This window comes from Clostridioides sp. ZZV14-6387, assembly GCF_020657835.1.
Taxonomy (GTDB): domain Bacteria; phylum Bacillota; class Clostridia; order Peptostreptococcales; family Peptostreptococcaceae; genus Clostridioides; species Clostridioides difficile_A.
Genome location: NZ_JAGWCW010000024.1, coordinates 1 through 57,671 on the forward strand (window position 1 = coordinate 1; position 57,671 = coordinate 57,671).

Below are 57,671 nucleotides of genomic sequence, written 5' to 3' on the forward strand. Positions count from 1 at the left end.
AATTTATTTTAATATAAAAAATCTTGTAAAAAAGACATAATATCTATAGGTGTAAAAAACTACAAATCTAAAAATGTTGTTTATAAAGATTAAAATTAGAAATATTATAATAGGAAAATAAATAGATTTTAATGGGTGATTACAGATTACTTATTTTCGTATCCTTGTTTTAGAGGTATTTTTAGTATATTCTAAAACTATAGTTATAGATAGAAACATATAGATTATAAAATAAAAATAAGATTATGGAGGATTTTATTGTATAAATGAAAGATTACTATAAAATAGGAGAGATATCTAAAATATATGGAATTGGAAGAGATTCATTAATGTATTATGAAGAAATAGGTATTCTAAAGCCAGTTAGAGATGTAAATGGATATAGAATGTATAACATATCAGATATATGGAAACTAAATTTAATAAAAGAGTTTAGAAGTTTGAATTTTCCAATGAAAAAAATAAAAGAATATTTAGATGATAGAAGTATAGAGTCTACAAAGAGCATTTTAAATGAAGAGTTAGAATTAATTGATAAAAAAATATTTGAACTTATAAGTCATAAGGAAAATATTATAAAAAGATTAAGTTCAATTGAAAGTGTAATTCAAAATACAAAAATAGATGAGATAGAGGTTGTATATATAGAAAAAAGAAAAGCTTTAGAGTTAAATGCTGATATAAAAAGAGATGAGGATTTTGATTTTTTGATTCAAAAATTACAAAAAGAATACGAAGATAGATTTAATATACTTGGAAATAATAATATTGGTTCTGCTTTTTCTACTGAGGCAATCAGCAAAGGTATATTCAATGAGTTTAAATCTGTATTTTGTTTTTTAGAGAATAGTGAGGAAATATATAATATAGTTTTTGATGAGGGATATTATGTAACTTTAAACTATGCTGGAAGCAATTCTAATAATAAAATATATATGGAAAAGGTGTTTAAATTTATAAAAGAAAATAATTATAAAGTAATTGCTGCACCTATAGAAATATACAAGATAGATATACATGAGACTGGGATTGTAGAGGAATTTGTAACTGAAATTCAAGTACTTGTAACTAAATCGCTAGATTTCAACGAATTAGATGATAAATAGAGTGAAAAAATGCTAATTTGCCACCGATTTGCCACCGTATTATAAAATCGGTGGCAAATTATATTCTGAGACCTTCTAAAATATTTACTGTTTCACTTTCCATTTTATGTGTGACATGAGAGTAAGTATCCATTGTTGTAGTTATTTTACTGTGACCTAGACGCTTTTGTATATCTTTAATATTAGCACCATTTTCTAAAAGTAAAGTATCATGTGTATGTCTTAAACAATGAAAATTGAAATCAATATTTAAATCTTTATTTATTATTGCTATTGCCATGTCAATATCACCATAAGTTACAAATGAACCATCTTTTTTTCTGCATAACCAATTATATTCTGTTTTTTATACCATTTTCCTATTTTAACTTTCTGCTTCTTTTGATTTAGTTTTTCATCTTTTAATATTTTAGATAGAGTATCACCAATTTTAATATCTCTTATTGAAGAATTTGTTTTAGGGGGAGCTAATTCAAAATTGGAATCTTTTTTCCTTACCAAGTTTCTTCTAATTTTAATTATATTATTTTCTAAATCTATATCTTCCCAAAATAAGCCTAATACTTCACCTTTTCTCATACCTGTATAACGTTTTATATTAACTATGTGGACTTAAAATTAAAAATACTAAAAACACTTACTCAGGTAGGTGTTTTTTTATTGAGAGGATGTGATAATAATGTAAAAAATAATATATAGGAAAAATATGTAATAATATGTGTTATAATAATTATCACAATAAGATATAACTTACAATCTATAGAGTGGAGTTCATACAAAAGATTATCCTCCCAACATTGGTAAGGGAGGTGAATATGTATGGATAATTTTTTTATTAGCGTATTAGCTAGTTTAACAGCTAGTCTAATCTGTTACATAGTTTGTCTATGTATCAAAAAAATAAAAAGACACTCTGTGTGAGAGAGTGACTTAGATGTTGAGCTTAAATTTTCATTTAAGTCCAAAAAAAATAAGCATTAATCTGTTTAGAACTTCACTCTACTTCTAAATAGATTGTAGTTCTTCTTGCTTTTATTATACCACAATAAAAAAATTTTAACATTAATTATTGCCAGTTTTGACAATAATTAATGTTAATTTTTACAAAAAATGATAATGAATCTAAATTATTGAATAAATCTAATTGTAAAAACTGTAAATAAGAAAGCACTTACTTAAATGGTAGGTGCTTTTGTTTTACCAAATTATGCTATAATATTGTTTTAGATAAGTAATTTGTGGGGGATTTTATTATGGCAATGATAATAGTAGCAATAATATTAATGTTATTAGGAATAGTTATTTTTATAGGGTTTATGCCAGGAAGTTTAGTGCTTTTGGCATCATTAATAATTATTTATTTTGTTAGAAAAAAACAAAGAGTTATGTGTATTATATCTTATATGTTTCTTATTTTTACAATATATTTATATGCAGTTTGGGAAGATATAAACCCATATACAGAAGAAAAGATGGTTATTTTACAGGAACAACAAAAGAAAGAAGAATCAGAAAGAATCAGAAAACAAAAAGAAATAGACAAAGAAAAAAGTAATAAAAAATATGGAAAAAAAATCTCAGCAGAGGAATTAAAAACAAAATTAGAAGAATTAGTACCTCAAGAATATAAGGGTAGTCACTATAAAGCTGATGTAGTTGAGTCTGGACTTACTCAATTTTATTTAACAGTACAAAATGAGAAATTTGAAAATACTAAAGAATGTCAACTATTTATAAAATATATTACAGAAGAATTAAAGGATTTTAAGATAGATTGTTGCACTTTTGAATTTTATACTAAGGATGAGGGGGGTAAGTATAATAGGATTTATATTAAGTACTATAGAAAAGTACAAACTGGTGAAAAATCTGTATTAGATTTATATATTAGTGAAGATGATATTATGACTGAAGAAGAGGTTCAAAAGGGTATAGATGAAGCTAAAAAGAAAAATTATCAGAATTATGTAGACCCATTAGAACAAATAAAGAAACTAAAAGAGTTATTAGACTCAGGTGCAATTACACAGGAAGAATATAATAAAAAGAAAAAGGAATTATTAGAATAGATGATATAGTAAGCACTTACAAACATGTAGATGCTCTTAAATTGATAAATTATTCTATTTTAATTTTATGATATAATAAAAATATAGAAATTTTGCAGTGAGCGATATTCGTGATAAAGTAGGCTTTAACAGTTGCAATGTAAGGCATTGAGGTTGTGTGATAAGTGTTATCAATTGCATTACTTATAGTTCACTGCAAATTTGAGAGAGTTGTATATGTGTAAGTATTGAAAATGCTAAGTTTATTTTGGGATTTTATATTAACTAAGTGGTATGTAAAGAATTTGACATCAAGTTGTAATTCATTAAAAACTCTAGATTTTATATTAACTAAGTGGTATGTAAAGTCAGAACTCTCAGCGAAAACGGCAGGAGCATCCGCATTTTATATTAACTAAGTGGTATGTAAAGAAAACTGAGTAGATTGAATAGTCAAGCGAGATTAACAATTTTATATTAACTAAGTGGTATGTAAAGTAGTTTTTGACATTACTTTAGCTAATGCTAACTTCTCATTTTATATTAACTAAGTGGTATGTAAAGTAGCCATATGAAGTGATTTTCCCGAGCCGGGAGTTCCATTTTATATTAACTAAGTGGTATGTAAAGAGTAGCAATTTTCTTTTTTATTGAAGTTTTTTTCATTATTTTATATTAACTAAGTGGTATGTAAAGTCAACAGAACACCTACCAATCATTTGGTCAACAAAGATTTTATATTAACTAAGTGGTATGTAAAGATTTTAAAGGCTGGTACAGTTGGGCAAGAAAATATTGATTTTATATTAACTAAGTGGTATGTAAAGTCTTCTTTTAAGATAAACAGTAAAGTAATAGTAAATAGTTTTATACTAACTATGTGGATTTAAAATTAAAAATATCAAAGAACACTTGCTTAAATAGTAGGTGTTTTTTTAATTGAAAGGATATGATGATAATGTAAAAAGTAATAAATAGGTAAAATATGTTATAATATTTTTAGCAAGGAAAATAAAATTGAAAAGCTAAGGGTGATTTTCTCATATAAACGCCAAATTCCAATATAGGAAGGAGGTGAATTTATATGTTAATTAGCTTTTTATTGAGTATAGTAGCTGGTATTGTATCGGCTTTCATATATGATAAAATAAAAAATCACCCAAACGCCAATAAGGGTGATTTAAAGAAATAACTTTTAAATTCTAATCAATTAGAGAAATTCACCTTTTACAAAGTAAATTTTATCTCCTTGCCTTTATTATAGCATAAATTAGAAAAAATATGCAAATAAAGAAACAATGCTTATTAAATTTAATAGGCATTTTTTTATTTTAATATTAAAAAAGGAAGTGAATATATGGTAAGAAAATTGTGGTGTAGTATTTAAAAACAATTTAGAAAGGAAGTGATAACTTGGTAATAGACATATACCTAAAAAATGAAAAAGAAAAAATAGATTTTGATTTTCCAGTTAATCCACAAGATTCCTTATCTATTAAAAAAGAAAAAAGATTTGAAACTGTTGATATAGTGAATTTAGGTGAATTTGACATTAAAAAAGAAGGGGGAGAAGATAAGAGAAATATCATTCAAGACATTCTTACCCAATTTATATGATAATTCTTATTGTAGATATAGCGAGTTAAAAAATCCAATTTAAATAGTTGCAATGCTTGAAAAATGGGTAGACCAAGCTGAATCTCTAAGACTTATTATAACTGGTTTTGGCTACAATAGATTAGTTACAATATCTAGTTTTAGCAATACTCAAACAACAGGAAGAGAAGAAGATAGAGACATTAAAAAAAGAAATTAAAAGTAATACTAAAACAGATTTAAAAGATAATAGACCTAACAATAAAACTACTCCAAAAATATATACCATTTAGTATAGATGATATAAATAAAACTATGGAAAAAAATCTAGAGAACTTGAAAATAATAGTAACTAATATTTTAAACAAGTAACCAATTTTAAAATATTCAATACTTAAATACTAGGTATAGAAAAAGAAGGTGACAACTATCTCCAGTTGTTACCTTCTTTTTTTATATTTTCTTTCTCTAAGTTTTTCATTTTTCATACTTTCTAGTACTTCTAGAGCTGTTGTACAAAATTGTATATTATTTCTATAAGGTATAGCTATTGAAATTATTCCTTTATTAACTAAAATAGTAAGAATTACAATAAGTGCGAAGGTCATCGCCGATTTAATAAAATAATTGGCTATATCCGATAAATCAAATGTTAAATTAATCATTGTAGAAAAAAGAACAGCCATTATAGATATATACAAAGCAAATATAGGATTATTATTTTTTTGTAATTGCCCCTTAAGTCTAGTCTGTTCCATTTCTATATCTCGAATACTTTTATAGAATCCATTTCACTATAATGCTTATAAACCTTTAAATAATATTTTTTATAATTATTTAAGTTTTATTTGTTATCTTCAAGATATTTGTTACTTAAATCTTGTTTAACCTCTCCAAAATCCAGACTATTCCTCCTAGATTGTTATATAATATACTTTAAGTTATAGCATATTTAAGAGTTTATATCAGCAATTTGTCGAATGATTTTATATAAAGATAAATGATAATAATAGACTTAATCTTTATAAGGGATTGCTTTTTATACAGTTATATATATTTTTCTAATTAAATAATATAACACTGTTGTTATAATAACAGTTAATATCATTGCTATTATTGCAATTCCTAATTTTCTTGCAAATAAGCCGATTGCTATGTATTCAAGTCCTATTACATATCGATAAAGTACTTCCAGTTTAACAGTCTTTTTTCTATCTATATTTCCATACTTTAATTCTAATTTATCTAAATATTCATTACTACAAAAACCAATTTTATATTTAACTAAGAATATTATTGTAGTTAATATTATAATTCCTATTCCAATAAGTATAAGATAGGTATTCCAAATTTTCATAGAAAAGACCTCCTTTAAAATATAATTTCTTATGTATGTTGTTTATATTCTTTTGTAAATAGGAAAGGAAGATAAAATAATGATACAAATATAAGTCTCTCTAAAATAACGTAATAGTTAAGTGGGATTTCAGAACTATTACAAATAACATTTAAACTATTAATTAAAGCATGAATTACAGAACAAAACCATATATTTTTAGTTTTCATATAGACATAACCTAAAAATATAGAAAGTCCAATTCCATATATCAAATGAATTACACTTCCAAGTATCGGATTATTTGGACTATATAATGTAAATTGTAAAGGTAAGTGCCATAAACTCCAACAAATGCCTACCATTATAATTCCTATTCTTTTCCCAAATTTATTAAATAATATATTTTGGAGATAACATCTCCAACCATATTCTTCACATAAAAAATGATAAATATATATTAATGATGTTATAGGAACAAGGATATAATATAAAATACCATTATAGTTAAGTTGATTTTTACTTATTATTAATCCCAAAATAATTTGAGAAAATATAAAGTAGACAATTAATAAAATACCTATTCTTAGATTTTTTAGAAGATACAAATCTGTTGGTTTAGAAGAATAAATAATAACACATAAACTACTTATAAAGGTTAATACAATATTCATTATTGAGAATTCATTATTTGTTATTAACTTTAATAAATCAATAATAAATAATAAAAAGTACAAAAGGAAAAAAAATATTATCAATGAATAAAACTTATACCTATCATTAGTTTTTCCTTCTGTATAAAATTTTGCGATAGCAACAGAAGATAAGGGTAATATCATCATGAATAATCCAAAATTTTCTGAGTCAATAAATTCCTTGAAATACAATAGTAAACCCAATAAATAAGTCAGACCAAAAGTTATAGAAAAAAATATTATAACCTGAATTTTATTTCTTTTTGCTTCATCTTCAATATATATTGGATTTAACAAATTTATCCATTTTTCTTGTAAGTTCAATAGAAAAAACCTCCTTTAAGATATTATTTTCTTTTCATATACTCATCAACTCATATAATATTTATTTTCTTAATAAAAGTATAGCAACAGAACAAATATAAAGAGTGTCTAAAAAATTACAAATATTAACAAATAACATAAAACTTATAGTATAACCTGTAACAATAAAACGAACGAAAATTATCATACTAAAACATAAGAACTGTTATAATTGTATTAGATATATACATTAACATACACCAAAGCACTCTTTTTATAGGAGTGCTTATTTTTTTGAAATACATTAAGGTATTATAAAATCAATAACCTTACTCAACATATCTTAAAAACGATTTGAATAGGCCTTTTTAATAGAGTAAATATGATACAATAAAAAATAGAAGTGTATTGTAAATACACTTCTATAGTTGGAATTAAGCATTATTATATTGTTATATTTAAGATTTTGGTTCATTGTTAAGTAATGTTAGAATTATATTCATTTCACCTTGGGAAGAGTCTATCTTTATTGAATTTCCATAATCATTTGTTAATTTTTTTAAACCGCTTTGACTTATTTCTCCGTCTGGAATTATAATTAGCTGTAAGAACTCTTTTTCTCCACCGCTAGACATCAATGTATATGAGCCATTATAAGGCATACCTAAACCTTCTATGTTATTAGCTAGAGGGTCAACTTTAAGACCACCATTTACTACTATCTTTCCATCTTTTTTCACCCATGAAATTGTATTTCCATCAGTAAACTTAGATTTATCGGCATAATAACTAAGTGATGCACTTTTTATTGCAGTTACATCAGACTCTAACTTAGCTATTTTAGCCTTTTCTATATTTTTAAATAAAGCTGGGAGAGCTATTACTGCTAAGATACCTATTATAGCAACTACCACCAATAATTCCACCAGAGTAAATCCTCTTTTGATTTTCCATCTGCTGTTCTTCATTTACTCAGCCTCCTTATTATTAAAATAGATAATATATAAAATTATAACATTGGCATATTGTTATGACCTATATTTTACCATTAATGGATACAAAAGTCACTTTTTGTAATAATAGTTAATTAGTAAATATATATTTTAAAAAACAATTTAAGTAGCTTTTTTATAATGTAATAAAAAATTGTATTGGGTTCAAATTTTTTTCGACTTTATTAAAGGCGCGACAATGCCAAGAACACCAATGAATAGGTATTTTAACATTTTTCCAACTTGTATTTTTTAGGTGTTTACAAAGTATGAATTATCCAGAATCCCGCCCGATTCCCGCATGGATTTTATAAAGACCTGAAACACGATATAAGGATACGCAGAATAACTTGACAGATCCAATGTTTGAATTTAGAGTAAAAGAAAGAAGAGTGTTTACCTTTGGCATAGAAGGCGTACTCGGTAAATCACAATTTTCCTATTAAAAGTTAAATGTTAATATGCGTTGCTTGTAGCAACAGGCACTTCCTCATACAATAGTGGTGACACTAAAAGAAAGGAGGTTATCACTAATGTTAAGCGAAAACATTAAAGCAATCAGAAAATCAAAAGGGCTTTCACAAGAAGAACTTGCTATCAAGTTGAATATAGTGCGACAAACAATTTCTAAATGGGAGAAGGGATTGTCCGTTCCTGACTCTGATATGTTAATTTCTATATCAGAAGTGCTCGAAACACCTGTAAGCATTTTGCTTGGAGAAAATGTTATTGAGTCTAAGGTTGATGACTTAAAAGCGATTTCTGAAAAACTGGAGATTATAAACTTGCAGCTTGCACAAAGGAAGACCATGAAACAGAAAATGGTTCATTGGCTACTTATCTCATTGTGTGCGGTCATAGTAATAATTTCTGCTGTTCTAATAGCAATAAATAGTCCTTATTTGGGTTGGAATTATAGTGATCCTGAAACAGCCGTTTTCGGAGCAGCTTTTCACATATTTGAATGGCTGTTTGTTAGGTTAGCACCTATTATCCTTATCGGGGCAATCTTTGGAATTTTCTTGACACGAAAGGAAGTATAAAATTGTACTACTTTTGGGTATAGCTTAGACTTCAAACTATTAGTTTGTCGGTCGGTTGAAATGCGCCCTATTGGTAAAAGGTGCATTTCTTATTTTGCTATTTTCAATACTGGCAAGCAGGGCACAATGGTATACACTGTTGCGAGTTTGCTTATTTTCCTCATTAGAAGAGTATTATAGAAACTTAAAAGAATGATATGGTAAAAATTGGATGGATATATCTGGCTAAATTCTCTTGTTTGAGAAGGTTTATTGATGTAGAATTTGCATATACACAAATCGGCAGAGGAGTGCAGATTATGAAAATTAGTAAATTACCTGAAGCAGAATTAAAAGTCATGAAATTTATTTGGGAATCAGATAGAATATTGACATCAAGAGAAATTGTTGAGGTTATGGAGCAAAAGTATGAATGGAAAGATACAACTACATTTACAGTATTAAAAAGATTGCAAAGAAGAGAGTTTTTAGAAACAGAGAAAATAGATAAACATACTCACTATAATGTACTAGTAAAAGAAAAGCAATATTAGAGATTTGAAACAAGAGAATTTATAAAAAATATACATAAAAATTCAATTAAAAGTTTGATTTCAGCATTACATAAAGATGACGAGAATGTAGATGAAAAAAAACTAAATGAGTTAGAAGAATATTTTAAGAATTTGGAAGAAGATGATTAATAAAAAATATAGTATTATTTAATAAAAAAATGGAGTAGCAATTTTTTGCCACCCATTTGCCACCGAACTTACTATATAAAATTAACTATAAATAAACATAAATAAGATAAAATAAAAACATTGATTTAATGTCTGATATTTTAACGGTTTCAAAATAAATATAAATAAAACACTACAATTTGTAACTGGAATTCAAGTACTTGTAATTAAATAATTAAATTTTAATTGGTGATAAAATAATATGAAAATTCTGGATTAAATAATGTGAAAATAGACTAGTGATTATCTAGTCTATTTTTATTTGGTAAAATTTTACCCTTTACATTTTGTTCAAGTTTTATCTACAGTATATAATAGTAAAGTAATAAACTTACAATCAATAAAATAAAGAAGGTGTTTGTATGTATAAAATAGGTGAAGCTTCAAAAATAACTAAAATATCATCTAGAATGCTCAGATATTATGATAAAGAAAATATATTGAAACCTAGTCACATAGAAAATAATGGATATAGATACTATACAGAGGGAGACATTAATGTAATATCAAAAATCAAAAACTTAAGAAGGTATGAATTTACTTATGAAGAAATAAAAGATATATTCGATAATAATAAATATGAAAGTATAGATATATATATCAATAAGATTGAAGAATTAACAAAAAAGGTAAATACATATGGGTATTTAATTTCAGAAATAGAAGAAAAGGTGAAATTTAAAGATATAATCATAAATAATTATGATATTAATATTTGTGAACGACAATCAGTTAATACATTGTGCCAAAAAGCTATTATTAATTATAAGGATATAGGAGAATTTATAGAATCTTGCTATAATGAGATTTCAAAAAGCAAATCTAATAAAGTCGGATATTATTATGTAATGTTTTACAATAATGAAAATGTAGATGAAAACACATATGAAATAGAATATTATCAACCTATTATAGATAATAAAGATATAAAAGGATTTAATAATAAGGTAATTGAAAGCGGTACATATATTAATACAATATGTTATGGAGATTATGAAAATTTAACTGGTGCTTATTCTGCTTTGTACAAGTGGATTAAAAATAACGATTTTAAAATTAAAGGAAATTTTGTTGAAAAATACTTTGTAGACTCATTATTAACTCCATTTAGTTACGAATTTATAACAGAAGTATCTATAAAAGTTTCAAAAGATTAGTTGACCTTGACATTATGATAACCTTTATACTTGAAATATAAAAATAGAGGAGGTTATTATGAATAAGAGAATTTTAATGCTGGGATTATCACTACCATTATTATTGATGATAAGAGAATTTACAAAAGGATATGAAAACAAAACCATAAATCAAAATAATCAACAAAAGTATTATATGCCACTAGAAGATGAAGAACATGAAGGAACTTGGTTGCAATGGCCTCATAGTTATACTTATGGGAAAAAATATCAAAATGGAATAGAAGATGTATGGGTAAATATGACAAAGTCTTTAGTGAAAGGTGAGAATGTTCATATAGCAGTTTATAATAAAAGTGAAAAAGATAGAATAGAAAATTTACTGAAAAAAGAAAATATTGATATGAATTATATAGATTTTTATATTTATAAAACTGATGATGTTTGGATAAGAGATAATGGTCCTATATTTGTATATGATGAAAGCGATGAACTTGTAATATTAGATTGGGGATTTAATGGTTGGGGAAGAAAAGAACCATATAGTAAATCAAATCAAATTCCTAAAAATATAAGTGAAGACTTAGGAGTGAAAAGTATAAATTTAAAAGAAGTAGTTTTGGAGGGTGGAGCAATGGAACTTGATGGTGGTGGAACATTTCTAGCAACTAAAAGTTCTATAATAAATAAAAATAGAAATAAAAACTTAAGCCAAGGTGATATAGAAAAATATATAAGGAAATATTATGGTGTAGAAAAATTTATATGGTTAGATGGTGTGGTTGGAATAGATATAACAGACTTTCATATTGATGGATTTGCAAAATTTTATGATGAATCAACAATAATTACATTAAATGAAAAAGGATTGATAGATTGGGGTCTAAAACAAAACGATATTAATATATTATTGAATTTAACTAATGTAAAAGGAGAAAAGTATAATTATATATATCTACCACTTACACAAAATAATGTTAAATTAAAAAATGGAAAAAACTTAGAATATCAAGGTTCATATATGAATTTTTATATAGGTAATAAAGTTGTATTAGTTCCAAATTACAATGACCCAAATGATAAAGTTGCAAATCAGATTATACAAGATTTATATCCTGATAGAAAAGTAATAGGAATAGATATAAGAGAGTTGTATAAAGATGGTGGAATGATTCATTGTGTAACTCAACAACAGCCTATAGATATAGTTAAAAATAGAGAATAATAGAGTGTGATATGAATTGATATTGGCAGAGTATTTATGGACAAAAGATTCTTTAATAAGTAAAAGAAAAATTTAAGAGTTTAGAAGAAAATGATTAATAAGACACATTATTGTTTAACAAAGAAAAATGGAGTGGCAATTTTTTTGCCACCCATTTGCCACTACATTTTAAGATTGGTGGCAAATTGTATCATTATAGTTGTTTTTTATATTTCTAAAGTTTCTATAAGAGGGTTATCACTAAATAATTTTAATAAATTTGTTTTTTTGTATCCTTTAGGTAACTTAGTATATATAACTATTTCTAACCAATCTCCATCAAGACGTTTAATATTCATGTTTATAATTTCAATATTAGATTTCTTAAATTTCTCCTCAATGTACTCTATAGAATCAGTGCTATTAGAAATTTTGAGAGAAACTTGTTCTGCTGTAGGAAGTTTCATCCATTTCCTATCTCTATGGAGTAATATCTGTACAATAACAATGATAATACTTGAAACAATACCTAATAAATATAGTCCAGAGCCAATAGCAAGCCCTGTACCAGCTGTTGCCCATATACCAGCAGCTGTAGTAAGTCCACTTACTGATTGATTTCTAATAAATATTAATCCAGCTCCTAAGAAACCTATTCCACTAACAACTTGTGCTGCAACACGGGCTGGGTCTAGACCAATACCTGGAGTACCTACTATATCATTAAACCCATACTTAGAAACAATGATTATAAGTGCTGAACCTAATGCAACTATAAAATGAGTTCGTATTCCAGCTTCTTTTAGTCTATTTTTCCTTTCATATCCAATTAAAGCTCCACAGAAACCAGCAATAATGATTCTTGCTATATACCCAAATTGAATTAGTATATGATTATTCATTTGTCTAGCACCCCTTTCTATATAATATTATATATACTATAATACTACATTTTTTATGTGGATATAGTAAAGTTTAAAATTTATATAATAGTTATATATGAATATAAAATAGATAAGGGTATTTTATATATATAAAAATGGTAGAAAGTATCTAATTTTAAATGATTAAAAAGCATACTTAAATAGGTTAAGTTTGCTTTTTTTAATATGGTGAATATTTTTATTTATAACAACTAGACAAAAAAATATCTGTATTTTTTATATCTGCAAAACTATTCTGCAATGATGCCATGAATACTTGATGGACAGTGTTTGCATGAATTTCTACATCACACCAAGATAAATTTTTTGTTGTACAGGCATCATCTATAAGAGTTATGTCGTATCCCAATTTTTTTGCTGTTCTTACACTTGTATCAATGCACATATGACTCATCATCCCACAAATCACCAACTTAGTTATACTTTTTTTCTCAAGTACAGTGTGTAGGCTGGTTTGAAAAAAACTGTCTGGTGAATGTTTAATTATAATTTCTTCATTTGCCAGTGGAAAAACAGTTTCATTTATTTCTGAACCATAAGTGTGAGGAAGAAAAAAAGAAGCTGTTTTATCTGTTGATATATGTTGTACATGAATAACTGGTAAGTCATTTTTTCTAAAGAACAGCAATATTTTCTTTGCATTTTCAGCAGCTTTTTTTGGTTCAAATAATTCACATTTTCCGTTTTTAAAATAATCATTCTGAATATCAATTAGTATTAAAGCTATAGACATGTTTATACCTCCTATCTATCCTTATTATAATATTCATATAAAAAATGTAAATTACTTACTTTTTGGTATGTATAAAACTATTTATTATAACAAATTCCTTTGCTGTCTAGAACCCCTTGTTGACCGTTTTCAAGCATATATTCTATACCTATTTCTTGCATTATTTCCACAGCCTTTAACATTTTTTTACCACGGTCAGTAAGAAAATATTCAACATGTAATGGATAACCAGTTGAACTTATCTTATCAATGATACCAAATTCATGTAGTTCTTTTAATTGTTGAATTAACATTTTTTGATTTATTCCCAAAATACTATGTTCTAACTCAGAAAATGTCTTATTAGACTGTCTCAATTCAAATACAAGGATAGTTTTCCATTTTCCTTTGATTATGTCATGTACAATTTCAAGAGGACATGTGTATTCATCTCTTATTTTCATAATATATCACCCCCATAAAATGATAATAAATTATATCACTTGTATTGTGATATGACAAATGTATATGAATTGTATGTAAAGTTTATGGTTTATTAAGTTCTAAAATTCTTCTAGCGTAGTTCACATTTAATACACAAATAATTAGTAAGATATAAGTAAATAAACATATAAAATAACTACAGAAATTTAACTTTAAAATAATTTATGATAATTTAGAGGAGGAAAATATATGAATATATCAAGAAAAGCTATGAAAATAATAGAATTGGCACAAAGAATTGCAATTAAGAAAGGAATCTCAGTGGAAGAGGCTTGGAATGAAGCGATGACAGAATATAAAAATAAATATGAACATATTGCATAGACATTAAAAAATGTAATTTAATTAAAATATAAAAATGACATATAATATTTTAATTGTATACTTTTATAAGAAATTAATTAGCTTACAATTCTAAATTATTTTTGAAAAATTAAGAATATTTGGTGGAATATAATGGATTTAAATGATACTATAAATTATAAGGTATATCATTATTAATACAAAAGGAGGATATATACTTGATTGTAAAAATAGATAATACTTTAGAAAAAGAATTTTGGCAATATGTATCACATGAAGAAAGTCTAAACTTATTCATAATTGGATATGTTGAAAACTATGGGTTTAGCTCCTACTCTCAAGATATATGGTCTCAAATGAAAGGAGGAAATATAACTTCTATAATATTAAAGAATAAGTCAAAACTTATAATTTATAGTCTAAAAAATGACTTTGATGTAAAAGAGATGAAACATCATATAAAAGATTTGGATGTAGAAAGTATAAGTGGAAAAAAGTGTGTAATAGATAGGCTAATAAGCGAATATAAAGATTTTTATGAAAAACTAGATAATAAATTTTGTATATTAAAGGAAATAAAAGAAATAGATTTTTCTCACATGAAAGAGTATAAAATAGAAACAGCTCAGGAAAAAGATATTGATGAGATAGGAAAACTTTTAAATATCTCAGATTATAAAGTAAGTAAAAATTACATAGAAGAAAGAAAAGAGCATTTAAAAGAAGGAAATGTAAGAGCATATTTTATTAAAAATAATGATACTATGATTAGCACTGCATCAACTGGAATGGAAACTAGTTTTTTGGCAATGGTAGTATCTGTAAGTACAGATAAAGCATATAGAGGAAAAGGATTTGCAAGTTATATAGTTTACAATTTAAGTAAAGAATTATTGTTGGAAGGAAAAGTCCCATGTCTTTTTTATAACAATGATATAGCAGGTAAAATATATCAAAATATAGGATATAAAGAGATAAATGAATGGACAATTCTTTTTAAATAAATATAAAAAATAAAAAACTCCATTAGGAATTAAAGTATTTATAAATAGTTTTATTTTTACTCTAATTCATGATGGAGTTTTGTTGAAATAAAATATTATTTTTTATTACTTAGATAATCAAGTGTTTTAAGTTTATAACCTTCTTTTTCCCAATGTGTAAGTACTTCATCCAATATCTCAGTATTTGTTGATGAATTTGGATGTAGTAAAACTATTGCACCAGGATGTGTTCTTGAATAAATTTTGTTTTTAGCAAATTCATGAGTAGGTTGTTTCTTTTCATACCAATCTACATAAGCAAAACTCCAAAATATAGATTTATATCCTAAATCTTTTGTATATTTCAAAGATTGCTCACTGAATTTACCCATTGGAGGTCTAAAATATTTGGGCATTTCTTTTCCAGTAACATCTTTATATGCCTTTTCTACACTTGTAATTTCTTCTTTGAATTTTTCAAAATCTGTAATACCTGCCATTGATGGATGACTTTTTGAATGATTACAAACTAAATGACCTTCTTTTTCCATACGTTTTACTAAATCTGGATTGCTTTTTATATAACTTTCAACTACGAAAAACTGTGCTTTAGCATTATGTTTTTTTAATGTATCTAATAACTTTGGAGTGTTCCCACTTTCATATCCAGCATCAAATGATAGATATATAACTTTCTCATTAGGATTTCCTACATAGTAAGAATCATATTTTTTAAAAAAAGTTGCTTCTTTTATAGGAGATGGCTGCTTACCATCCTCTCTAGGGTTAAAATACCAATCATATTCATGTGTATCGAGTGTTGGGCTAGAAATTTGAGTTTTTGTCTTATCTAATGATTTAAAGTTTACACTAGCGATTCCCAAAAGTATTAGAGCAAATGTTCCTATCAGAATGTATTTTTTTAGGCTATCTTTTTTCACAATTTCACCTCTTATTTAAAATTTCAAGTGCATTTCTTACAATATAGTTTGAATATTTATAGTTAAAAATATTCATATATACAGATAATAAATTAAAGAAATTTGTTGTAAGATATATAAAATTAATATTAATTATATTAAATAAAGTACATATAAATGATAAAATATAAAGAGCAATTATTGTAAATAAGTTAGACTTGTTTAACTTGAAGGGATATAAAAATGGATAATATAATAAGTATGTTGAATAATGTTGTTTTTTTAGATATAGAAATTAGTGGATTAGATTATTTAAATTCAGAAATTTTAGAAGTTGGAGCTGTTAAGGTTAAAGATTGGAAGATAGATACATATCAATCATTAATAAAAAATAAATATGATGTACCTATAGAAGTATTTTCACTATGTAGTAATTTAAATAAAAGTGATTTAGAAATAGCTCATGATATAGAAAAAGTAGAAGATGAACTTATAAATTTTGTAGAAGATAGTTTGATTATATGTCATGATTTAAGTTTGAAAAAAAAGTTTTTTGAGTATCATATGCCAAAGTTAAAAAATAAGTTTATTGATTTAATTGAATTAGCAGTTATTTTAGAACCATATCATAAAGAGTATAGTCTAGAGTATTTAAAAAATAATTTGACTGCTTGCGATTCTAAAATAAAAAATAGAGCTCTATCAGATGTATTTGATATCATAAATATTTTAAATTGTCTCCTAGTAAGATTTAATAATTATGAGAAAAGTACTTTAGAGCCATTGAGTTTTAAAGTAAATTCTTATCTTAAGAAGTTTAATCTTTCAACCTGGGAATGGAGTAAATTTTTAGAGGATGCAAACTCTGATTTATCAAATAATATAAATATTAAAAAAGAATATAAGAAGCCTAACTCAAAAGAAGAGAAGAAAAAAGAAAGAGAAACATTAAAAATTTTAAATGAAGAGAAAAATAATTATGAAGAACTATTGAGATACAAGACCATATGGGAGAATAAAGAAGGATTTACATATGAGTATAGAACAGGTCAGTATGAGCTTACTAAAATGATAAGAGAGTTGTTTAAAAATAGTGAAGATGATGAAAAAATTGCATGTATAGAAGCACCAACTGGTATAGGTAAAAGTGTAGGGTATTTATTGCCAGCGATATTAGAATCTAGAATTAATAAGAAAAGGTTGTTAATTTCTACTGATACAAAGGAATTGCAGATACAATTAATAAATAAAGACATTCCAAATGTGTTAGACTCTTTAGGGTTAAATGGAAAAGTAAGTTATGGGTATATAAAAGGAAAAAATAACTATATTTGCATAGATAGATTGGAAGCATATATAGCAGACTACGAATCTCAAGAGCCTACTAAGGGAGAAATATTATCTTTGATATTTTTAGAGAGATTAGTTGAAGGTGGTAAACATGGAGATATAGAAGAAATAAATTACTGGGTGTTGGATAATTTTAAGGAAATAAATGTACACTTGAGAAATATAAGCTGTGACCCAAATATGTGTAGACCTAAAAAGTGTAAAAAAGATTGCCTATATAAGAAAAGAACAGAAGAATTGAAAGAAGAACATATAACAGTAGTAAACCATTCTTTATTAGCTAAATGGCCATATAAAGATGAAAAACCTCTAGAAAATATAATAGTAGATGAAGCACATAATTTGACTGAAAAAGGATATGATTTCTTTTCAAGCATTATAAATTCAAAATCTTTAAGATATTTATTGCAAGAAATTTATCCATATGAATTCATTCAAGATAGTAGCTTCATATATAAAAAATATAGTAAAAATATGAGAAAAATAAAGGCTTTTGATAAATTTTATCATGTATTAAAAATTGAAAGAAAAGATAAACAAAAAATTGCTAGAAGTATAAATCTTATTCTTGAAGAGATAGATTCAATATTAGACTTTGGTAGTTGTAATGAATATAATAGTGTAAGTAATTATAATTTAAGATGGGAATTAAATCTGCAAATAGATGAAATTGTGGGAAAACTAAAAAAAGATGGTATAGATACTGAAATAAGTTATAGATTGTATAGTGAAAAGATAAAATCAAGTTGTGAAAAAATAATAAAAAATTTAGTTGCAATAATAATAACAATTTATAGAAATATTGATGATGATAGTATAGATAAAGAAACTGACATATATAAATTTGGAAAAGCAAAGGCGAGAGACTTAGAGGATATAAAGATTATATTTGAAATATTTTTAGAGTATGATGAAAAGGATGATTATGCAAGGATAGTTGAAATTGAGAAGAATTATAATGATTTTGAATTTAGAGTAGTTCCATTAAAAATAGCAGATTTATTTGAAGAAAATATCTTATCTCAGTTAGAAAAAGGAATATTTTTATCTGCAACCTTGAGTTTATCTGAAAATATGTCTTATTTTAAAAATACATTAGGAATAGACAGAGTTAAGAATGTAGAAAAGATTATAGAACCAATTTTTGATTATAAAAATATGGTATCTGTAGTTGCCTTTTCTGATATATGTGAATACAGGAATACTGAATTTCCAAATGAAATGAGTAAAATCATATCTAATATATCACAAATTACAGAAGGTCATACATTGGCTCTTTTTAATAGTAAAGATAGACAGGAAAAGACTTATGAAATATTGAAAAAATATTTACATGGTTTTAATTTAGAAATTTATGCTGATAAAAAAGGGATTAGACATCTTAATGATTTGAATCGAAAGTGTGTTGTACTTGGTTCAAAAGGATGTTTTGAAGGTGTAGATATTCCAGGAGATGGTCTAGTATGTGTAACTTTAGACAAGCTTCCAAATCTAAATCCAAAAGACCCTTTGTATTTTACTATAATGAAGAAGTATAATATAGATTACTACACTATAAATTATCCACAAATGACAATCAAGGTAAAACAAGCTATGGGGAGAATTTTAAGAAGTAAATATGATTATGGATGTTTTGTGATTTTTGATGCAGGAACCAATATAAGTGTACTAAAGAGGTTGGAGAAAGATTTGCATGGTTGTAAAATTTCTAAAATGAATAGTAATGAATTTTATACCTATATAAAGCATCATTTAAATAAATCTAGAAGTTTAATCCTAAAATCTGTTATATTTGACACTGTAAAAGCACTAAATGTTGATGCTAGAATAGATAAGAATGATGTTGATAAAGATATAATAAGAAAAGATATGAATGAAAATATAAGACAAAGAGCTATAAAAGGGGAAGTGTATTATATAGATATTATAAATAAAGATATGAAAGTAAAGTATTTTGATAGGAACTATCTGATAAATCTAGATATATTTATGAGAGAAGAACATAAAAACTAAAGGTGGGAGTGATATATTTGGCAAAACAAAAGTTTTATGCTGTAAAAAAGGGTAAAAATATAGGTGTATATAATACATGGGATGAGTGCAAAAAGCAGGTAAACGGATTTTCAGGAGCTGAATATAAGAGTTTTCCTACTTTACAAGAAGCAAAAGAATATATTTATGGTTCAAAAAAAACTAGCTTTAAAGAAGATGAAGAATTTATAGAGGCATATGTAGATGGAAGCTATGAACATTCAATAAAGATGTATGGTTCAGGTGTTGTGATTTTAAAACATAATGAAGTTATAAAAACATATAGTGAAAAAGGAAAAGATGAAACTCTTGTAGGAATGAGAAATGTAGCTGGAGAAATAGAAGCTTCTAAAATTGCGATGCAATATTGTCTAGAGAATAATATTCAAAATTTGATTTTATATTTTGATTATGAAGGTATAGAAAAGTGGTGTACTGGAGTTTGGAAAACGAATAAAGAAGGAACTATAGCATATAAAAATTTCTATAATAGTATTAAAACTAAACTAAATGTAAAATTTACAAAAGTCAAAGCACATTCTGGAGACCAATATAATGAGGAAGCTGACAAATTGGCTAAAAAAGCTATTGGGATATAATAAAATATTATTGATATATAATAAGATGTTGTAGGAGTATATTTAAACTCTTAACTCATAATTAAAAAGCAGAATTGTATTATTAGAAAATAAGTATCTAATTTATAAATAACTAATCAGTATTATTAATTAGACAAAGTTTATTTAATATAATACAATCTGCTTTTTTGTATAACAAAACTATAAAATTTCCTTACATTATATTAGAACTGACCATAGATACCTTCAAGTTCATCTTTTAATACATCAGGGTCATTTATACCAATGGACATAGTTCTAGCCAATATATTTGCTTGGTCATAAGTTGATGTCCATGAGAATACGCCACCTAGACAATTTCTAAGAACATATTGAGTTTTTAAGAATATAGATAAAGAATCGTCATAGGACATTGCAAACTCTCCATCCTTAACTAAATATGGAACTTGAGCAACATTGTCAAATCTATATTCATATCCATTTTTATTTATATAATCTCTTCTAAGTTCATCGTAAGTTCTTGTTATAGTAGCACCTAATCTTCCATAAAATGGAATACCAAGAAGTATTTTTTCAGAAGGCATTCCAGCATTTTCGAGATTTCTTACCATTATATCAACGCTATATCCTGGTAAAGATAAATCCGATTCAAAAAGATTTGCTTGATGTTTTCTACCATTTGGACCTGTTTCACCTGCTGTAAAATCATAACTCATAAGATTAAAATAATCTATTATTGGAGCTATTTTATCTATTTCAGCACTTGAATTTATATACCCTCTATCTCCCGTTCCAGCCACACTAAGCCATTTTTCATCTCCTATAACATCTCTTATGGCTGTTAATAAAAGTGTAAAGTTTTCTCTATCCTCAGGTCTTGATACTATTCCAGATGCACTACTTCCAGGATATTCCCAGTCTATATCAACTCCATCTAAAGCATATTCATTTATCATCTGATTAACCTGTCTTGCAAAATTGTATCTGGATGTAGGAGTTAATGCTGCATCAGAGAAGCCTTCAGCTCCCCAACCTCCAATAGCTACAATTACTTTTAAACTAGGCTTTTCAGCTTTAAGAGCAAGTAATTGATTTAAAAATCTAGGATAAGGGATAAATAAATTACCAGACTGGTCTATCTCTGCAAAAGCAAAGATAACTGCATCTAATAGTTGAGCATCTACATTAGTTGGATTACCAAGAACATATTCTACCACAATTGGATTTATATCTGGACAATTTGCATTTTCAACTATTGGATTGTATGGGTCTGTTATTTGTGGTCTAACTAATTTTTTTGAATCCTTCAAAGTCTTCATAGCTATTTTCTTAGTATTTTTTTCACTAGTATAATCATAGTTTTTATAATTTTCTTTATAGAAATCCTCATAACTACTATCTTCTTTATCATAGTTATAATTCATTACATCACAAGATTTATCTTTAAGCTTATTTTGTTTAGAGTTACAAGTTTTATTGGTATTTTTAGTGTGCTTTTGTTCACAGTTAAAATCTTTTTTAGTATCATTACTGTGTTCTTCCTTACAATCGTGAGTTTTGTGCATGTAGTCAGTATTTTTGTCTTCACAATCACCTTTATTTTCAATATTTTTAGTATGTTCTGTATTCCAGCTACAAGTATTATCAATTTTCTTGTTTAATTCTTCGTCATTATAATTATCTGGTACAAAACATAAGTACCAATCCATGCAGGAATATTTCTTATTACAGCTGTTAACCCTGTTTTTTAATTCTTTATAGTTTTTAGGATATGGTAAAATCACTGGCATACCAGGGAACCAGTTTGCAGGTGTAACTATGTTGTCTCTGTCGCTAGTTTGAAGAGCATCTACTATTCTAAGTATTTCTGGAATATTTCTTCCTGTAGTAAGTGGATAATAAAGAATCGTTCTCAAAATTTGATTATTATCTATAATAAATACAGAACGAACAGTTGATGTATCACTCATTGGTTTTGATATCATACCATATAACTTTGCAATTCTCATATCTCTATCTTCTATAATAGGAAATGGAATTTCTACACCTGTAAGCAAAGAAATATTGTACATCCAAGCTAGATGTGAACTGTTACTATCGACGCTTAGACCAATTAACTCTGTATTTCTTTTTTTGAACTCGTCATAATATTTAGCAAAGCACAAAAATTCTGTAGTGCAAACTGGTGTAAAATCACCAGGATGTGAAAATAAAACAATCCAATTACCTTTATAATCAGAGAGTCTAATAGGGCCGTTTGTTGTATTGGCTTTAAAATCAGGAGCCTTTGATCCTAAACTTGGCAAATTTGGCATGTAAATCACCCCTCAATAAATTATCATTTATTTTATTCTATTAATTAATACAGATTAGTGTTACTACTTTATTAAAAATTAACGAATCCTAATGTCAAAAAAAGATATTTATTAAAAATATTTAATATATTCCTAATATAAATGACAATAGTAATTGCTATTTTTTTACTAATTTGGTATAGTAATGGATAAGGGGTAGTGTCAATATTAGTGATTATACGAGGTGATTGGATTGAAAAAAATTCTAAGAATTTTAGTTATCTCCATGATGATATGTTTTGCAATGACTTTTGCATTAGTATTAATAAATTCAGTTATGGGAGTACATATAGGATTGGATTATTACTTTTTGATGGGCGGTGTAGTTACAGTTTGTTTAACAACTGGAATTGTTTTATGCAATGCTAGAAAAATATTTGATAATAAAACTGTACATAAAACAAGAATGAAAAATGTCAGTGCTAATAAAAAACAAAAAAGTCATTCTAGAGATATAAAGAGAAAGATATCATAGTTTATGTAAAGGAAATATTTATGTATAAAATAATGATTGATAGGTAAAATAAAAACACGATTTAACTTGTGTTTTTATTTTTTTTCAGGAATTATGATATAATAACCAATAAGAAATTTAGTTTACCATAGAATATAAATATTGCTAAATGGAGAGGGAACCATAATGAATTTTAGAGATTTATTTGAGAAAACTGTAGATTTTATTGATGAAAAAAGAAAGTCTATAGTTGCAGTTTCATTATCAGCATTAGGCGTAATTGTTTTAATGATAGTATTTTTCTTAAGTAGTAATGAATTTAGCGTAGGAAATGAAGCTAATGAGTTGTTGAAAATCATAGATAAAAGACAATATTCTATAGCTGTTGATTACTATGCGAGTATAGAAAAAAAGTTTTCTGCTTCAAAAATGGAAAGATTCAATAAGTCTGTTTCTAAAAAAATTAACAAATTATTATTAAATAGTGGTGATAAATATTTAGATGGAGATATAAGTCAAGAAAGTTTTATTGGATTAATAAATACAGTAAAAGAGCTAAATAAAATAAATATAGATGTGGATGATTTGCTAACTCAGGCGGATAGAGTTAAGGAAATGTATAAGGAAGAGAATACTACTTATGATGTTGCCATTAACTACATAAACACTGTTTCAATATTAAATGGAGTGGGTAGTAATTTAGATGTATACAAACAGAATATAGAAACAATTAGGGAATCTAGAGATGTTTATGATTCAGCAGTCAAAGACCAAAAAGTATATAAGTATTATGAAGCTATCGAAAAGTATAATAAAGTATTAAAAGAAGATGAGAAGTATTATAATATGGCTCAAAATGCGAAAAAGCAATGTATTGAGGAAATGTATGATTATTATATAAGTAGAGCTGAAGAGGCAAATACTTCTGGAGATTATGAAAGAGCATTACAGTATATAGAATATTTAAAAGAAGATTATTCAGATGATGAAAAAGTGCAAAGTCTAGAGAAAAAATATAAGAAGAATTTATCATTGTATACTTTAACATCTGATGACATCATAAATGTAATATCCAAAAAAAGTGGCAAAGATAAGTCAAATTTATCTATAAATTCACTTCCACAAATGATAAAAAATAATAAATATTATTATGCTGAAGTATATGAGTATGACAAATTAGTAAATGAGGTTTTAGTAAGTGCAAAAACTAAAGATTTATATTCATATAAAGATGGTAAGAAAGATTACAAAGTAGACTATGGAGATGGATACTTTAGGATATTAGAGGATGGAAGTTATCAATTTGGTATTACTAAAGATAAAGCTAAATTTGTATTAACTAATACTCTTGATGAAAAAGATAACAAATATAAAAAGGTTGAGATATTAGATATAGAGAAAGCTGAGAGGTATGTAAAGAGTAAAAAAACATTAGAAGAGTTATTTGGGAAGTATAAAAATATTTATTATTACGCTATAGTAAACAAAGGATTATTTAAAGGTAAAGAGGTTTATGCTATTAATATTTACAATGAAAAAATATATGCCATATCAGAAAAAGGACTAAATGAATATTAATTAATTATATTGATAATGTTAAATTATTATATAATTAAAAAGTTTTTGGGTTTTTAAGGCAGATTATGTAGTAATATAATAGTAGGTGTATATAAATAATTTTATTGTAAGGAGAAGTATGGGATGAGTAATGTGAACAAAAAGCTAGTTATAGCCATTGGTGCTGTAGCATTAGTAGTCATAATTTTTATAGGCATAATGTGTGTGCAATTTAATGGGGAGAAAATAGCAAAAAACACATATGTTAATGGAGTAAACATTGGCAAATTGACTAAGGCACAAGCAAAACAGGAATTAAGTAAAAAATACAAATTAGAAAATGTTGAGTTTATCTACAATGATAAAAACTGGAAAGTTAAAAGTAAAGATTTAAATTTATCTGCAGATTTGGATAAAACAGTAGAAAATGCATATAATTTAAATAGAAAGAATGGTTTCTTTGGAAATCTATCAAAAACTATTTCAGCAAATTTTGGAAAGAAAAACAACTTAGTAGTAGTGACAAATTATGATAAAAATAAGCTAAAATCAGAAATGGAAAAGATAGCTAAAGAAATAGATGTAGAGGTAAAAGATGCAACACTTGATATAAGTGGTGAAAAAGTAAAAGTTGTACCAGACTCTGATGGTCTTAAAATGGATATTTCTAAGAGTATGGAGAATTTTGAGAATCAAACTAAAAAAGGAAATTATAAGAATAAGTTAGTAGTAAAAGCTACTCCAGCAAAGATAAAAAAAGAGCAACTTGCTAATATAGACACAAATTTAGGCAAGTATTCAACAACATTTAAAACTTCTCAAGTAAATAGAAGTATAAACATAAAATTAGCAACAGATAATATAAGTAATGTATTACTTATGCCAGGAGAAACTTTTTCATTTAACAAGCATACAGGTAAAAGAAGTAAAGAAAATGGATATAAAAGTGCACCTGTAATAATGGAAGGTGAGATGGAAGAAGACTATGGTGGAGGAGTTTGTCAAGTTTCGTCAACACTATATAATTCTGTGTTATATGCAGGATTAGAAATTGTTAATGTAAAAAATCATACAATACCATCAAGTTATGTTCCAAAAGGAAGAGATGCAACTGTTGCAGATAGTGGAATAGATTTCTTATTTAAAAACAATCTAAAGCATCCAGTTTACATAAAAAATTACGTTTCAGGGAATCAAATTGTTTGCAATATATATGGAAGTGCAGAAGACAAACAAAATATAACAATATCAACAAAATTAGATGGTGTTTCACAAACTACAATGAAAAGAGTTAATGATTCTACAATGCCTAAAGGCAAAGAAAAAGTGGAAAAGAGCGGAAGAAATGCATATTCTGTATCAACATATAGAACATTTAATGATGCTAATGGTAAGAAAATTAAAACTGAAAAAATAGCTAATTCATATTATCCTAAGAAGGAAGGTATTATATTAGTTGGAACTATGGAACCAAAACCAGAAGAAAAGCCAAAGACAGATGAAAATAAAAATAATCAAAACTCAAATAATCAAAATAATCAACAAAAACCAGAAACACCACCAACTGATAATAAGCCTAATGAGACACAACCACAACCGCAAGCTTAAAGTTCTCAAGAATAGGATTTATGTAGAGTATTAAAAAATATAAATCTAAATAGGAGGGATTACTTTGAATTTAAATAATATAACGAATTACGTTCAAAGTATTTGCGAGAATATTTCTAATGTGTTGGATGTAGATGTTACTTTAGTTACAAAAGATTTAACTAGGATAGCAGGGACAGGAATATTCAGAGGTAAAATAGGAGAGACAATCTCAGAGAAATCAGTATACTCTCTTGTTTTAAAAGATGGAAAATCCTATGTTATAAATAAGGAAATAGAAGAGAACTGTAATCAATGTGCAAATAGAGAAAATTGTAAAGAGTTAGCTGATATATGTACTCCTGTTAAAATGGGAGAACATATACTTGGAATTTTGGGTATAGCTGCATTTAATGAAGAACAAAAGGAAAAAATACTTTCAAAAGACAAGGAGTTAACTGCTTTTGTAAGAAGTATGTCTGACTTAATATCTTTTAAATTAGATGAATTATATAAACAAGAAGTTAAGACTATGGATGACCTTGAGAGGGAAGCTATAGAAAAAGCTATAAAAAAATATGGAAGTAACACAGAAGGTATGAAAAAGGTAGCTGAGGCTTTAAATATAGGTATAGCTACACTGTATAGAAAAGTAAAAAAATTCAACATTAAAAGTTAGTAATATTGGAAAAAGGTAACCTTTTCACAAGAAGAAGAGGATTACCTTTTTTATTATGAGGATAATGGCAAAATATGTATAGTTTTGACTTGACATATTAAATATGTTATCTTAAATATATATTTTAGAGTGGAGGTGAGTATTATTTTAGTTAAAGATATAAAACAGGACATAGAAAACATGCCTAGAAAAATTTTAGATATATCTTTGATAGAAGATAATAAAAGTGATTTGACTTTTTTTAACATAGAAGAAGAAGAAGGTGACGAGACACTAAAAGCATTAAAGCAGAGCTATGTGACTACAAATTATAAAGAAGAGACACTATTGAACTTACAAGGAGCTTTAAATTCAAAGTCAGACACAACATCAAAGGAATTAAAATTAGAATCATACAAAAGATATAATAATGCACTGGATTTGGCATATAAGAACTATATAACTAGTGCTATTAATATGGTGAATAAAGCTTTAGAAATAAATCCTAAAGATATTGATATACTAAATCTTAGAGGTCTTTTAAAGCTATTAAAATGTGACTTTGCTAAGTCATTTGAGAGCTTTTATACAGCTTTATGTTATGAAAATAACCATATATCGAGAAAATATGTAAATCTAATTTCATCTGAAGATTTTAAAACATTTTTAGGAAGGTACAATCATTCTATAAGATTTATAAATGAAGAATTAAATTATGAGTCAATACATATTTTGGAGAATATAATTGAGGAAGAACCTGAACTAATAGAACCATATGTGATTTTATCTTTGTTGTATGATAAACTAGGCAATGTAAAGAAGAGAGAAGGATACTTAGATAAACTTAAAGAGTTAGATAAGGATAATCCAGTATTTGAAAAGAAAGAGGAAGAAAAAGAAGATACAAGTAAAAAAGAAGAAGTAAAAAAAGTTAAAAAGAAGAAAAATATTTTACCATATATTATAGTTGTTTGTGTTTTAGTAGGTATGGGTGTATATTTGATTCAAAGTAAAAAGAGAATAGAAAATTTAAATAATCAAATAAGTAGTAAAGATGAAAAGCTAAATGAAACTGATAAAAAGCTGGGAGAAACAAGTGAAAAATTAGAAAAAACGAATAAAGAGTTAAGTGAGGCTAAAAATAAAGAACCAGAAAGAGAGATAACTGTAGCTGATGAGGAAGATTTATACTATCAAGCTCTAGATTTAAAGAAAAATAAAGAATATGAAAAAGCCATAGATAATTTTAAAAGTGTAGTTTCTTCTGGGAAAACTAAAAAATATATTTCTGAATCAATATATCAATTAGCCATAACAAATAAGCTATTAGGAAATAAAGACGAAGCTATAAAATATTATAAAAAATATATAAATACTTATACTAAACATGACCAGTATTATGATGATTCATATTATGAGTTAGGGATGCTTTATTATGATAATGGTGATTTAAAAAATGCACAACAAACCTTCTATAGTTTAAGAAGTGAAGTTCCAGACAGCATGTATAACAATTCAAAAATAAAAGAGATTTTAAGTGAAAAATAGGTTTATATAGTTAAGTTTTTTGAAACAACCAAGTATGTATTTTATTAAATTAAAATAAAAATAAATTTAAAAGAGATTGTATCAAATTATAACTTTCTATTTGAAGAAAGATATTTGCCTGTTGAAAAAACTACAAATATGTGATTTGAAGCAATCTCTTTAGTTTTTGGAGGTGGAAAATGAAAGTTTTCAATCAGTTAGTAATAATTTTATGTATATGGGTCATAGGAGAGTATATAAGTTCCTTTATACAGGGAATTATACTTATTCCTGGAAGTATAGTTGGGATGCTATTATTATTCTTGCTACTACAACTTAAGGTATTAGATTTGAGTAGTATAGAAAATATAAGTGGATTTTTCCTTGATAATATGGCTATATTCTTCATCCCAGCAGGTGTGTCACTTATAAAATCATTAGACCTGATAAAGGAAAATGTACTAGTGCTTTTATTAGTCATATGCTTAAGCACACTAATAGTAATGTATGCCACTGGAGTTATAGTGGAAAAAATGATAAAAAAGAAGGAAGAAGGACAAAAAGATGTATAATGTATTACAAACGCCAGTGTTTGGTATAATAGTGACAATAGTATTTTTTAATTTAGGGAGATATATCCAACGAAAAACGAACAATCCTATATGTAATCCCATGTTAATTGCAATCGTAGGAATAATAGTGTTTTTAAGCATAACTAAAATTCCTTATGAGAACTACAAGATAGGAGCAGATAGTATAAATTTCTTTCTAGGTCCTGTTACAGTAGTACTTGCAGTTCCACTTTATAAGCAATTTGAATTATTTAAAAAGCATATGGTTGAAATTATTGTAGGTATAGGTTGTGGTATAGTAATTTCTTTTATATCTGTATTGATAATTGGTAAGATAGCTAATTCAGATGTAAGTATTATAAACTCTTTGATTCCAAAATCTATAACAACACCAATGGGAATATCTTTAGCAAATTCCTTAAATGGTATAGAGTCAATAACAGTTGTGGCTATAATTTTTACAGGTATCTTTGGTGGAATGGTTGCTTCTACAGTATTTAAACTTGGAAATATAAATCATCCAGTTGCTAAAGGAATTGCACTTGGAACGTCTGCACATGCTCTAGGGACTACAAAAGCTTTTGAACTTGGAGAAGTAGAAGGAGCTATGAGTGGTGTTTCTATTGGAGTATCTGGTACAATTACAGTAATATTAATTCCAATTATAATGAATTTTATATAAAAATAAAATTAAAATTAGTATTGTGGATACTTAAAACAAAATAAAATAAAAAAATTTTAAAATAAAAAGTGAATGAAAAAAATGCAAATAATGAAATAAAAAAATCATATACTGAAATTATGAAAACAAAAATTTCATTTAGCAATTAATTACGAACAGATAAATATTAAATTTGAATTTGCTAAGATAAGATAAATTACTGTAAAAATAGATATTTAGAAAAGAATACTATAAATTTACTATATTGCAAGTTAAATAATAAATAGTATCATATTGTGCTAGAAGGATTTTTATTTAAAGCATAAATGAGATGATTTGAACGTTTTTAAAGATTAAAATATAAAAAATTGCACTAGACATATATGAAAAAGATACTATAATAGATGATGTAATAGATGACAGTTCAAGAAATTATATAAAAATTTATTTGAAATATTATCTATTACATCAGGAATAATATAATATATGTAAAGATAAGTTTTTAAAATTCTAAAGATTTAGAAAGATTGAAGGGAGAAAGAAATGAGTGAAGTTAAGAATACCCTACAAAAACATCCAGTTTTAAGATATTCAACAATGTTATTTGGGATGTTGATGACATCTATAGGTATAAATGGGTTCTTAAGACCAGCACATCTGCTTAGTGGAGGTGCTACAGGTATAGCAACATCTATAAACTATTTGACAAATATAAATGTGGGTCTATTAACATTTTTAATCAATATCCCAATATTTATTTTAGGGTTCATATACCTTGAAAAAGAGTTTTGTATTTCAAGTTTAGTAAATATGATTGTATTTTCATTATTATTAGGTGCGACTCAGGAAATAAGTCAGATTATACCTATACATGATATATTACTCCAAAGTGTATATGGTGGGATACTATCTGGTTTAGGTGTTGGGGTTGTATTTAGAACTAGGTCTTCCCAAGGTGGTACAGATATAATAGCTGCAATACTAAAAATTAAGAAGAACATAGAAATGAAAGATACTGCTTTAGCAATAAATGGATTAATAGTACTTACAGGAAGTTTCTTATTTGGATTAGATTTAGCATTATATACTCTTATAGGTTTATTTCTAAATGCGTACTCAATGAGCTTCATTAAAGATGCAATGAATTATCAAAAATCTGTTATGGTAATGTCAAATGAAGTCGATTTAATAGCAGAAGATATAATGAAGAGTTTAGTTAGGGGTGTAACTTTTTTAGATGCAGAAGGTGCATATACTCATCAAAAAAAGAAAATTATATATACAATAGTTTCATCAAATGAGATACCAAAGATAAAAGATATAGCTTTGAAGTATGATAAAAAGGCCTTTATATCTGTAAATGATGTCACAGAGGTAAAAGGAAGAGGATTTAAAGCAAAAGATTTATAGAGAATTTTATAGGCTGAGAGCTATAATATATAAATTTATATTATGGCTCTCAGCCTATTTAAATTTAATAGGTGGAAGATAAAGATTTTATTAATGATTTGTGTATCACTTTAAAAGATGCCATTTTAAAATTAAAATTGAAAAAATTACTTAATGTGTAGAAAACATGACCACTATTAGGATATAATAAATTTAATGGATTTAGTAAAATATCTAGTAATAACGTTGGAGGAATGGCATTATGAATTTATCTAAAGAATATGTTAATTTGTATGATAATTATTTGAAATATATAAATGAAGTAAATAAAGAGATTAAAAGTATAAAGAACATGAAAAAACGTGTTTTAAAAAAGGGAGATTTTGCTCCAGAAAATGAAGTATTAGAATTAGAAGGAAAAACAATTCGTGATATAGATGAAGTAGATACAAAAAAACCAAAAAATAAAATATATAAATTTTCAAATGGGGATGTATATGTAGGTAAGTTTTTAGAGGGAAAGATGGAAGGTCAAGGCTCTTATACTTTTTTTGTAGATGAAGGAACAGAAATGGAGTACATAGGAGAGTTTAAACAAGATAAAAAAAATGGAAAAGGAAGTTTTGTATTTTCAAATGGAAATGAATATATAGGTAATTTTGAAGAAGATACAATGAATGGTATTGGAAATATGCTCTATAATAGTAAAGATGAGTATATTGGAACTTGGAAAAATGGTAAGAAGGATGGGAAAGGTATTTACAAGTGGAGTGATGGATGTATATATGCAGGTGAATTTAAAGGTGGAAAGATGGAAGGGTATGGTATTTGTTACAATAGTGAAGGCGAAATACTTTATGAAGGAGAATGGAAGAACAATTTGATTCATGGTAAAGGGACTTATATATGGGAAAAAGGCAAGAAATATGTAGGTGAATTTATGCATGGAAAAAAACATGGGCAAGGAACTTTTTATCTAAATAATGAATTGGTTTATGAAGGGACTTGGAAATTTGATAAACCATCCATTTTTGATAGAACATTAGATGAAATATTTTCTTTAAGACTGTAGCTTTATCTATTAGTAGGTAAAGCTTTTTTATAATACTTAGTAAATTTGAATAGGTATGAATGTTATTTATTAGTATATATTATCATTATTAGTATACTAAATGAATATTAAAAAATTTTAATTCGATTTTATGAAGGAGGGATATATTGAAGAAATTAATTGCATTAGTGTTAGTAATACTTATTGTTTTATTTTATAGTCCTGAATTGTTAGAGGAAGTATATGATTTAAAAGAAAAAATTTCTCAAAGTGAAATATGGAATGAATTTTTAGACAAGATAAATGTAGGTGACAATTCAAAAAAAGATAAAAAAGAAAAAAATCAAAATTTACAATTGAATAATACTGAGAATGAAAATCTAGATGAATCAGATATAAAGAGTTTTGAAAAAATAAGTCTGGGAGACAATTTAAATCAAGTATTATCAAGTATTGGGAAACCTGGAAGAATTGATACTAGTGAATATGGCTTTGATTGGTATGTATATAATCAATATGGAAAAGAATTTGCAATGGTTGGTGTTGAAAATAATGAGGTAGTAGCACTTTACAGTAATTCTATGAATTCATGTGAAAACCAAGATATAAAAATAAATCAAGATAGGCAAACAGTGAGAACTAAGATTACACCATTAAAATATAAGAGAAAAGGAAATACTAGATATATAATAAACTCAGAAAATCAATATGATATAATAAGTAAAGAAGGCAAGTATATTACAATTTTCTACGATATTCATGAAAAAAATAGAGTTTGTTCATATTTAATAATTGATAAAAGTACTGAAGATGAGTTTAAAGAATTATATCCAGATGATAGAGAAGAGCTTAAAAAATGTTTTGAACTAGAAGTTATAGACCTTGTAAATAGTGTTAGGAATCAAAGAGGATTAAATTCACTAATATACAGTGAACAAGCTACTTTGAGTTCAAGAAAGCATAGTGAAGATATGAGAGATAATAATTTTTTTGACCATATAAATAAAAATAATGAAACTCCATTTGATAGAATGAAAAGGGAGGGAATCGTATATACTTCGGCTGGGGAAAACATAGCAGCGGGGCAAATTAACGCAATATATGCACATGAAGCTTGGATGAATTCTGAAGGACATAGAAAAAATATTTTGGGGAATTATAATAATATTGGAGTTGGAGTAATATTTGGAGGAAGCTATAAAACATATTACACTCAAAATTTTTATAAATAACTAAAATGTTTGAAAGGAAGTTTAAAAATGACACCATGGAAAAAGAGGACAACATATAAGTGTTTAGTAGCGATAGTCTTGTTTTGTGGAATAATACTAGTATCTAATTTTGGTAAGGTCTCTGCTTTGATGACAGATACTAATGGAAATGTTTTAATTAAGCATGGTTCAAGGGAAAAAAAGTTAATAGCAATTACCTTTGATGATGGACCACATCCAAAAGAAACTAGCCAAGTTTTAAATGTATTAAAGAAATACAATGTAAAAGCTACTTTTTTTATAGCTGGTAAACATGCTCAATGGTATAAAGAACCATTAGTGAGAGCCAGTAAAGAAGGGCATGAAATAGGAAATCACACTTTTAATCACCCTGATATAAGTAATTTAAGCTCTAATCAGATAGAAGAGGAGATTGTTAAGTGTGAAGATATCTTAAAAGAAGTGACTGGAAAGAAACCTACATTATTTAGACCACCATTTGGAAGTTATAGAGAAAAAGACTTAGTAGAAATTGCAAAAAAGCATGACTATAAAGTTGTTTTATGGACAGGTGTAGATGTGAAGGACTGGAAAAATCCTGGAGCTAACAGTATTGCTGATAAAATAATTAATAAAGTACAAAATGGAGATATAATACTTTTACACGATTATGCAACTAATGATACAGTTGAAGCTTTAGATATGTTTATCCCAAAAATGATGGAAAAAGGCTTTAAATTCGTAACAGTTTCTGAGTTAATAAAATAATTTTTAGGGGGGGATTTAAGTATGATTCTAATGATAGACAATTATGATTCTTTTGTGTATAACCTAGTACAATACATAGAAGAATTAGGGGAAATAGTCGTAGTAAAGAGAAATAATGAAATCAAAATAAGTGATATTGAAGAACTTAATCCAGAGGTAATTGTATTATCTCCAGGTCCATGTTCTCCAAAAGAAGCTGGTGTTTGCATAGATATTGTTGACTATTTTAAAGGGAAAAAGCCTATACTAGGAATTTGTTTGGGTCACCAAACTATTGGACATGTTTTTGGAGGAGATATTATAAAGGCACAGCAACCTGTACATGGAAAGGTGCATAGTATAAACCATATTAATAAAGGGGTTTTTAGTGGTCTTAAGAATCCTTTGAATGTCACTAGGTATCATTCACTAATAATTGATTGTAATAAAGTTCCTGAAGAACTAGAAGTTACAGCAACAACTGATAAAGGTGAAATAATGGGAATTAGACATAAAAAATACTTAATAGAAGGAGTACAATTTCATCCAGAAGCTATTTTATCAGAGTATGGTCATGAGATGCTGAAAAACTTTATAACAGAAGCTAGAGAAAGGATACATATGTAATATGATAAGAGAGATAAACACTAAACTTAATTCTTTTGAGATATTTACTATTTTTAGAAACGAACATGACAGTTTTATATTAGACAGTGCTATGGATAAAGAAAAATTAGGAAGATATTCTTTTATAAGTAGTAAGCCATTTAAGGTATTAAAATATAAAGATACTGACGAAAATCCATTAGAATTTTTAAAAGAAGAACTAAATAAATATAGAGTTAAAAATAATACTAACCTTCCATTTATAGGAGGAGCTGTAGGATATTTGTCTTATGATTTAGGTAATTATATGGAAGAATTGCCTAGAAGTGCTGTAGATGATATTGGGATGCCTGATATGTATTTTGGTTTGTACAATCATGTAATAGTTGTAGACCATCTTATGGAAAAAACTTACATAGCTACTCCAAATATAGATATGAAATTAGAAGAAAAGATAGTTAATGACATCGAACAAAAAATACTAAAAGAAGAAGAAAAAGGCATAGATAATATATGTTATCAAGAAAAAGAAGTTAAACCTATAAGACTTAAATCTAATTTCACAAAGAAAGAATTTAAAAATGCAGTTCAAAATGTTAGAGAGTACATAAGACAAGGGGATATATACCAAGCAAACTTAACACAAAGGTTCAGTGGAGAAACAGAACTTACAAGCTTTGAACTATACAGAGATTTAAGAAGATTTAGTCCAGCACCATTTGGAGCATTTTTAAACTTTGATGATGTACATATATTATCAAACTCTCCAGAAAGATTTATAAGATGTATTGATAAGAAAATAGAAACTAGACCAATAAAAGGTACTCGTCCAAGAGGTAAGGATAGGGAAGAAGACTTAAAGCTTCAACAAGAACTTAAAAATAGTGAAAAAGATAGAGCTGAATTACTTATGATAGTGGACTTAGAAAGAAATGATATTGGTAGAATATCTAAAACAGGAAGTGTAAAAGTTCCAGAACTATTTGTAATTGAACCATATGCAAATGTAAATCACTTAGTTTCAACAGTTGTAGGTGAATTAAAAGACGATAAGGATGCTACTGATATAATAAAAGCTACTTTTCCAGGTGGTTCTATAACAGGAGCACCTAAGATTAGAGCAATGGAAATTATAGATGAATTGGAGCCAACACAAAGAAGTGTATATACTGGTTCAATAGGTTATATAGGTTTTAATGGTGATATGGATTTTAATATAGCAATTAGAACAATAATAAAAGATGATAGAAAGGTTTATTTCCAAGTTGGAGGAGGAATGACTTGGGATTCTGACCCAGATGAAGAATATCAAGAAACAATGGATAAAGCAAAATCTATAATGAAGGCTTTGAGGGGTTATTATGAAGAATAATGTAGGTTTTGATAGCAGTTTAAGTAAGTTTGGAATTGGTTTATTTGAAACTATTAAAGTTGAACATGGTATAGCAATAGATTTAAATCTTCATATAGAAAGAATGCTTAATTCAATAAGGTGTTTAGAACTAGATATAAAGCATGAAAAAGACTTCTTGATAAATGAGATTAATACATATATAAAAAAAGAAACTATTGTTGATAAAGCACTTAGAATTACTGTTTTTGATAAAGGTTATAATATATCTATCAGAGATATCCCATATAATCAAGAAACATATGAAAAGGGCTTTAAATTAACTGTCTCACCAATCATTAGAGGAGATAGTTTGATTCATAGACATAAAACTACAAATTATTTTGAAAATATATATACTAAAAATTTTGCAAATAAAGATGGTTATGATGATGGTATATTTGTAAATTCAGAGGGTGTAATCTTAGAATGCTCTATGAGTAATATATTTTTTATAAAAGGAGAAATAGTATACACTCCTAGTGGTAAATTACCAATATTAAATGGAATAATAAAAAAGAGGATTATAAATATTTGTGACGAATTACATATAGAGTTGGTAGAAAATGAAATTAATATATCAGAAATTAGTAGTTTTGATTTTGTTTTTGTCACAAATAGTCTTATGGGAGCTATGAAAGTTACAGAAATTGACAAAATAAAATTTTATGAAAAAAATGCTATTTTCGATAAAATAGTAGAATATTTAAAGTAAATTAAAATATTAACAATTTGTTGGAGATAAGAAATGATAAGTTGTGTTTATAAGGTATATAGTGAAGAGATAACAACGATAATAGAAAATCCAAATACTTTAGCAGTATTTTTGGTTGGTTCTAGTAAAGACTTAGATTTTACTCTTCACGATGTAGAAATAAATGATATTGATATATTCGTTTTTGTAAAAAAAGGGGAAAAACAAGAGCGAGTACTGTTTGAAAAAGAGGGAATAGAATTTGACATAAACTATTTTTCAAGAGATGGTGTAAAAAAATTATTATCAGATAGAGAGTATTTCTTTATTAAAGAGATGAAGGATGCTAAAGTTCTATTTGATAAAGAGCAGACATCAAAGAATATAAAGGATATAAGTAGGGATATTTACCTAAAAGGGCCTAAAAAAATGTCACTGGAAGAAAAGTCTTTTTTAAAACAAGATATTGGGGGAAAAATATCAAATTTAAAAAATAAAGAAAAATTTGATGCTTTTGAATATCATTTTTTGACGAATTTATATTTAAAAGATATAATAATTGGGTACTTTAATATAAATGATAATTGGGTACCAAAAGATAAAAAATTGCTAAAAGTTTTGGAAAAAGAAAATAATGAACTTTTTGAACTAGTATCAAAGGTAAGTGAAAGTTATGACTATCAAAAACTTTTAGATGTGTATAATTATATTTTTAAAGAAATTGAGACAAAAGAGATTATAAAACTAATCTTCTAGTCACAAATCAATGGGGGGAGTTTAAATGAATAAAGTTGATAAAGAAAAGATACAACATGCAGTAAGGGAAATATTGGAGGCAATTGGAGAAGACCCAGATAGAGAAGGTCTAATTGAGACTCCAAATAGAGTTGCTAGAATGTATGAAGAGATATTTTCAGGTCTTACTGAAGAACCAAGAGACCATTTAAAAGTTCTTTTTGCAGATGAGAAACATGAAGAATTAGTCTTGGTAAAAGATATTCCATTTTATTCATGTTGTGAACATCACTTAGTTCCTTTTTTTGGAAAAGCTCATATTGCTTATTTACCAAAAGGAGGAAGACTTACAGGTCTTTCTAAACTTGCTAGAGTAATAGATACATTGGCAAAAAGACCACAATTACAAGAAAGAATTACTAAAAATGCTGCAGATATAATAATGGAAGAATTACAGCCTTATGGTGTTTTAGTTGTAGTGGAAGCAGAGCATATGTGTATGACAATGAGGGGTGTGAAAAAGCCAGGTTCAAAAACTGTTACATCAGCAGTAAGAGGTATATTTGAAAAGGATATTGCATCTAGAGCTGAGGCGATGAGTCTTATTACTATGAAATAGTAGTTGTTGTAGATATAATCATTTGTTGAGATATAAAATTTAATTTAAGGGAGTGTCAGTAATTGTGTTTGATTATGGTAAAAGAACTTATATAATGGGAATATTAAATGTAACTCCAGATAGTTTTTCAGATGGAGGAGATTTTAATAACTTAGACATAGCAATAAAACACGCAAAAGATATGGTTGACCAAGGCGCTGATATAATAGACTTAGGAGGAGAATCTACACGTCCAGGTCATAGTTATGTAGACTCAGATGAAGAACTAAGAAGAGTAATCCCTGTAATAAAAAAACTTAAACAAGAATTAGATATACCAATATCAATAGATACTTATAAGGCAGATGTTGCAGAAGAAGCACTAAAATTAGGTGTTACTATGGTAAATGATGTTTGGGGTCTTAGAAAAGATAAAAATATGGCCTCTGTAATAGGTAAATATGATGCAGAAGTATGTATAATGCACAATCAAGATGGGACAAAATATGAAAAAGATATAATGGAGTCAATAAGGGACTTTTTTGAAGAAAGCATAGAAATGGCAATTAGCTGTGGAGTAAAAAAAGAAAAAATAGTACTTGACCCAGGAATAGGATTTGGTAAGGATTTTGAACAGAATATAGAGGTATTAAGAAGGTTAGGCGAATTGAAAGACTTAAGCTATCCTATTTTACTTGGCACATCTAGAAAATCGGTAATAGGTAAGGTCCTTCCAGTTGAACCAAAAAAAAGATTGGAAGGTACAATAGCTACTACTGTACTAGGTATAAGAGATGGTGTAGATATAGTTAGAGTACACGATGTTTATGAAAACTTAATGGCAGCTAGAATGACTGATGCAATATATAGAAAGTAGGTATAATATAATGGATAAAATATTACTTAGTAATCTAGGATTCTATGGATATCATGGTGTGCTTAAAGAAGAAAATTTTCTAGGTCAGAAATTTTTTATCGACATGGAGCTTTATGTTGATTCAAGAGAGGCTGGACTTAGTGATGATATAAATAAATCTGTAAACTATGCTGAGGTTTACAGTGTTGTTAAGGATATTACTGAAAATAAACAATTTAATCTTTTGGAGGCTTTAGCAGAAAATATTGCAGAAGAGGTCTTAAATAAATTTGTGCTTATAAATGGAGTCATGGTTAGGGTTAGAAAACCAGAAGCTCCTGTGAATGGAATTTATGACTATTTTGGTGTTGAGATAAGGAGAACAAGAGATGAATAAGGCTTATTTGGGAATAGGTACTAATATGGGGGATAGATTTAATAATTTATCAGAGGCATGTGAGCTTTTAAGAAATAGTGAATCTATCTATAATGTAAAAGAATCAGGATTATATGAAACAAAACCATGGGGATATACAGAACAAGCAGATTTTCTAAATATGTGTGTAGAAATAGAAACAGAGTTTGAACCATATGAGTTGTTAGAATATTGTCAAAAAATAGAGAGAGAACTACACAGAGAGAGAATAGTACGCTGGGGTCCAAGAACTATAGATGTAGATATACTATTTTTTAATGATGTAGTCTCTACTGACGAAAAACTATTAATACCTCATCCAAGGATTCAAGACAGAGCTTTCGTTTTGATACCACTTATGGATTTAAATGAAGAACTTCTAATAAATGAAAAATCAATAAAAGAACATTTAAACCTCCTATCTGCTGAAGAAAGAGAAGAAGTAAAGGAGCTTGTAGGTTATGAAAGAAAACCTATTTAATGGTAATTCAAAAATAGAGATAAATACAAATAATAAAGAGATAGTTGTAAAAAAAGACAAACTTATAATAGCTGGACCATGTGCAATAGAGAGTTATGAGCAACTTTTAATGACTGCTAAATTTGTAAAAAGTCATGGTGCAAATATTTTAAGAGGTGGAGCATATAAGCCAAGAACATCACCAAACTCATTTCAAGGATTAAAAAAAGAAGGTCTTGAAATATTAAAAGCAGTCAAAAAAGAGGTTGGCATAGCTGTTATTACAGAACTTATGGATGTAAGAGATATGGACGACCTGTATAGTATAAGTGATATAATTCAAATTGGCTCAAGAAATATGCAAAACTTTACACTTTTAAGTGAAGTAGGAAGACAAAACAAACCTGTTATGTTAAAAAGAGGAATAGCATCGACAATTACTGAATGGATAGGTGCTGCAGAATATATAGCAATAGAAGGAAATAGCAATATTATAATGTGTGAGAGAGGTATAAGAACATATAATGATTATACTAGAAATACATTAGATTTAGCTGCTGTACCTATTATCCAAAAAGAAACAGGTCTTCCTGTTGTGGTAGACCCAAGTCATGCTACTGGAATTAGATACTTGATAAAACCTATGTCAATGGCATCACTTGCATGTGGAGCTGATGGAATAATGGTAGAAGTGCACCCTGACCCAGAAAATGCTCTATCAGATGGTGCCCAATCTCTTTGTTTTGATGAGTTTGAAGATTTAATGGAATCAATTAAGAATTATTAAAAGAGGCAAAAGCCTCTTTTTTATTCGTAATGGTTATTGATACGAATTTATAGGTTATATATAATTTAATAGTTAGACCATTTGATATAAATAAAGACTTAATATTGATATAATTAATATAAAAAATAAAAATTTTTTGATTAATAAGAAGGATATCAATAAAAAAAGTCGAATTCTGTATATTGAGTGATTGACAAATTTAGAATATAGTGTAGAATAGAAATGTTAACACAAAAAATTACACCAGAAGGTGATAATATGAATGATATAAAAGACATTATTGAAGAAATAAAGGCTAGATGCGATATAGCAAGTATAATATCTGAATATATGAATATAAAACAATCTGGAGCTAATTATAAAGGATTATGTCCATTTCATGGTGAAAAGACACCATCTTTTTATATAAACACATCAAAACAAATTTATAAATGTTTTGGATGTGGAGAAGGTGGAGATGTAATAAATTTCGTCATGAAAATGGAAAATTTGGATTTTATGGATGCTGTAAAAATTTTAGCAAATAAATGTGGTATAGAAATTAACACTAACATGAATGAAGAGACTAGAATTAAAATAGAAAAATCTAAAAAATTCCAAGATATTCACACAGAAGCTGCTAGATTTTATCTTTCAAACTTGTTGGGAAGTAAAAATCTTGGGTATGAATATCTAAGAATAAGAGGACTAGATGATAAAATTATTAAGAAATTTGGTTTAGGATTTTCTTTAGATTCATGGAATTCACTTATGAATACTTTAATCAGTAAAGGATATAAAAAACAAGATTTATTGGAGTGCGGTCTAATTGCAAAAAACAGAGATGGAACTAATTGCTATGATAAATTTAGAAATAGAGTTATGTTTCCTATATTCGATTATAGAGGAAATATAATAGGATTTGGGGGAAGAGTATTAGATGATTCTTTGCCAAAATACTTAAATTCTCCAGACACAATAATTTTTAATAAAAAACAGAACTTATATGGATTAAACTTTGCTAGAAAAAATTTAGAGAGTAAAACTATAGTCTTAGTTGAAGGATATATGGATTTAATTTCGCTTTATCAGTATGGCATAAGAAATGTAGTAGCAACCCTTGGAACAGCCTTGACTGAACAACAAGGCATTTTAATAAAGAGATATGCGGACACTGCTATTATATCTTATGATTCTGATGAACCAGGAATAAAAGCAACTTTAAGAGCTATGGATATACTTACTAAATTAGGTATTAATGTAAAAGTATTGGATTTAAAAGATGCTAAAGACCCAGATGAATTTGTAAGAAAATATGGACTTAATGATTATAAAAAAGCTATGGATGTTTCTACTCACTACATAAAATATAAAATAGATCATCTTAAAAAAGAATTTAATATTCAAAAAGATGAAGAACGAGTGAAGTTCGCAAAAGAAGCTTCTAAGATTATAAAACAATTGACAAGTCCTGTTGAAATTGATTTTTATACAAAGTATTTAAGCAATCAAATAGATATTAATGTCGAGTCTATAAAGAGAGAAGTATATGGTAAAAATTATAATAAGCCATATAACAACAAAAATCAAAAGAAAGCAGAAGAAAAAATAATTGAAAAAGTCGAAGTCAGACAAGATGGAAAACAATTAGTTGAAGAGACTCTAATAAAAATAATGTTAGAAGATAAAAAAATTAGAGAAATAGCGTTACTAAAAGTAGAAGAAAGTGATTTTTTATTGAAAGAAAGTAAAGAAATTTTAAATTACATGATTAAAAATCAAGAATTGGACAAAATAACTATTGACAAATTGAAAAGTTTAAACATATCCGAAGAATACTTAAAAGAATTAAATTCAATTTCTTTGAATAGTATAAACTTAGAGAACACAAAAGAAATAGAAGGAATAGTAACAAATATCAGAAAAAATTCATTAGAAGAACAAATTAACAGCTTGTTGAGAGAGCAACAAGAATTAGAAAATAATAATGATATGAAAGAGGTAGATGGTAGAGTTATGGAAATTGCTTTAAAAATAGTTGATATAAATAAAATTTTAAAGAGCTTGTAGAGAAAGGAGGTTTGAGTGTGGAAAATAAATCGAATAAAAAAGAGTTAAAAAAAGTTACTGCTAAGACATTAATAGAAAAAGGAAAAAAGCAAGGTTCATTAACACTTGCAGAGATAATGGAAGCTTTTTCAGAGACTGAACTTGATAAGGACCAAGTAGAAAATCTTTATGAGACTTTAGGAAATCTGGGAATAGAAATAACAGAAACAAAAAATTATAAAGCTGATATAGATTTTTCGACTACTGATGATGATTTAAGTATTAGCAACCTGGATGAAGATACAGAAGCGATTTCACATGAAGACTCTTCTGCAATAGAAATAGAAACTGTGGATTTATCTTTACCAAAAGGGATAAGTATAGATGACCCTGTTAGAATGTACCTAAAAGAAATAGGAAAAATTCCTCTACTTAAACCACATGAAGAAGTTGAATTTGCTAGGAGAATGCACGAAGGTGATGAGATAGCGAAACAAAGGTTAGTTGAGGCAAACTTAAGATTGGTTGTAAGTATAGCAAAAAGATATGTAGGAAGAGGTATGCTTTTCTTAGATTTAATACAAGAGGGAAATTTAGGTCTTATAAAAGCAGTCGAAAAATTTGACTATACAAAAGGATATAAGTTTAGTACTTATGCAACATGGTGGATAAGACAAGCCATAACACGTGCCATTGCAGACCAAGCTAGAACTATAAGAATACCAGTTCATATGGTAGAGACTATAAATAAGCTAATAAGAGTATCAAGACAACTACTTCAAGAACTTGGAAGAGATCCAAAACCAGAAGAAATTGCAAAAGAAATGGAAATGACAGAAGATAAAGTAAGAGAAATAATGAAAATAGCTCAAGACCCTGTGTCTTTAGAAACACCAATAGGAGAAGAAGAAGATAGTCATTTAGGAGACTTTATTCCAGATGATGATGCTCCAGCCCCAGCAGAGGCAGCAGCATATTCTTTACTAAAAGAACAAATAGAAGATGTACTTGGCTCATTAAATGATAGAGAGCAAAAAGTATTAAAACTTAGATTTGGCCTTGAAGATGGTAGAGCTAGGACTCTTGAAGAAGTTGGAAAAGAGTTTGATGTAACTAGGGAAAGAATAAGACAGATAGAAGCAAAAGCACTAAGAAAATTAAGACATCCAAGTAGATCAAAAAAACTTAGAGATTATTTAGATTAAAAAGATACATCATTAATGTTTTTGTTATAAAGGCCATGGGATAAGTGATATCTCATGGCTATTTTGTAGTAGAGATTTAATTTTATTTTTTATAATAACCTTAATTTAATAACCTTAATTTAATGATTATAATTTAATATAAAGACTATAAATGAAGGCAATTGAAAGGAGATATATATTTGAAATTAACAGATAGATTATTAAAAATAGCATCATTGGTATCAGATGGTAAAAAAATAGCTGACATAGGAACTGACCATGGATATATACCAGTATATTTGTTAAAAGAGGGAAGAGTACCATTTGCAGTATTGGCAGATGTTAATAAAGGGCCTCTTGACAATGCACATAAAGAGGTCATACAGAACAATCTTTTAGATAAGGTTGATTTACGACTGGGTTCTGGTATAGAGGTTCTTGAAGTAGGAGAAATAGAAGAAATAATAATTGCTGGTATGGGTGGAATTTTGATAAGTGAACTTCTTGAAGCTAAAAAACAAGTGGCGCATAATGTAGAAAAATTGATACTACAACCTATGCAAGCACAAGAAGAACTCAGACGTTATCTTTTAAATAATGGTTATGAAATCTCAGAAGAAGTTTTGGTGAGAGAAGATTTTAGGATATATGAAATAATAGTTGCCAAATACACAGGTAAAAATACTATAATAGAAGATGAGATATATTTTGAAACTGGAATAAAACTTTTAGAAAATAAAGACTCTCTTTTTAATGAATTTATAGAAAAAAAGATAAAGACATATAGTGCTATAGTTAATAACCTAGAAGGAAAGAATGGGGAAGCAATAGACAAGAAGAGAGAAGATAGTAAGACTGCAATAAAAAAACTTGAAAATTTAATAAAATAAATTGGAGGCATATATGTTATTAAAGAGTCTAACTAGAAAAATTGAAAAAAAGTATCCTCTAAACTTAGCTGAGGATTGGGACAATGTAGGTCTTATAGTTGGAGATTTTGATATGGATGTAAAAAAAGTATTAGTATCTTTGGAAGCTAATGAAAATGTTATTGATGAAGCCATCTCAAAAAACATAGATTTAATTGTGACACATCATCCTTTTATATTTGGGAAAATTAATAAGATTAATAGTGCAGATTTAAAAGGTAGGCTTATACAAAAACTTATTAAAAATGATATAGCACTTTATTCTATGCATACCAACTTTGACATAGCATTTGATGGTCTAAATGACTATTTTATGGAGATTATGGAATTTGGTAACTCAAAGGTTTTAGATGTGACTGAAAGCGAGACTTTATATAAACTTGCAGTATATGTACCATGTAATTATTCAGATGAATTGAAAAGAGTTTTAAGTAATTCAGGAGCAGGTCATATAGGAAATTATAGTGATTGTGTATTTTCAATAGAAGGTGAAGGACAGTTTAAGCCATTAGAAGGCTCCAATCCGTTTCTTGGAAGCATAAATGATATAGAAGTTGTAAATGAGGTTAAAATTGAAACTGTAGTGCCACAGAAGCTTTTAGGAGGGGTAATAAGTTCTATGTTGGATGCACATCCTTATGAAGAAGTAGCATATGATTTGTACAAGTTAGAAAATAAAGGGAAGACATTTGGTCTAGGTAGAGTTAGTAGACTTGATGAAAGTATGACATTAGAAGACCTTTCAAATAAAATAAAAGAAAAATTAAATATGAAACATATCAGGGTAGTTGGAAAACTTAATACAAATATAACCAAAGTAGCAGTTGTAACAGGAGCTGGTTCTGAGTTTGTAAAAAAAGCTAAGAGACAAGGTGCAGAAGTATTAATAACTGGAGATGTAAAGTATCATGAAGCACAAGATGCACTTGATATTGGAATGTGTATAGTAGATTGTGGTCATTTTGATACAGAAGATATATTCAAAGATGTCATGAAGAGATTTTTGAGAGACTTTAATGAAATTGAAGTAATAAAAAGTGATGTATATTTGAATCCATTTAGTATTATTTAGTAGTATTTAATTATAAAAATACTATATAAAAAATAAATTTGAATTTACTTAGGGGGATAAAGATGAAAGCAGCAGTAATTTTTCATAGTGTTTGTGGGAGTACATATTTATTAGCAAGAACATATAAAGAAGTGCTTGAAGAAATGGATATAGAAGTAGATATGTTTAAAGTAAGTGACGAAGTTGCAAAAACACTTCTTCAATATTATTTAATAAATTCTAAAGAATATAAAGACGAGTTTGAAAGTGTAAATATAATTAAATCTGGAAAAGAATTGCTAGACTATGATGCTATATTTATGGGTTCGCCAACATATTATGGAAATGTATCTGGACCAATGAAGATGTTTATGGATAGTTTTTCTGATATTTGGGTAGGTGCTCCTTTGAGTGGGAAAATATTTGGTTGTTTTGCCACAGCAGGTTCACAACATGGAGGAGGAGAGCTATCTTTGCAAGCAATGAATATATTTGCTCAACATATGGGAATGACTCTTTTATCAGTTCCATGTACAGTAAGAGGAGGACATCCAGCATATGGAATACTACATATAGCAGGTGATAACTCTGATATAAGACCAAATGATGATGTTAAGCTGGGGATAAGAGATTATCTAAAAAGAATTAGTCTATAAGAATGTCAAAAAAAAGTGCCTAAAAGTGGCTATATAGCTACTTTTAGGTATTTTAATATGTTATTATAAACGTGAAGCTTTGCCAGAAATATGGTCGATTTCTATTTTAACTACAGTTGTTAAATTTATGTCTTTCTCTATATATTTCATTCCCTCTTCAAAAAATCCTTTAGAATATTTTTTTATGATTTCTACAAGAGCATTTTTCTTTTCTTCATCTTCTACAGTTGAAGCTTTTCCAAACACTATAGCACTAGAATATGTAGTACTAAATTTGTCTGGAATAACATTTTCATTAGCAACTACTAAAAAAGAAACTTTGTTGTTTTTTGATATATTATCTAATTTATGACCATTTCTTGCACAATGGAAGTAAATAGAATCATTAAGATACACATAGTTTACAGCTACTCCATAAGGATAGCCATTTTCAGATATAGTGGAAAAAGTACCAAATTCACCATTCTTTAACACTTCTACAGTATCTTCTTTTGTCATTTCTCTCTTTTTTAATCTCATTTCTCTAAACATATTATCATCCTTTCTAATTTTGATTATTAAATTAAATTTTAAAACATTTACAAAGATTATGCTATGCTTTTTACAAATTTAAAATAAAATAAAAATTAGAGTTGACAATTATAAAAATTTAGAATATTATAATAGCAACAGCAAATTAAAAATCCTATGACAAGGAAGAGTAATTATGTTTAGCTTCAAGATAGAGAGCTGAGGATGGTGGAATCTTAGCAAGAAGGAATATAGTGAATGGACCTTAGAGGAATGAATTGAAATCATATTATTATGAGAGTAGACTTTATCGTCAGTCGCACGTTACAGCGAATAAGGTATGTAAGTACCTGATAATGAGATGTATAAGAAATAAGTTTATGTTTATTTTTTATATAATTTAGGTGGCAACGCGGATAATCTCCGTCCTATTAATTTAGGACGGAGTTTTTTATTTTACAAAAATTTCAAAATAAAAATATATAAATGAGATAAAAGGTGGTGAAAAAGATGTTATGAACTCTCAAAGCTAATGAAAATGATTTAGAAAATTGGCAAAGAAATAAAATAAATATTAATAAAATTAGGGGGAATTATTACAATGAAATCAAATACAAAAAAATTAACTTTAAATGCTATACTCTTAGCTATGGGATTATTAATACATCAACTTACACCTGCTATAGGACTTCCAATGCAACCAGATATATCTCTAGCAATGATGTTTATAATAATGATATTGAACAAAGATGATTATAAAATTTGTCTAGTGGCAGGAATTGTGACAGGGATATTTGCAGCATTAACAACTAAATTTCCAGGAGGTCAAGTTCCAAATATACTTGATAAAACTGTTACAATAAATATAATGTTCATGATAATGTATATAATTTATAAATTACCATTTATGAAAAACTTAAGTAATAAAAAGCAAGACTTAATAGTAGCTACAATAATCTTTCCAATAGGAACTATTGTGAGTGGAACTGCATTTTTATTGTTTGCTCAAGTAATAGTAGGTCTTCCTGGAGGTTCATTTATAGCATTGTTTATGGTTGCAGTAGTACCAGCAATACTAATAAATCTGATAGCTGGTTTACTGTTATTTAAGGTAGTAAGCATGTCTATAAGAAGGGTAAGTTATCAAGGTTAAATATTATTGCTTACAATGATATTATAAAAAAATAGTATTTTAAAGAATAAAATAATAAAGAGGTATTAAGTTATAATACTTAAGACCTCTTTAAAGTTAAATTTTAACTATGCTAAAGAAATATTCTATACATGGTAAGGAGATAGTAAAGAATGTATCTTTAAAGTCTCAACCAAACAGCAAAATTTATCCAACAAACATACAATTAAGGCCTCTTTGTATCTAGGAGGCGTAATTGTAAGTGGCCACATATGTTTTAAAATTATGTCTGTTTCCATTTCATTTATTTGAAAAAATAAATTCGCATTTTTTAGTGCTTCTTTAGGATGAGTAAATCCGTGTAATCCTTTTCTATCCCCTTTGTAATGCCAGTCATAAAGGAAAAAGTCGTGTAATAAAGCTCCTCTAATAACACTTTGAATATCAACATTTAGATGCAATTTTTTACATAATAGATAACTATAATATGCTACTGACAAACTATGTTCAAGACATGAAACATCGCCGTGATGAGGAAATGTTCTCATAAGTTGTACTTGTTCTGAAGAAAGTATTTCAGAAGCACATTCATTAAAGTATTTGATTTCAGCTTTTGACAACATTATGCAAATCTCCATTCCTAGTAAAATATAAATACTATATTTCAATGATAATATGAAATATTTCTTATCCTACAAAATATAATACCCAATAATACAAGTAAGATACCTTTTATGGTATTTAAAGTAAAAGAGATTTTATTAGGCTAAACAATGAAAAAATTAAAAGTAAAGCTATAGCAATATATATTATTTTTCCTATAGGATTTCCAAAATTTACAGTATAACCAATACCAAATCTCTTATCAACCATTAATGATGGGTCGTTTGGATTATTGTATATGATGCCTGCTATCCAATGTTTTTCATCATCTTCTGGAGAATAAGAAGAGTTAGACTTTAAATTTGGAGACTTAATATATGTTAACACTAAATAAATTATAACCACAAATGTTGCTATGGTCATAGCAGTTGATAAATTTGTTTTTATTGATAAAAAAGCAATGAAAAATTGTATTGTCATTAAAATCATCAATATCAAAAATAAATAACCAATTTTGTTTAGATATTTAATGTTTTCAGTTCTGCTTTCTTCAATTCTATTTGAATCTATCTTAATTCTTGACTTTATAGAACCAATAGAAGTTATATATAATAAAACGATTAAACAGAATGCAGTGCCTATTGATTTAAACACATTAAAATATGATTTTTCCATAAAAGAATTAGGTGTCCCATTTATATTCCAATTTATAACAATTAAGTTTGGCAGTTGATTATAATTAGATGCTATAAAAATACTCATTCCAAAAGCAAGTAGTATTGGTATTAAATATAATATTTTAAACCTTTTTATTATTTTATCTTTTTTATTTAAGAAATCCATATCTACTATTAATTTTGAATCCATATCTATATGACCTTCTATAGAATAAATTTCTGATTTAAACTTTTTAGCCTTTTTATGAGTATGAATATACAATAAACTTTCATATAATAAAAATCCAGTTATACTAATAAAATAGGAAAATTCTAATTTATCAGATGTAAGAACTAGAATAAAAACTAATATAAAGTCTATAATAAAACCTAAAGATAAAAGTTTTTTGAATTTCTTATCTAGCATTATAAAGTCAGTATAGTTTTTGTGTTCTTGGTCTATAGAAACTCCATAAATATGTTTATTACCTACTAAATATGGCATAAAATAAAATGTAGCATACATCAAAATTAAAATTGGGAATATTGTAAATAGACATTCAATCTTACTCATAGTATTTCACCTCATATTTGTCAAATAAAGTTGAACTTAGCGATAAAAATTCTTCTTTGCTGATACCTGATAAATAAGATTTTGCTACTAGAAGTTCTAAGTCAAGCTTATTTTTTTGACGAGTGGAATTGTCTATTTTCATTGGTAGCTTAGCAACAATAGCACCTTTTCTTCTATCAATATTTAAGAAGCCCTCTTCTTTTAGCTCATTATAAGATTTATTCACTGTATGTAAATTTACACCAATGTTTTCGGCCATACTTCTCACAGATGGAAGTGATTCGTTTATTTTCAATTCTCCTGAAGCTATAGCTTTAGTTATTTCTTCTTTAATTTGTACATAAATAGATTTATCACTATTAAAATCTAGATTTAGAACCATAAAAAACCTCCATTATGCTTTATAAATGAAAAAGACTGTTATACATATAGTATAACATAAAAAATAATATCGAACACAAAATATAAATTTATATTTGTAAAAATTGTAATTTAAAAATAACCTAATTTTTATCAAAATAATACAGATACTATCTATAGATATAAATAAAAATTAGAAAGGAGAAAAAAATATGTTAACATATTTAATGAAAAGACAAATGCATAAAAAAGATGATGGAATGAGTAAACCAATGATGTTCACAGGAGCAGTTCTTACAGGTGTGGGTGCATATGCTGTATATAAGATGGTAAAAAATCGTAAATCTAACTCTCAAATGGTTGATACAAATTATTATAGAAATAGTGACTATGATGACTATATGTATGACGAATTTGATTATGACTGTGATTGTAGAGACAAAAAACAGGATTATGAATATGAAGAATTAAAAAAAAAAGTAAAAGAATTTAATTCAAGAAGAATAAACTGTGAAAATTGTCCACATGTATCTCAGGAAGAAATGATGCAATATGTAAATAGTGTTAAAGATATAAAGAATGATATTGATGTACATGAAGACGATAAAAAAGACAATATTTACAAAGAAGAAGAATATAAGAAGTATGATGAAGAATAAATTATATTCTAAATAGTTAAATAGTTATATTAGATTATTTAACCTAAAGTTTCTAAAATGTAAGTTGTAACTTAACTTGAAGAAATTAGTATTATTCTTATGAGAGTTAAGTAATAACTTACATTTTTGTTTTTGTAAGCTTTAATAACCCTTTGTGACTATTTTGTAATTTTAGATATATTTTAGTATATAAGGTATTTGTGTATAATAAAAACTGTATAGGTAAATAATTTAAAATCAAAATGAAAAGAAAGGAAATAGTTATGTTAAAGTTATTAATAGTTGAGGATGATAGTACTATATCTTTTGGAATAAAGTATGCTTTAGAGCAAGAAGGATTTAGTGTAGATATAGCAAAGGACTTATTAAGTGGAAAAGAAATGATTTCTTCTAATGAATACAGCATGATACTTTTGGATGTGACATTACCAGATGGAACTGGTTATGAATTGTGTCAATATACAAGAGAATTCTCTCAAATTCCAATAATATTTTTGACTGCTTGTGATGAAGAAGTAAATATTGTAATGGGTCTTGATATGGGTGGAGATGATTATATAACAAAGCCTTTTAGAATTAGAGAACTAATATCTAGAATAAAAGCTGTTTTAAGAAGAAAAGGCAATACTTCAGAAGAAGCTAAAAAAATGCTTAAATTTGGGGAGTTAAATATATATACGTTAGAAGCTAGAGTATATAAAAATGAAAAAGAAATATTTCTGACATCAGTTGAATATAAACTTCTTCTAATTCTTATACAGAATAAAAATACAGTTTTAAGTAGAACTCAAATATTGGAAAAACTTTGGGATGTAACATATGATTTTGTAAATGATAATACTCTAACTGTTTATATAAAAAGACTTAGAGAAAAAATAGGTGATGACTTATGTGAGCCAATATACATAGAAACTGTAAGAGGCCTTGGTTATAAATGGATAGGAAGTGAAAATAATGTTTCTATATAATCCAGAAGTGAAGAGGTTTTTCAGTAAGTATATTGTTTTGATGTTTGTTGCTATTACTATATCTATTGGGTTTAGTATAATCAATATGAATATAACTAAAGGTATGATTGTAAAAAATAATCAAGCTATAATAGGAACACTGTCTAGTAAATATCCAAATTTAGAAAGAGAGATAGTAGATATAATAACTCAAGGAAAGTCTATAAGAAATATAGACTATGGAGAGAAAATATTAAGTAAGTATAATTATGATAAATCTATTAAAATAAACACTGAGCCTATAATTTCTAAATTAGTTTTAGATACGATAAAAATAAATATAATCTTGGTATGTATAATATTTATTTTAATATTTATATTGGTTGTTAGCTATTTTAAAGTAATGTACAATGATTTATCAGATATGACTAAGTATGTTTACTATAGTTCAGAAGGAAAACCATTTGATATGAAAAATAAAAATCAAGAAGGTCAGGTAGGTCTTTTAAAAACTGAACTATTGAAGATGACGACAATTCTTAATGAAAAGGTTGAACTTTTAAAATCAGAAAAAATATTTTTAAATAATACAATCTCTGATATATCACATCAATTAAAAACTCCTATGACTTCTTTAATAATGTTGAATGACTTGTTATATAATGATATACCATGCGAAGTAAAAATTGATTTTTTGGATAAGATAAAGAATCAACTAAATAGAATGGACTGGCTGATTAAAAGTATGCTTAAACTATCAAAAGTAGAAGCAAAAGTGATAAAGTTTAAAAAAGATAAGATAAAATTTAGTGAACTTATACATAGAGCAATACAACCAATGAAAATACCTATGGAAATTAAAAATCAAAAATTAACTATAGAAGGAAATGATAATGTATCTTATATTGGTGATATTGATTGGTCTGTGGAAGCATTAGTGAATATAATTAAAAATTGTATAGAGCATACTCCTGAATTTGGAAATATAAGTATGACATATAAAGAAAATCCATTATTTTCTGAACTAATAATAAAAGATGATGGTGAGGGAATAGATAAAAAAGATATACCACATATATTTAAACGATTTTATAGAGGAAAGAGTAGTTCAAAAGAAGATAGTGTAGGCATAGGTCTTGCAATGTCAAAATCCATAATAGAAAGCCAAAATGGAGATATCTATGTAAATAGTGAAAAAGGAAAAGGAACAGAATTCCATATAATATTTCATAAAATGTATGCTGATAATAGTGACTAATCTGTAATATTTAATTCACTTTATAGTAATAGCTAAAGTCTAATATATGAAGTATAGAATATAAATATTGGAGGTAGCCATGGAAATTTTAAGAGTAGAAAATCTAACTAAAAGTTATGGTAAAAATGAAACAAAAGTTGATGCTATAAAAAATGTAAACTTATCAATTGAAAAAGGTGAGTTTATAGCAATAACAGGTCCAAGTGGAAGTGGTAAAAGTACATTATTGCATTTGCTAGGAGGTGTTGATAGACCTACTAGTGGTAAGGTTTATATAAATGATGTGGATATCTATAATTTGAAAATTAAAGATTTAGCAATATTTAGAAGAAGAAATATAGGTCTTATATATCAATTTTATAACTTAATTCCAGTCTTAACTGTAAAGGAAAACATATTGCTTCCAGCAGAACTTGACAATAGAGATATTGACAAAGAATATTTAAATGATTTGATGAAAACATTAGGTCTAAACGATAGAGAAAAACATCTTCCAAACCAGTTATCAGGGGGTCAACAACAAAGGACTTCTATAGGACGTGCTTTGATTAATAGACCTTCTATAGTGTTGGCAGATGAACCAACAGGTAATTTAGATAGTAAAAATTCAAAAGAAATACTAGGATTATTAAAACTGTCAGTAAAGAAATACAATCAGACTCTAATAATGATAACTCATGATAAAGACATAGCACTTCAGGCTGATAGAATTATAGGTATAGAAGATGGAATTATAAAAAGTGATGAGGTGATGTAGATGAATTTATATACATCACTAACTATTAGATATTTAAAACAAAATAAAAGAAGAACTATTGTAACTATAATTGGGATAATACTTTCAACAGCTTTAATCTGTGGTATAGGAAATATATTTGAAAGTTTCATGGATTATCAAGTAAGAGAAACTATAAAAAATGATGGAAGTTTTCATGTTACATTCCATGATGTAAACAAAAAGAATATGGAATATGTAACAAAATCAGCTGAAATAGAAAAACATGCATTTACTAAGCAAATTGGATATTCTAAATTGGAAAATAGTGAGAATGGTATATTAAGTATAAAACAGTATGATAAAAATGCCATGGAGGGATATCAAATTTCTATAAAAGAAGGTAGATTGCCATCTAAAGAAGGAGAAATTGTTCTAAGTGAAAATGTTATTAATCTTATGGATGATAAATTAAAAATAGGAGACGAAATAACCTTAAAAGTAGGAGACATGTTTGATTCAAATAAGAAAAAGATTGATAACATGGTATTTCATGAAGGTGATTATATAGCAAATGAAAAGGATAGTACTTTTAAACTGGTGGGTATAATTAAAAAGCCCGGATTTGAGCTTTATGATGAGATTACAACTGCTATAACTTACTTTAATCCTATGATTGATTATAAAGGAGCAATGAACATCTCAGTAACAGTAAAAAATCCTAAAGATGTGTATAAAATAAGTAAAAAAATAAGCAAAAACATATATCCAAATAAAGATGAAGAATCAATTTCTGATATGGTAAAATACAATGAACATTTATTGAGATTACAAGGCGCCAGTAAATATGAGAATATAAATAGTTCTGTAAAATCTATAATTGCATTAGTAACTATATTAGTAATTATATGCACGATTGCTACAGTTTATAATTCTTTTAGTATTTCTATAACTGAACGAAAAAAACAGTTTGGCATATTAAATTCTATAGGTGCTACATCTAGCCAAATTAAAAGGTTAGTCTTTATAGAAGGTATTATAATTAGTTTAATTGGAATACCAATAGGACTAATATCTGGAACAATAGCTATAGACTTATTATTTAAAACTATAAATAAGTATTTTACAGAATCGATTGTTACACAGATGAGTTTACAAATAGTGTATAACCCAATAATAATTATTGTTAGTATAATAATAGTTTTATTTACAATATTTATATCAATTCTATTACCTGCAATAGCAGCTTCTAATGTTTCTCCACTTGATATAATTAAGAACAGTGGAGAGTATAAAGTGAGAAAAATTAAAGATTCAAAGCTTATTAAAATTATTTTTAAGACTGAAGGAGTACTTGCATATAAAAATATGAAAAGAAATAGAAAAAAATTCATAGTGACTCTTTTTTCTTTAATGATAAGTATAATAATATTTATATCTTTTAGTGGATTTACATTGCTTTTGTTAAGAGGTGAGGAAATTAGAAGTTCTCAAAGAAACTATGATTTGTATCTAACTGCAAAGGGTACAGCTAGACCTATTGATGATGTCATAAGTAAACTACAGGATATTCCTGAAATAAAGAACTTTGAATTCGCAACAGGTCAATCTATGTCTATAAAAGTAAGTGAAAATAAAATAAATAAATCCAAGGAGGATTTAATTAAGGAGTATTATCAACAACATAAGAGTGGAGATAGTTATGAATACGACTTTAGCAATAATGAATTAAATTTTCCAGGAGAGTTTGCAATAAAAAATAAAACAAATAATTTAGTAAAAGGCTCTTTTGATAAGGAAAAAGCAATTAAAGAAAATGGTGTGATACTAGTTAGAAAAAGCTACTTTGAATCTAGAGGTAAGAAAGGGATAGTGGAGTTAACTAATTACAAAGTTGGAGATACACTAAATTGTGAATATCTTGATGACAATGGTTCAAGTAAAAAAATGAAGATTAAAATTCTTGCGATAACTGATGAAGAACGTTTAGGAATGGGATATCAAAATATGGGCTTGCAATTTATAACTTATGATGAAGTTGCTAAAAATTTAGGTCTAAAATTAAATAAAAGTCTTATATTTATCGACTTAGGAGGAGATGTTCAGACTAAGAAGAAAATAGAATCTTTAGCTGATAAAAATAATTTTAACTTCCATGATGAAAGTGCAGGAGGAGAAGAAGAAAAACAAAATCTAAAAGTTGTCAAAATATTTGTATACGGTTTTATAGTAGTGATATCTCTAGTTAGTGTTACAAATATACTAAATACAGTAAGTACAAGTATAAATCTAAGAAAAAGAGAGCTTGCTATAATACAATCTATAGGAGTTACCCCTAATGGATTTAGAAAAATGATATATTTAGAAAGTTTTATTTATGGTATACTGTCTTTAATATTTGGGATACCAATTGGTATTGGAATGACTCTAGTTATGAATAAACTTATTTCAGGTGTAATTGAGTTTTCCCCTGTCATACCATGGGCAGCAATAGCTATATGTATAGTAAGTGTTTTTATAATAACTTTTATAGCAGCTTATATACCAATGAGTAAATTGAACAAAGAAAATATAATAGATAATATAAGAAGAGAAAGTATCTAAGTATAAAAGTAATTTTTAAATATGTAAAATATTATTAAAATCGTTTAATTTGTATAAACTATTATTATACAAATTGAACGATTTTTTATTTATATAAGAAATCTAATAAATAAATTACTAGAGGTATTTAACTATTTAGAAAGAATTGGTATTATATAAGGTAAGGGGTTAGATAAAGTATTTATAAATAAGTATAAATATTTGATTTTATTGGAAAACAAAAGAAAAAGAAGGTGATTACTATTTCTCATATAACTGCGAAGAACATGTATAAAAGTTTAGAGGAAAGAATAAACAAGTTTCCACAAGGTGCTCCACCATCAGATACATTATACAAAATACTAAATGTATTATATACAGAACAAGAAGCGAAATTAGTAGCTCAGCTTCCAATAAAGCCTTTTAGAGTAAAAACAGCAGCTAAAATCTGGAGTATAAGTGAAAGTGAAGCATATAGAGTATTAGATAAACTTGCAAGTAAGGCTCTGATACTAGATATAGAAGATAATAAAGGGAAAAAATATATAATGCCTCCTCCAATGGCTGGCTTTTTTGAGTTTGCTATGATGAGAACAAGACATGATATAGACCAAAAATTTTTAGCAGAACTTTACTATCAATATATGAATGTAGAGGAAGATTTTATTAAAGACTTATTTTATTCAACAGAAACAAAGCTTGGAAGAGTGTATGTTCAAGAGGAAGTTTTGACTAATGATAATGAAGTTAGTATTTTAGATTACGAAAGAGCTACTCATATAATCGATGAATCGACTCATATAGGTGTAAGTATGTGTTACTGTAGACATAGAATGCAACATGTTGGCAAAGCTTGTGATGCTCCTATGGATATATGTATGACATTTGACAATGTAGCAAATTCTTTAATAAATAATAAGTTTGCAAGACGTGTAGATAAAGTAGAATGTAAAGAGTTACTTCATCAAGCATATGAGCATAACTTAGTTCAATGTGGAGAAAATGTTAGAA

General features: G+C 27.0%; 58 protein-coding genes, 1 pseudogene, 1 CRISPR repeat array and 1 other annotated feature (1 of these 61 running past the window's edge). Of the genes and pseudogenes, 44 read left to right on the forward strand and 15 right to left on the reverse strand.

Going from position 1 to position 57,671, the window contains the following annotated elements; all coding sequences use genetic code 11:
* The first annotated feature begins 266 nt into the window (after positions 1–266).
* Complete coding sequence (locus KGF38_RS14450) at positions 267–1,106, forward strand: MerR family transcriptional regulator (RefSeq protein WP_074178959.1); 840 nt, start codon at positions 267–269, stop codon at positions 1,104–1,106.
* A 58-nt stretch (positions 1,107–1,164) separates the two neighbouring features.
* Here KGF38_RS14450 and KGF38_RS20415 read toward each other — a convergent pair whose 3' ends face one another.
* Entirely contained in the window at positions 1,165–1,386 is a 222-nt protein-coding gene (locus KGF38_RS20415; protein WP_074178960.1) for a tyrosine-type recombinase/integrase, read from the reverse strand.
* Positions 1,387–1,403: 17 nt separating this feature from the next.
* The gene (locus KGF38_RS20420) at positions 1,404–1,712 is read right to left on the reverse strand and encodes a tyrosine-type recombinase/integrase (protein WP_413926759.1); all 309 of its coding nucleotides are present in this window, start codon (positions 1,710–1,712) and stop codon (positions 1,404–1,406) included.
* A gap of 647 nt (positions 1,713–2,359) precedes the next feature.
* Between KGF38_RS20420 and KGF38_RS14460 the strand changes: the two genes are divergently transcribed.
* The 3 genes from KGF38_RS14460 (at position 2,360) to KGF38_RS14470 (ending at position 4,970) form a co-directional block, all read left to right on the forward strand.
* Positions 2,360–3,175: an SHOCT domain-containing protein gene (locus tag KGF38_RS14460; RefSeq protein ID WP_079770260.1), complete on the forward strand. Its 816-nt coding sequence runs from the start codon at positions 2,360–2,362 to the stop codon at positions 3,173–3,175.
* A 252-nt stretch (positions 3,176–3,427) separates the two neighbouring features.
* A CRISPR array of direct repeats spans positions 3,428–3,981; the repeat unit is 29 nt; unit sequence ATTTTATATTAACTAAGTGGTATGTAAAG.
* A 586-nt stretch (positions 3,982–4,567) separates the two neighbouring features.
* Positions 4,568–4,771: a hypothetical protein gene (locus tag KGF38_RS14465; RefSeq protein WP_227832481.1), complete on the forward strand. Its 204-nt coding sequence runs from the start codon at positions 4,568–4,570 to the stop codon at positions 4,769–4,771.
* A 52-nt stretch (positions 4,772–4,823) separates the two neighbouring features.
* On the forward strand, positions 4,824–4,970 hold the full coding sequence (locus KGF38_RS14470; protein ID WP_227832482.1) for a hypothetical protein: 147 nt from the start codon (positions 4,824–4,826) through the stop codon (positions 4,968–4,970).
* A gap of 220 nt (positions 4,971–5,190) precedes the next feature.
* Here KGF38_RS14470 and KGF38_RS14475 read toward each other — a convergent pair whose 3' ends face one another.
* The 4 genes from KGF38_RS14475 to KGF38_RS14490 all read right to left on the reverse strand — a co-directional run bounded on the left by KGF38_RS14475 (position 5,191) and on the right by KGF38_RS14490 (position 8,052).
* The gene (locus KGF38_RS14475; protein ID WP_227832483.1) at positions 5,191–5,508 is read right to left on the reverse strand and encodes a hypothetical protein; all 318 of its coding nucleotides are present in this window, start codon (positions 5,506–5,508) and stop codon (positions 5,191–5,193) included.
* Between the two features lie 281 nt (positions 5,509–5,789).
* Positions 5,790–6,107, reverse strand: a complete 318-nt coding sequence (locus KGF38_RS14480; RefSeq protein WP_074178962.1) for a hypothetical protein — start codon at positions 6,105–6,107, stop codon at positions 5,790–5,792.
* 29 nt (positions 6,108–6,136) lie between these two features.
* Positions 6,137–7,105: a CPBP family intramembrane glutamic endopeptidase gene (locus tag KGF38_RS14485; protein WP_054276389.1), complete on the reverse strand. Its 969-nt coding sequence runs from the start codon at positions 7,103–7,105 to the stop codon at positions 6,137–6,139.
* A gap of 437 nt (positions 7,106–7,542) precedes the next feature.
* On the reverse strand, positions 7,543–8,052 hold the full coding sequence (locus KGF38_RS14490) for a prepilin-type N-terminal cleavage/methylation domain-containing protein (RefSeq protein ID WP_074178963.1): 510 nt from the start codon (positions 8,050–8,052) through the stop codon (positions 7,543–7,545).
* Between the two features lie 557 nt (positions 8,053–8,609).
* Between KGF38_RS14490 and KGF38_RS14495 the strand changes: the two genes are divergently transcribed.
* The 4 genes and pseudogenes from KGF38_RS14495 to KGF38_RS14510 all read left to right on the forward strand — a co-directional run bounded on the left by KGF38_RS14495 (position 8,610) and on the right by KGF38_RS14510 (position 12,202).
* Positions 8,610–9,119: a helix-turn-helix domain-containing protein gene (locus KGF38_RS14495; RefSeq protein WP_074178964.1), complete on the forward strand. Its 510-nt coding sequence runs from the start codon at positions 8,610–8,612 to the stop codon at positions 9,117–9,119.
* 299 nt (positions 9,120–9,418) lie between these two features.
* Positions 9,419–9,802: pseudogene (locus tag KGF38_RS14500) on the forward strand (BlaI/MecI/CopY family transcriptional regulator).
* Positions 9,803–10,203: 401 nt separating this feature from the next.
* A complete protein-coding gene (locus KGF38_RS14505; RefSeq protein ID WP_074178965.1) occupies positions 10,204–10,998 on the forward strand; it encodes a MerR family transcriptional regulator in 795 nt (264 codons plus the stop codon).
* Positions 10,999–11,056: 58 nt separating this feature from the next.
* Positions 11,057–12,202, forward strand: coding sequence for an agmatine/peptidylarginine deiminase (locus KGF38_RS14510; protein WP_079770261.1), 1,146 nt, complete (start codon positions 11,057–11,059; stop codon positions 12,200–12,202).
* A gap of 206 nt (positions 12,203–12,408) precedes the next feature.
* On the opposite strand, the gene KGF38_RS14515 is transcribed toward KGF38_RS14510, so the two are convergent.
* From KGF38_RS14515 to KGF38_RS14525, 3 genes are all read right to left on the reverse strand, one after another.
* Positions 12,409–13,083 (reverse strand): MgtC/SapB family protein, encoded by a 675-nt coding sequence (locus tag KGF38_RS14515; RefSeq protein WP_054269910.1) that lies wholly within the window; start codon positions 13,081–13,083, stop codon positions 12,409–12,411.
* A 220-nt stretch (positions 13,084–13,303) separates the two neighbouring features.
* Positions 13,304–13,858: a cysteine hydrolase family protein gene (locus KGF38_RS14520; RefSeq protein ID WP_074178967.1), complete on the reverse strand. Its 555-nt coding sequence runs from the start codon at positions 13,856–13,858 to the stop codon at positions 13,304–13,306.
* A 77-nt stretch (positions 13,859–13,935) separates the two neighbouring features.
* A complete protein-coding gene (locus tag KGF38_RS14525; RefSeq protein ID WP_074178968.1) occupies positions 13,936–14,301 on the reverse strand; it encodes a winged helix-turn-helix transcriptional regulator in 366 nt (121 codons plus the stop codon).
* 229 nt (positions 14,302–14,530) lie between these two features.
* On the opposite strand from KGF38_RS14525, the gene KGF38_RS20425 reads away from it, so the two are divergent.
* Together KGF38_RS20425 and KGF38_RS14530 are read left to right on the forward strand one after the other, a co-directional pair.
* On the forward strand, positions 14,531–14,665 hold the full coding sequence (locus tag KGF38_RS20425) for a hypothetical protein (RefSeq protein ID WP_054269913.1): 135 nt from the start codon (positions 14,531–14,533) through the stop codon (positions 14,663–14,665).
* Positions 14,666–14,862: 197 nt separating this feature from the next.
* The gene (locus KGF38_RS14530) at positions 14,863–15,648 is read left to right on the forward strand and encodes a GNAT family N-acetyltransferase (RefSeq protein ID WP_054276397.1); all 786 of its coding nucleotides are present in this window, start codon (positions 14,863–14,865) and stop codon (positions 15,646–15,648) included.
* 95 nt (positions 15,649–15,743) lie between these two features.
* Here the strand turns inward: KGF38_RS14530 and pdaA are convergent, their stop codons facing one another.
* Complete coding sequence (pdaA, locus tag KGF38_RS14535) at positions 15,744–16,568, reverse strand: delta-lactam-biosynthetic de-N-acetylase (RefSeq protein ID WP_054269915.1); 825 nt, start codon at positions 16,566–16,568, stop codon at positions 15,744–15,746.
* Between the two features lie 222 nt (positions 16,569–16,790).
* Between pdaA and KGF38_RS14540 the strand changes: the two genes are divergently transcribed.
* Positions 16,791–19,910, forward strand: a complete 3,120-nt coding sequence (locus KGF38_RS14540) for a helicase C-terminal domain-containing protein (protein WP_074178969.1) — start codon at positions 16,791–16,793, stop codon at positions 19,908–19,910.
* A 17-nt stretch (positions 19,911–19,927) separates the two neighbouring features.
* On the forward strand, positions 19,928–20,527 hold the full coding sequence (locus KGF38_RS14545) for a viroplasmin family protein (RefSeq protein ID WP_074178970.1): 600 nt from the start codon (positions 19,928–19,930) through the stop codon (positions 20,525–20,527).
* Positions 20,528–20,730: 203 nt separating this feature from the next.
* Here the strand turns inward: KGF38_RS14545 and KGF38_RS14550 are convergent, their stop codons facing one another.
* Entirely contained in the window at positions 20,731–22,821 is a 2,091-nt protein-coding gene (locus KGF38_RS14550; protein WP_176702479.1) for a peroxiredoxin, read from the reverse strand.
* Between the two features lie 265 nt (positions 22,822–23,086).
* Between KGF38_RS14550 and KGF38_RS14555 the strand changes: the two genes are divergently transcribed.
* The 25 genes from KGF38_RS14555 (at position 23,087) to KGF38_RS14675 (ending at position 46,663) form a co-directional block, all read left to right on the forward strand.
* Positions 23,087–23,335 (forward strand): hypothetical protein, encoded by a 249-nt coding sequence (locus KGF38_RS14555; RefSeq protein WP_054269966.1) that lies wholly within the window; start codon positions 23,087–23,089, stop codon positions 23,333–23,335.
* 165 nt (positions 23,336–23,500) lie between these two features.
* Positions 23,501–24,892 carry a hypothetical protein gene (locus KGF38_RS14560; protein WP_054269919.1) on the forward strand — a complete coding sequence of 464 codons (1,392 nt, stop codon included), beginning with the start codon at positions 23,501–23,503 and terminating at the stop codon, positions 24,890–24,892.
* 123 nt (positions 24,893–25,015) lie between these two features.
* On the forward strand, positions 25,016–26,479 hold the full coding sequence (locus KGF38_RS14565; protein WP_054269920.1) for a VanW family protein: 1,464 nt from the start codon (positions 25,016–25,018) through the stop codon (positions 26,477–26,479).
* A 64-nt stretch (positions 26,480–26,543) separates the two neighbouring features.
* Complete coding sequence (locus KGF38_RS14570; RefSeq protein ID WP_054276403.1) at positions 26,544–27,137, forward strand: GAF domain-containing protein; 594 nt, start codon at positions 26,544–26,546, stop codon at positions 27,135–27,137.
* Between the two features lie 129 nt (positions 27,138–27,266).
* Positions 27,267–28,664 carry a tetratricopeptide repeat protein gene (locus KGF38_RS14575; RefSeq protein ID WP_413926758.1) on the forward strand — a complete coding sequence of 466 codons (1,398 nt, stop codon included), beginning with the start codon at positions 27,267–27,269 and terminating at the stop codon, positions 28,662–28,664.
* Between the two features lie 179 nt (positions 28,665–28,843).
* Positions 28,844–29,215: a CidA/LrgA family protein gene (locus tag KGF38_RS14580; RefSeq protein WP_054269922.1), complete on the forward strand. Its 372-nt coding sequence runs from the start codon at positions 28,844–28,846 to the stop codon at positions 29,213–29,215.
* Positions 29,208–29,897, forward strand: coding sequence for an LrgB family protein (locus KGF38_RS14585; protein WP_054269923.1), 690 nt, complete (start codon positions 29,208–29,210; stop codon positions 29,895–29,897). The genes KGF38_RS14580 and KGF38_RS14585 overlap by 8 nt, the downstream gene beginning before the upstream one ends.
* Positions 29,898–30,419: 522 nt before the next feature.
* Entirely contained in the window at positions 30,420–31,286 is an 867-nt protein-coding gene (locus tag KGF38_RS14590) for a YitT family protein (protein WP_054269924.1), read from the forward strand.
* 241 nt (positions 31,287–31,527) lie between these two features.
* Positions 31,528–32,337 (forward strand): MORN repeat-containing protein, encoded by an 810-nt coding sequence (locus KGF38_RS14595; RefSeq protein ID WP_054269925.1) that lies wholly within the window; start codon positions 31,528–31,530, stop codon positions 32,335–32,337.
* Between the two features lie 146 nt (positions 32,338–32,483).
* Entirely contained in the window at positions 32,484–33,548 is a 1,065-nt protein-coding gene (locus KGF38_RS14600) for a CAP domain-containing protein (RefSeq protein ID WP_054269926.1), read from the forward strand.
* Between the two features lie 27 nt (positions 33,549–33,575).
* The gene (locus KGF38_RS14605) at positions 33,576–34,295 is read left to right on the forward strand and encodes a polysaccharide deacetylase family protein (RefSeq protein ID WP_054269927.1); all 720 of its coding nucleotides are present in this window, start codon (positions 33,576–33,578) and stop codon (positions 34,293–34,295) included.
* Positions 34,296–34,316: 21 nt separating this feature from the next.
* Complete coding sequence (locus KGF38_RS14610; RefSeq protein ID WP_054269928.1) at positions 34,317–34,901, forward strand: anthranilate synthase component II; 585 nt, start codon at positions 34,317–34,319, stop codon at positions 34,899–34,901.
* Position 34,902: 1 nt separating this feature from the next.
* Positions 34,903–36,252, forward strand: a complete 1,350-nt coding sequence (gene pabB, locus KGF38_RS14615) for an aminodeoxychorismate synthase component I (protein ID WP_176702480.1) — start codon at positions 34,903–34,905, stop codon at positions 36,250–36,252.
* The gene (locus KGF38_RS14620; RefSeq protein ID WP_054269930.1) at positions 36,242–36,985 is read left to right on the forward strand and encodes an aminotransferase class IV; all 744 of its coding nucleotides are present in this window, start codon (positions 36,242–36,244) and stop codon (positions 36,983–36,985) included. The genes pabB and KGF38_RS14620 overlap by 11 nt, the downstream gene beginning before the upstream one ends.
* 33 nt (positions 36,986–37,018) lie before the next feature.
* A complete protein-coding gene (locus KGF38_RS14625; protein WP_054269931.1) occupies positions 37,019–37,720 on the forward strand; it encodes a hypothetical protein in 702 nt (233 codons plus the stop codon).
* A 25-nt stretch (positions 37,721–37,745) separates the two neighbouring features.
* Complete coding sequence (gene folE / locus KGF38_RS14630; protein WP_054269932.1) at positions 37,746–38,318, forward strand: GTP cyclohydrolase I FolE; 573 nt, start codon at positions 37,746–37,748, stop codon at positions 38,316–38,318.
* 64 nt (positions 38,319–38,382) lie between these two features.
* Positions 38,383–39,174 carry a dihydropteroate synthase gene (gene folP / locus KGF38_RS14635; RefSeq protein WP_161803367.1) on the forward strand — a complete coding sequence of 264 codons (792 nt, stop codon included), beginning with the start codon at positions 38,383–38,385 and terminating at the stop codon, positions 39,172–39,174.
* A 10-nt stretch (positions 39,175–39,184) separates the two neighbouring features.
* Complete coding sequence (gene folB, locus KGF38_RS14640; protein ID WP_054269969.1) at positions 39,185–39,550, forward strand: dihydroneopterin aldolase; 366 nt, start codon at positions 39,185–39,187, stop codon at positions 39,548–39,550.
* On the forward strand, positions 39,543–40,049 hold the full coding sequence (gene folK, locus KGF38_RS14645) for a 2-amino-4-hydroxy-6-hydroxymethyldihydropteridine diphosphokinase (protein ID WP_054269933.1): 507 nt from the start codon (positions 39,543–39,545) through the stop codon (positions 40,047–40,049). Before folB ends, folK begins: the two co-directional genes overlap by 8 nt.
* Positions 40,030–40,815, forward strand: a complete 786-nt coding sequence (gene aroF, locus KGF38_RS14650; protein ID WP_054269934.1) for a 3-deoxy-7-phosphoheptulonate synthase — start codon at positions 40,030–40,032, stop codon at positions 40,813–40,815. The genes folK and aroF overlap by 20 nt, the downstream gene beginning before the upstream one ends.
* Before the next feature lie 222 nt (positions 40,816–41,037).
* Positions 41,038–42,864, forward strand: a complete 1,827-nt coding sequence (gene dnaG, locus KGF38_RS14655; protein WP_227832485.1) for a DNA primase — start codon at positions 41,038–41,040, stop codon at positions 42,862–42,864.
* Positions 42,865–42,881: 17 nt separating this feature from the next.
* Positions 42,882–44,048, forward strand: coding sequence for an RNA polymerase sigma factor RpoD (gene rpoD / locus KGF38_RS14660; RefSeq protein ID WP_054269936.1), 1,167 nt, complete (start codon positions 42,882–42,884; stop codon positions 44,046–44,048).
* Between the two features lie 179 nt (positions 44,049–44,227).
* Positions 44,228–44,917 (forward strand): tRNA (adenine(22)-N(1))-methyltransferase, encoded by a 690-nt coding sequence (locus tag KGF38_RS14665; RefSeq protein ID WP_054269937.1) that lies wholly within the window; start codon positions 44,228–44,230, stop codon positions 44,915–44,917.
* A gap of 13 nt (positions 44,918–44,930) precedes the next feature.
* Positions 44,931–46,028, forward strand: a complete 1,098-nt coding sequence (locus KGF38_RS14670) for a Nif3-like dinuclear metal center hexameric protein (protein ID WP_054269938.1) — start codon at positions 44,931–44,933, stop codon at positions 46,026–46,028.
* A gap of 62 nt (positions 46,029–46,090) precedes the next feature.
* Positions 46,091–46,663, forward strand: a complete 573-nt coding sequence (locus tag KGF38_RS14675) for a flavodoxin family protein (RefSeq protein WP_054269939.1) — start codon at positions 46,091–46,093, stop codon at positions 46,661–46,663.
* A 63-nt stretch (positions 46,664–46,726) separates the two neighbouring features.
* Here KGF38_RS14675 and KGF38_RS14680 read toward each other — a convergent pair whose 3' ends face one another.
* Complete coding sequence (locus KGF38_RS14680) at positions 46,727–47,194, reverse strand: pyridoxamine 5'-phosphate oxidase family protein (RefSeq protein WP_065388376.1); 468 nt, start codon at positions 47,192–47,194, stop codon at positions 46,727–46,729.
* 147 nt (positions 47,195–47,341) lie between these two features.
* Positions 47,342–47,607: a binding site (T-box leader), on the forward strand.
* A gap of 167 nt (positions 47,608–47,774) precedes the next feature.
* On the opposite strand from KGF38_RS14680, the gene KGF38_RS14685 reads away from it, so the two are divergent.
* Positions 47,775–48,326 (forward strand): tryptophan transporter, encoded by a 552-nt coding sequence (locus KGF38_RS14685; RefSeq protein WP_054269941.1) that lies wholly within the window; start codon positions 47,775–47,777, stop codon positions 48,324–48,326.
* Between the two features lie 125 nt (positions 48,327–48,451).
* Here KGF38_RS14685 and KGF38_RS14690 read toward each other — a convergent pair whose 3' ends face one another.
* The 3 genes from KGF38_RS14690 to KGF38_RS14700 all read right to left on the reverse strand — a co-directional run bounded on the left by KGF38_RS14690 (position 48,452) and on the right by KGF38_RS14700 (position 50,520).
* Entirely contained in the window at positions 48,452–48,928 is a 477-nt protein-coding gene (locus KGF38_RS14690; RefSeq protein ID WP_054269942.1) for an HD domain-containing protein, read from the reverse strand.
* A gap of 118 nt (positions 48,929–49,046) precedes the next feature.
* On the reverse strand, positions 49,047–50,138 hold the full coding sequence (locus KGF38_RS14695) for a DUF5808 domain-containing protein (protein WP_054269943.1): 1,092 nt from the start codon (positions 50,136–50,138) through the stop codon (positions 49,047–49,049).
* Positions 50,131–50,520, reverse strand: coding sequence for a GntR family transcriptional regulator (locus KGF38_RS14700; RefSeq protein ID WP_054269944.1), 390 nt, complete (start codon positions 50,518–50,520; stop codon positions 50,131–50,133). The genes KGF38_RS14695 and KGF38_RS14700 overlap by 8 nt, the downstream gene beginning before the upstream one ends.
* A 190-nt stretch (positions 50,521–50,710) precedes the next feature.
* Here KGF38_RS14700 and KGF38_RS14705 point away from each other — a divergent pair, with 190 nt between their 5' ends.
* The 6 genes from KGF38_RS14705 to KGF38_RS14730 all read left to right on the forward strand — a co-directional run.
* Positions 50,711–51,157, forward strand: a complete 447-nt coding sequence (locus KGF38_RS14705) for a hypothetical protein (RefSeq protein ID WP_054269945.1) — start codon at positions 50,711–50,713, stop codon at positions 51,155–51,157.
* Between the two features lie 242 nt (positions 51,158–51,399).
* The gene (locus tag KGF38_RS14710) at positions 51,400–52,125 is read left to right on the forward strand and encodes a response regulator transcription factor (protein WP_407814104.1); all 726 of its coding nucleotides are present in this window, start codon (positions 51,400–51,402) and stop codon (positions 52,123–52,125) included.
* On the forward strand, positions 52,112–53,362 hold the full coding sequence (locus tag KGF38_RS14715) for a sensor histidine kinase (protein ID WP_054269947.1): 1,251 nt from the start codon (positions 52,112–52,114) through the stop codon (positions 53,360–53,362). Before KGF38_RS14710 ends, KGF38_RS14715 begins: the two co-directional genes overlap by 14 nt.
* Before the next feature lie 79 nt (positions 53,363–53,441).
* Complete coding sequence (locus KGF38_RS14720) at positions 53,442–54,119, forward strand: ABC transporter ATP-binding protein (RefSeq protein ID WP_054269948.1); 678 nt, start codon at positions 53,442–53,444, stop codon at positions 54,117–54,119.
* Positions 54,120–56,681 (forward strand): ABC transporter permease, encoded by a 2,562-nt coding sequence (locus KGF38_RS14725; protein WP_054269949.1) that lies wholly within the window; start codon positions 54,120–54,122, stop codon positions 56,679–56,681.
* A 233-nt stretch (positions 56,682–56,914) separates the two neighbouring features.
* Positions 56,915–57,671 carry the 5' portion of a 4Fe-4S dicluster-binding protein gene (locus KGF38_RS14730; protein WP_074178977.1) on the forward strand. The gene runs 518 nt beyond the window's last position, so only the first 757 of its 1,275 coding nucleotides appear in the window; it begins with the start codon at positions 56,915–56,917; the stop codon falls past the right edge of the window.

Bases quoted from the DNA above. Each gene is read 5' to 3' on its own strand.
- KGF38_RS14450 (WP_074178959.1), top strand. From the start codon at position 267: ATGAAAGATTACTATAAAATAGGAGAGATATCTAAAATATATGGAATT.
- KGF38_RS20415 (WP_074178960.1), bottom strand. From the start codon at position 1,386: ATGGCAATAGCAATAATAAATAAAGATTTAAATATTGATTTCAATTTT.
- KGF38_RS14460 (WP_079770260.1), top strand. From the start codon at position 2,360: ATGGCAATGATAATAGTAGCAATAATATTAATGTTATTAGGAATAGTT.
- KGF38_RS14470 (WP_227832482.1), top strand. From the start codon at position 4,824: ATGCTTGAAAAATGGGTAGACCAAGCTGAATCTCTAAGACTTATTATA.
- KGF38_RS14475 (WP_227832483.1), bottom strand. From the start codon at position 5,508: ATGGAACAGACTAGACTTAAGGGGCAATTACAAAAAAATAATAATCCT.
- KGF38_RS14480 (WP_074178962.1), bottom strand. From the start codon at position 6,107: ATGAAAATTTGGAATACCTATCTTATACTTATTGGAATAGGAATTATA.
- KGF38_RS14490 (WP_074178963.1), bottom strand. From the start codon at position 8,052: ATGAAGAACAGCAGATGGAAAATCAAAAGAGGATTTACTCTGGTGGAA.
- KGF38_RS14495 (WP_074178964.1), top strand. From the start codon at position 8,610: ATGTTAAGCGAAAACATTAAAGCAATCAGAAAATCAAAAGGGCTTTCA.
- KGF38_RS14505 (WP_074178965.1), top strand. From the start codon at position 10,204: ATGTATAAAATAGGTGAAGCTTCAAAAATAACTAAAATATCATCTAGA.
- KGF38_RS14510 (WP_079770261.1), top strand. From the start codon at position 11,057: ATGAATAAGAGAATTTTAATGCTGGGATTATCACTACCATTATTATTG.
- KGF38_RS14515 (WP_054269910.1), bottom strand. From the start codon at position 13,083: ATGAATAATCATATACTAATTCAATTTGGGTATATAGCAAGAATCATT.
- KGF38_RS14520 (WP_074178967.1), bottom strand. From the start codon at position 13,858: ATGTCTATAGCTTTAATACTAATTGATATTCAGAATGATTATTTTAAA.
- KGF38_RS14525 (WP_074178968.1), bottom strand. From the start codon at position 14,301: ATGAAAATAAGAGATGAATACACATGTCCTCTTGAAATTGTACATGAC.
- KGF38_RS20425 (WP_054269913.1), top strand. From the start codon at position 14,531: ATGAATATATCAAGAAAAGCTATGAAAATAATAGAATTGGCACAAAGA.
- KGF38_RS14540 (WP_074178969.1), top strand. From the start codon at position 16,791: ATGGATAATATAATAAGTATGTTGAATAATGTTGTTTTTTTAGATATA.
- KGF38_RS14550 (WP_176702479.1), bottom strand. From the start codon at position 22,821: ATGCCAAATTTGCCAAGTTTAGGATCAAAGGCTCCTGATTTTAAAGCC.
- KGF38_RS14555 (WP_054269966.1), top strand. From the start codon at position 23,087: ATGATGATATGTTTTGCAATGACTTTTGCATTAGTATTAATAAATTCA.
- KGF38_RS14560 (WP_054269919.1), top strand. From the start codon at position 23,501: ATGAATTTTAGAGATTTATTTGAGAAAACTGTAGATTTTATTGATGAA.
- KGF38_RS14565 (WP_054269920.1), top strand. From the start codon at position 25,016: ATGAGTAATGTGAACAAAAAGCTAGTTATAGCCATTGGTGCTGTAGCA.
- KGF38_RS14580 (WP_054269922.1), top strand. From the start codon at position 28,844: ATGAAAGTTTTCAATCAGTTAGTAATAATTTTATGTATATGGGTCATA.
- KGF38_RS14585 (WP_054269923.1), top strand. From the start codon at position 29,208: ATGTATAATGTATTACAAACGCCAGTGTTTGGTATAATAGTGACAATA.
- KGF38_RS14590 (WP_054269924.1), top strand. From the start codon at position 30,420: ATGAGTGAAGTTAAGAATACCCTACAAAAACATCCAGTTTTAAGATAT.
- KGF38_RS14595 (WP_054269925.1), top strand. From the start codon at position 31,528: ATGAATTTATCTAAAGAATATGTTAATTTGTATGATAATTATTTGAAA.
- KGF38_RS14605 (WP_054269927.1), top strand. From the start codon at position 33,576: ATGACACCATGGAAAAAGAGGACAACATATAAGTGTTTAGTAGCGATA.
- KGF38_RS14610 (WP_054269928.1), top strand. From the start codon at position 34,317: ATGATTCTAATGATAGACAATTATGATTCTTTTGTGTATAACCTAGTA.
- pabB (WP_176702480.1), top strand. From the start codon at position 34,903: ATGATAAGAGAGATAAACACTAAACTTAATTCTTTTGAGATATTTACT.
- KGF38_RS14620 (WP_054269930.1), top strand. From the start codon at position 36,242: ATGAAGAATAATGTAGGTTTTGATAGCAGTTTAAGTAAGTTTGGAATT.
- KGF38_RS14625 (WP_054269931.1), top strand. From the start codon at position 37,019: ATGATAAGTTGTGTTTATAAGGTATATAGTGAAGAGATAACAACGATA.
- folE (WP_054269932.1), top strand. From the start codon at position 37,746: ATGAATAAAGTTGATAAAGAAAAGATACAACATGCAGTAAGGGAAATA.
- folB (WP_054269969.1), top strand. From the start codon at position 39,185: ATGGATAAAATATTACTTAGTAATCTAGGATTCTATGGATATCATGGT.
- folK (WP_054269933.1), top strand. From the start codon at position 39,543: ATGAATAAGGCTTATTTGGGAATAGGTACTAATATGGGGGATAGATTT.
- aroF (WP_054269934.1), top strand. From the start codon at position 40,030: ATGAAAGAAAACCTATTTAATGGTAATTCAAAAATAGAGATAAATACA.
- dnaG (WP_227832485.1), top strand. From the start codon at position 41,038: ATGTTAACACAAAAAATTACACCAGAAGGTGATAATATGAATGATATA.
- KGF38_RS14670 (WP_054269938.1), top strand. From the start codon at position 44,931: ATGTTATTAAAGAGTCTAACTAGAAAAATTGAAAAAAAGTATCCTCTA.
- KGF38_RS14675 (WP_054269939.1), top strand. From the start codon at position 46,091: ATGAAAGCAGCAGTAATTTTTCATAGTGTTTGTGGGAGTACATATTTA.
- KGF38_RS14680 (WP_065388376.1), bottom strand. From the start codon at position 47,194: ATGTTTAGAGAAATGAGATTAAAAAAGAGAGAAATGACAAAAGAAGAT.
- KGF38_RS14685 (WP_054269941.1), top strand. From the start codon at position 47,775: ATGAAATCAAATACAAAAAAATTAACTTTAAATGCTATACTCTTAGCT.
- KGF38_RS14690 (WP_054269942.1), bottom strand. From the start codon at position 48,928: ATGTTGTCAAAAGCTGAAATCAAATACTTTAATGAATGTGCTTCTGAA.
- KGF38_RS14695 (WP_054269943.1), bottom strand. From the start codon at position 50,138: ATGAGTAAGATTGAATGTCTATTTACAATATTCCCAATTTTAATTTTG.
- KGF38_RS14700 (WP_054269944.1), bottom strand. From the start codon at position 50,520: ATGGTTCTAAATCTAGATTTTAATAGTGATAAATCTATTTATGTACAA.
- KGF38_RS14705 (WP_054269945.1), top strand. From the start codon at position 50,711: ATGTTAACATATTTAATGAAAAGACAAATGCATAAAAAAGATGATGGA.
- KGF38_RS14710 (WP_407814104.1), top strand. From the start codon at position 51,400: ATGAAAAGAAAGGAAATAGTTATGTTAAAGTTATTAATAGTTGAGGAT.
- KGF38_RS14715 (WP_054269947.1), top strand. From the start codon at position 52,112: ATGTTTCTATATAATCCAGAAGTGAAGAGGTTTTTCAGTAAGTATATT.
- KGF38_RS14720 (WP_054269948.1), top strand. From the start codon at position 53,442: ATGGAAATTTTAAGAGTAGAAAATCTAACTAAAAGTTATGGTAAAAAT.
- KGF38_RS14725 (WP_054269949.1), top strand. From the start codon at position 54,120: ATGAATTTATATACATCACTAACTATTAGATATTTAAAACAAAATAAA.